49 protein-coding genes (2 of these 49 only partly in view) are annotated in these 57,671 nt (G+C 64.8%); 25 read left to right on the top strand and 24 right to left on the bottom strand.

Going from position 1 to position 57,671, the window contains the following annotated elements:
• Window positions 1-341 carry the 3' portion of a response regulator transcription factor gene (locus VE25_RS09095; RefSeq protein ID WP_046108287.1) on the top strand. 331 nt of this gene lie to the left of the window's left edge, so 341 of the gene's 672 nt are visible here — the last part of the coding sequence; the start codon falls outside the window, past its left edge; the stop codon is at window positions 339-341.
• A gap of 199 nt (window positions 342-540) precedes the next feature.
• The gene (locus VE25_RS09090; protein ID WP_046108286.1) at window positions 541-1,944 is read left to right on the top strand and encodes a sensor histidine kinase; all 1,404 of its coding nucleotides are present in this window, start codon (window positions 541-543) and stop codon (window positions 1,942-1,944) included.
• 7 nt (window positions 1,945-1,951) lie between these two features.
• Here VE25_RS09090 and VE25_RS09085 read toward each other — a convergent pair whose 3' ends face one another.
• Together VE25_RS09085 and VE25_RS09080 are read right to left on the bottom strand one after the other, a co-directional pair.
• Window positions 1,952-2,239 (bottom strand): HigA family addiction module antitoxin, encoded by a 288-nt coding sequence (locus tag VE25_RS09085; RefSeq protein ID WP_046108285.1) that lies wholly within the window; start codon window positions 2,237-2,239, stop codon window positions 1,952-1,954.
• Between the two features lie 10 nt (window positions 2,240-2,249).
• Window positions 2,250-2,528, bottom strand: coding sequence for a type II toxin-antitoxin system RelE/ParE family toxin (locus tag VE25_RS09080; RefSeq protein WP_046108284.1), 279 nt, complete (start codon window positions 2,526-2,528; stop codon window positions 2,250-2,252).
• Window positions 2,529-2,653: 125 nt separating this feature from the next.
• Here VE25_RS09080 and VE25_RS09075 point away from each other — a divergent pair, with 125 nt between their 5' ends.
• Window positions 2,654-5,533, top strand: coding sequence for a bifunctional [glutamine synthetase] adenylyltransferase/[glutamine synthetase]-adenylyl-L-tyrosine phosphorylase (locus VE25_RS09075; RefSeq protein ID WP_052731845.1), 2,880 nt, complete (start codon window positions 2,654-2,656; stop codon window positions 5,531-5,533).
• 3 nt (window positions 5,534-5,536) lie between these two features.
• Here VE25_RS09075 and VE25_RS09070 read toward each other — a convergent pair whose 3' ends face one another.
• Window positions 5,537-7,186 carry a sensor histidine kinase gene (locus tag VE25_RS09070; protein WP_052731844.1) on the bottom strand — a complete coding sequence of 550 codons (1,650 nt, stop codon included), beginning with the start codon at window positions 7,184-7,186 and terminating at the stop codon, window positions 5,537-5,539.
• Between the two features lie 620 nt (window positions 7,187-7,806).
• Window positions 7,807-10,443, bottom strand: coding sequence for an aminopeptidase N (pepN, locus tag VE25_RS09060; RefSeq protein ID WP_046108280.1), 2,637 nt, complete (start codon window positions 10,441-10,443; stop codon window positions 7,807-7,809).
• Window positions 10,444-10,748: 305 nt separating this feature from the next.
• Here pepN and VE25_RS09055 point away from each other — a divergent pair, with 305 nt between their 5' ends.
• From VE25_RS09055 to VE25_RS09045, 3 genes are all read left to right on the top strand, one after another.
• Window positions 10,749-12,611 (top strand): ABC transporter ATP-binding protein, encoded by a 1,863-nt coding sequence (locus VE25_RS09055; RefSeq protein ID WP_046108279.1) that lies wholly within the window; start codon window positions 10,749-10,751, stop codon window positions 12,609-12,611.
• 501 nt (window positions 12,612-13,112) lie between these two features.
• Complete coding sequence (locus VE25_RS09050; RefSeq protein ID WP_046108278.1) at window positions 13,113-14,972, top strand: ABC transporter ATP-binding protein; 1,860 nt, start codon at window positions 13,113-13,115, stop codon at window positions 14,970-14,972.
• Between the two features lie 338 nt (window positions 14,973-15,310).
• Entirely contained in the window at window positions 15,311-17,185 is a 1,875-nt protein-coding gene (locus tag VE25_RS09045) for an ABC transporter ATP-binding protein (protein ID WP_046108277.1), read from the top strand.
• Between the two features lie 42 nt (window positions 17,186-17,227).
• On the opposite strand, the gene VE25_RS09040 is transcribed toward VE25_RS09045, so the two are convergent.
• Both VE25_RS09040 and VE25_RS09035 read right to left on the bottom strand, forming a co-directional pair.
• Window positions 17,228-17,971 (bottom strand): ArsR/SmtB family transcription factor, encoded by a 744-nt coding sequence (locus VE25_RS09040; RefSeq protein ID WP_046108276.1) that lies wholly within the window; start codon window positions 17,969-17,971, stop codon window positions 17,228-17,230.
• Between the two features lie 252 nt (window positions 17,972-18,223).
• Window positions 18,224-18,700, bottom strand: coding sequence for a methyltransferase family protein (locus VE25_RS09035; RefSeq protein WP_046108275.1), 477 nt, complete (start codon window positions 18,698-18,700; stop codon window positions 18,224-18,226).
• 229 nt (window positions 18,701-18,929) lie between these two features.
• On the opposite strand from VE25_RS09035, the gene VE25_RS09030 reads away from it, so the two are divergent.
• Together VE25_RS09030 and VE25_RS09025 are read left to right on the top strand one after the other, a co-directional pair.
• Window positions 18,930-21,434 (top strand): beta-mannosidase, encoded by a 2,505-nt coding sequence (locus VE25_RS09030; protein WP_046108274.1) that lies wholly within the window; start codon window positions 18,930-18,932, stop codon window positions 21,432-21,434.
• 94 nt (window positions 21,435-21,528) lie between these two features.
• Complete coding sequence (locus VE25_RS09025; RefSeq protein WP_046108273.1) at window positions 21,529-22,437, top strand: DMT family transporter; 909 nt, start codon at window positions 21,529-21,531, stop codon at window positions 22,435-22,437.
• On the opposite strand, the gene VE25_RS09020 is transcribed toward VE25_RS09025, so the two are convergent.
• The 12 genes from VE25_RS09020 to VE25_RS08965 all read right to left on the bottom strand — a co-directional run bounded on the left by VE25_RS09020 (window position 22,434) and on the right by VE25_RS08965 (window position 35,568).
• Window positions 22,434-23,732, bottom strand: a complete 1,299-nt coding sequence (locus VE25_RS09020; RefSeq protein WP_046108272.1) for an NAD(P)/FAD-dependent oxidoreductase — start codon at window positions 23,730-23,732, stop codon at window positions 22,434-22,436. The two genes, VE25_RS09025 and VE25_RS09020, sit on opposite strands and share 4 nt — an antisense overlap.
• 71 nt (window positions 23,733-23,803) lie before the next feature.
• Complete coding sequence (locus VE25_RS09015) at window positions 23,804-25,171, bottom strand: FGGY-family carbohydrate kinase (protein ID WP_046108271.1); 1,368 nt, start codon at window positions 25,169-25,171, stop codon at window positions 23,804-23,806.
• A gap of 115 nt (window positions 25,172-25,286) precedes the next feature.
• The gene (locus VE25_RS09010; RefSeq protein ID WP_046108270.1) at window positions 25,287-26,219 is read right to left on the bottom strand and encodes a LysR family transcriptional regulator; all 933 of its coding nucleotides are present in this window, start codon (window positions 26,217-26,219) and stop codon (window positions 25,287-25,289) included.
• A 14-nt stretch (window positions 26,220-26,233) separates the two neighbouring features.
• On the bottom strand, window positions 26,234-27,712 hold the full coding sequence (locus VE25_RS09005; protein ID WP_046108269.1) for a carboxylesterase/lipase family protein: 1,479 nt from the start codon (window positions 27,710-27,712) through the stop codon (window positions 26,234-26,236).
• Between the two features lie 9 nt (window positions 27,713-27,721).
• Entirely contained in the window at window positions 27,722-28,513 is a 792-nt protein-coding gene (locus VE25_RS09000; protein WP_046108268.1) for an ABC transporter permease, read from the bottom strand.
• Between the two features lie 4 nt (window positions 28,514-28,517).
• Window positions 28,518-29,375 (bottom strand): ABC transporter permease, encoded by an 858-nt coding sequence (locus VE25_RS08995; protein WP_046108267.1) that lies wholly within the window; start codon window positions 29,373-29,375, stop codon window positions 28,518-28,520.
• Window positions 29,372-30,430 carry an ABC transporter ATP-binding protein gene (locus VE25_RS08990; RefSeq protein WP_046108266.1) on the bottom strand — a complete coding sequence of 353 codons (1,059 nt, stop codon included), beginning with the start codon at window positions 30,428-30,430 and terminating at the stop codon, window positions 29,372-29,374. Before VE25_RS08990 ends, VE25_RS08995 begins: the two co-directional genes overlap by 4 nt.
• 22 nt (window positions 30,431-30,452) lie before the next feature.
• A complete protein-coding gene (locus VE25_RS08985) occupies window positions 30,453-31,508 on the bottom strand; it encodes an extracellular solute-binding protein (RefSeq protein ID WP_052731841.1) in 1,056 nt (351 codons plus the stop codon).
• 26 nt (window positions 31,509-31,534) lie between these two features.
• Window positions 31,535-32,560 (bottom strand): dipeptidase, encoded by a 1,026-nt coding sequence (locus VE25_RS08980; protein ID WP_046108265.1) that lies wholly within the window; start codon window positions 32,558-32,560, stop codon window positions 31,535-31,537.
• Window positions 32,560-33,186 (bottom strand): 2-hydroxychromene-2-carboxylate isomerase, encoded by a 627-nt coding sequence (locus VE25_RS08975; RefSeq protein WP_046108264.1) that lies wholly within the window; start codon window positions 33,184-33,186, stop codon window positions 32,560-32,562. Before VE25_RS08975 ends, VE25_RS08980 begins: the two co-directional genes overlap by 1 nt.
• Window positions 33,183-34,634: an NAD(P)-binding domain-containing protein gene (locus VE25_RS08970; RefSeq protein WP_046108263.1), complete on the bottom strand. Its 1,452-nt coding sequence runs from the start codon at window positions 34,632-34,634 to the stop codon at window positions 33,183-33,185. Before VE25_RS08970 ends, VE25_RS08975 begins: the two co-directional genes overlap by 4 nt.
• Before the next feature lie 205 nt (window positions 34,635-34,839).
• The gene (locus tag VE25_RS08965) at window positions 34,840-35,568 is read right to left on the bottom strand and encodes a FadR/GntR family transcriptional regulator (RefSeq protein ID WP_046108262.1); all 729 of its coding nucleotides are present in this window, start codon (window positions 35,566-35,568) and stop codon (window positions 34,840-34,842) included.
• A 135-nt stretch (window positions 35,569-35,703) separates the two neighbouring features.
• Here VE25_RS08965 and VE25_RS08960 point away from each other — a divergent pair, with 135 nt between their 5' ends.
• A complete protein-coding gene (locus VE25_RS08960; RefSeq protein WP_046108261.1) occupies window positions 35,704-36,216 on the top strand; it encodes an RpiB/LacA/LacB family sugar-phosphate isomerase in 513 nt (170 codons plus the stop codon).
• A 24-nt stretch (window positions 36,217-36,240) separates the two neighbouring features.
• Entirely contained in the window at window positions 36,241-37,017 is a 777-nt protein-coding gene (locus VE25_RS08955; RefSeq protein WP_052731840.1) for an RraA family protein, read from the top strand.
• Window positions 37,018-37,089: 72 nt separating this feature from the next.
• Here VE25_RS08955 and VE25_RS08950 read toward each other — a convergent pair whose 3' ends face one another.
• From VE25_RS08950 to VE25_RS08940, 3 genes are read right to left on the bottom strand one after another with little or no spacing between them, the layout of a single operon-like run.
• Entirely contained in the window at window positions 37,090-38,850 is a 1,761-nt protein-coding gene (locus tag VE25_RS08950; protein WP_046108260.1) for a DUF5060 domain-containing protein, read from the bottom strand.
• Window positions 38,851-38,898: 48 nt separating this feature from the next.
• On the bottom strand, window positions 38,899-39,681 hold the full coding sequence (locus VE25_RS08945; protein WP_046108259.1) for an enoyl-CoA hydratase/isomerase family protein: 783 nt from the start codon (window positions 39,679-39,681) through the stop codon (window positions 38,899-38,901).
• The gene (locus tag VE25_RS08940; RefSeq protein WP_046108258.1) at window positions 39,678-40,901 is read right to left on the bottom strand and encodes a CaiB/BaiF CoA transferase family protein; all 1,224 of its coding nucleotides are present in this window, start codon (window positions 40,899-40,901) and stop codon (window positions 39,678-39,680) included. Before VE25_RS08940 ends, VE25_RS08945 begins: the two co-directional genes overlap by 4 nt.
• A 150-nt stretch (window positions 40,902-41,051) precedes the next feature.
• Here VE25_RS08940 and VE25_RS08935 point away from each other — a divergent pair, with 150 nt between their 5' ends.
• The 10 genes from VE25_RS08935 to VE25_RS08890 all read left to right on the top strand — a co-directional run bounded on the left by VE25_RS08935 (window position 41,052) and on the right by VE25_RS08890 (window position 50,389).
• A complete protein-coding gene (locus VE25_RS08935) occupies window positions 41,052-41,777 on the top strand; it encodes a GntR family transcriptional regulator (RefSeq protein ID WP_160299971.1) in 726 nt (241 codons plus the stop codon).
• 132 nt (window positions 41,778-41,909) lie between these two features.
• Complete coding sequence (locus tag VE25_RS08930) at window positions 41,910-42,686, top strand: RraA family protein (RefSeq protein WP_201776064.1); 777 nt, start codon at window positions 41,910-41,912, stop codon at window positions 42,684-42,686.
• A gap of 12 nt (window positions 42,687-42,698) precedes the next feature.
• A complete protein-coding gene (locus VE25_RS08925; RefSeq protein ID WP_046108256.1) occupies window positions 42,699-43,604 on the top strand; it encodes an amidohydrolase family protein in 906 nt (301 codons plus the stop codon).
• Window positions 43,601-44,482 (top strand): NAD(P)-dependent oxidoreductase, encoded by an 882-nt coding sequence (locus tag VE25_RS08920; RefSeq protein WP_046108255.1) that lies wholly within the window; start codon window positions 43,601-43,603, stop codon window positions 44,480-44,482. The genes VE25_RS08925 and VE25_RS08920 overlap by 4 nt, the downstream gene beginning before the upstream one ends.
• 3 nt (window positions 44,483-44,485) lie before the next feature.
• A complete protein-coding gene (locus tag VE25_RS08915; RefSeq protein WP_046108254.1) occupies window positions 44,486-44,782 on the top strand; it encodes a YciI family protein in 297 nt (98 codons plus the stop codon).
• A gap of 326 nt (window positions 44,783-45,108) precedes the next feature.
• A complete protein-coding gene (locus VE25_RS08910; protein ID WP_046108253.1) occupies window positions 45,109-46,449 on the top strand; it encodes an ABC transporter substrate-binding protein in 1,341 nt (446 codons plus the stop codon).
• Between the two features lie 154 nt (window positions 46,450-46,603).
• Entirely contained in the window at window positions 46,604-47,536 is a 933-nt protein-coding gene (locus VE25_RS08905) for a carbohydrate ABC transporter permease (protein ID WP_152664566.1), read from the top strand.
• On the top strand, window positions 47,523-48,419 hold the full coding sequence (locus VE25_RS08900; RefSeq protein WP_046108251.1) for a carbohydrate ABC transporter permease: 897 nt from the start codon (window positions 47,523-47,525) through the stop codon (window positions 48,417-48,419). The genes VE25_RS08905 and VE25_RS08900 overlap by 14 nt, the downstream gene beginning before the upstream one ends.
• Window positions 48,420-48,436: 17 nt before the next feature.
• Window positions 48,437-49,615, top strand: coding sequence for an ABC transporter ATP-binding protein (locus VE25_RS08895; RefSeq protein ID WP_046108250.1), 1,179 nt, complete (start codon window positions 48,437-48,439; stop codon window positions 49,613-49,615).
• A gap of 48 nt (window positions 49,616-49,663) precedes the next feature.
• Window positions 49,664-50,389 carry an RraA family protein gene (locus VE25_RS08890; RefSeq protein ID WP_046108249.1) on the top strand — a complete coding sequence of 242 codons (726 nt, stop codon included), beginning with the start codon at window positions 49,664-49,666 and terminating at the stop codon, window positions 50,387-50,389.
• A gap of 54 nt (window positions 50,390-50,443) precedes the next feature.
• Here the strand turns inward: VE25_RS08890 and VE25_RS08885 are convergent, their stop codons facing one another.
• The 3 genes from VE25_RS08885 to VE25_RS08875 form a co-directional block, all read right to left on the bottom strand.
• Window positions 50,444-50,869 (bottom strand): DMT family transporter, encoded by a 426-nt coding sequence (locus VE25_RS08885; RefSeq protein WP_046108248.1) that lies wholly within the window; start codon window positions 50,867-50,869, stop codon window positions 50,444-50,446.
• On the bottom strand, window positions 50,866-51,360 hold the full coding sequence (locus tag VE25_RS08880; RefSeq protein ID WP_046108301.1) for a DMT family transporter: 495 nt from the start codon (window positions 51,358-51,360) through the stop codon (window positions 50,866-50,868). Before VE25_RS08880 ends, VE25_RS08885 begins: the two co-directional genes overlap by 4 nt.
• A 198-nt stretch (window positions 51,361-51,558) precedes the next feature.
• Window positions 51,559-52,728 (bottom strand): pyridoxal-phosphate-dependent aminotransferase family protein, encoded by a 1,170-nt coding sequence (locus VE25_RS08875; RefSeq protein ID WP_046108247.1) that lies wholly within the window; start codon window positions 52,726-52,728, stop codon window positions 51,559-51,561.
• A gap of 129 nt (window positions 52,729-52,857) precedes the next feature.
• On the opposite strand from VE25_RS08875, the gene VE25_RS08870 reads away from it, so the two are divergent.
• From VE25_RS08870 to VE25_RS08850, 5 genes are all read left to right on the top strand, one after another.
• The gene (locus VE25_RS08870; protein WP_201776063.1) at window positions 52,858-53,592 is read left to right on the top strand and encodes a GntR family transcriptional regulator; all 735 of its coding nucleotides are present in this window, start codon (window positions 52,858-52,860) and stop codon (window positions 53,590-53,592) included.
• A gap of 83 nt (window positions 53,593-53,675) precedes the next feature.
• Window positions 53,676-54,866, top strand: a complete 1,191-nt coding sequence (locus tag VE25_RS08865; RefSeq protein WP_083988824.1) for an NAD(P)/FAD-dependent oxidoreductase — start codon at window positions 53,676-53,678, stop codon at window positions 54,864-54,866.
• The gene (locus VE25_RS08860; protein ID WP_046108245.1) at window positions 54,863-55,867 is read left to right on the top strand and encodes an ABC transporter ATP-binding protein; all 1,005 of its coding nucleotides are present in this window, start codon (window positions 54,863-54,865) and stop codon (window positions 55,865-55,867) included. Before VE25_RS08865 ends, VE25_RS08860 begins: the two co-directional genes overlap by 4 nt.
• The gene (locus VE25_RS08855; RefSeq protein ID WP_046108244.1) at window positions 55,864-56,946 is read left to right on the top strand and encodes an ABC transporter ATP-binding protein; all 1,083 of its coding nucleotides are present in this window, start codon (window positions 55,864-55,866) and stop codon (window positions 56,944-56,946) included. Before VE25_RS08860 ends, VE25_RS08855 begins: the two co-directional genes overlap by 4 nt.
• A 49-nt stretch (window positions 56,947-56,995) precedes the next feature.
• Window positions 56,996-57,671 carry the 5' portion of an ABC transporter substrate-binding protein gene (locus VE25_RS08850; RefSeq protein WP_152664561.1) on the top strand. It continues 824 nt past the right edge of the window, so 676 of the gene's 1,500 nt are visible here — the first part of the coding sequence; the start codon lies at window positions 56,996-56,998; the stop codon falls past the right edge of the window.

The raw sequence follows: 57,671 nt of genomic DNA, 5'->3' as shown, positions 1-57,671 counted from the left end.
GCATCGAGGTGCTGGCGCGCCGTTCCAGCCCTTCGGAAGCGGCGACGACCTACGAGGTCGGCGGGCTGGTGCTCGACCGGCTCTCGCGCAAGGTCGAGCGCGACGGCGAGCCGATCCTGCTGCAGCCGCGCGAGTTCCGCCTGCTCGAATACTTGATGAAGAACGCCGGCAAGGTGGTGACCCGCACCATGCTGCTCGAGAACGTGTGGGACTATCACTTCGACCCGCAGACCAACGTCATCGACGTGCACATGTCGCGCCTGCGCGCCAAGATCGACAAGGGGCACGCCAGCCCCCTGCTGCAGACCGTGCGCGGCGCGGGCTACATGATCCGGGATTAGGGGGCTGGATACCGTGTCTGCCTCGGTACTGCCTTACCCACCGGGTCATCCCCGCGAAAGCGGGGACCTCCGTTTCCCGGCCAGTCCAGCTGAAACAGGGGTTCCCGCTTTCGCGGGAATGACCCGGTGGGTGGAGGTCTTCGGACCGAACTCGGATTCGAGTGGACACAATATCACGACGAATTCAATGAGCTGACCCTTGCGCTCCCTCCCGCAAATCCTGCGCACCACCACGGTCAGGCTGACGGCGACGTTCATCCTGATCTTCGTGGTGTTCTCGGTGGCGCTGCTGACGCTCATCGCCTGGCAGTCGAGCTACCAGATCCAGCAGCAGCAGACCGCCGACATCGACCGCGAGGTGCGCCAGCTCGAGCGCATCGACCGGCGGCAGGGCATCCGCGCCATCGCCTTCGCCGTACAGCGTCTATCGAGCCAGCCGGGGCCGGGCATCTATTTCCTCGGCGACCCGTCCGGCGTCTACCTTCTCGGCAACATCGCGAGCGTTCCGGCCGAGATCATCCTCGAACCCGGTGTCTACAGCTTCGACTACGAGCGCTTCCGCCCGTTCGACGTGACCGAGGAAGGCGAGGCAAAGCTGCGCCGCGGCTACGCGGTGGTGCGCTCCGTGCAATTGCCGAGCGGCATGCGGCTCGTCGTCGGGCGCGACGTCGTCGAGCGGCAGGGTTTTACCGCCATCATCATCCAGGCGTTCCTTGCCGGGGTCATCGGCATCCTCCTCTTCTCGCTGGTGGCCGGCGGCATCACGGCGCGCCGGGTGCTGCGCCGGATCGATGCGATCAGCGCCACCTCCTCCAAGATCATGTCGGGGAACCTTTCCGAGCGCGTGCCGGTCACGCGCCGCAACGACGAGTTCGATGGCCTTGCGACCAACCTCAACGCCATGCTTGAGCGCATCGAGCTGCTGATGCAGGGGTTGAAGGAAGTCACCGACAACGTCGCCCATGACCTCAAGACGCCGCTGACGCGCCTGCGCAACCAGGCGGAATCGGCGCTGCGCGCCGGCGCCGGCGACGAGGACCGGCGCAAGGCCCTGGAGACGACGATCGCCGAGAGCGACAAGCTCATCCAGACCTTCAACGCCCTCCTGATGATCGCCCGCGCCGAGGCCGGCGCCCCCTCCGGTACCCTGGCCGACGTCGACATCAGCGCCGTCGTCGCCGATGTCGCCGAGCTCTACATGCCCGTCGCTGAGGACGCCGGCATCGAGCTGGCGACGGAAGTGACGGAGGACGTCCACCTGCGCGCCAACCGCGAGCTCATCGGCCAGGCGATCGTCAACCTCATCGAGAACGCCATCAAGTATTACGAACCGGCGGAGGGCAAGGCTGCACGCATCGTCGTCGGCGTGCGGCGCGAGGACGAGCGCGTGCTGATCGAGGTGGCCGACAACGGCCCCGGCATCCCGCCCGAGGACCGCACGCGCGTGCTCGAACGGTTCGTGCGGCTGGAAAAGAGCCGCACCGAACCCGGCTCGGGCCTCGGCCTCTCCCTCGTCGATGCCGTCGCCCACCTCCACAAGGGCACTTTCCGCATCGAGGACAATGACCCGGGCGTGCGCGCGGTGATCGATCTGCCGGGTTGAGTGAGCGTCAGGCGGCGTCCGCTGGCTGCACTTCTGCCGCAATGCGCTGCCCGAATTGCTTTTCGGTCATGTAAAGGTCGTACTGCGTCTGAAGGTTCAGCCAGAACTGGCCGTCATTGCCGAAGAACCGTGCCAGCCGCAGCGCCGTATCCGGCGTGATAGCGCGTTTGCCGTTGATGATCTCGGTGATGCGCCCGGAAGGCACCCGCAGCGCCAGCGCCAACTGGTTGGCCGACAGGCTGCGCGCCTCCAATTCGTCCTTCAGCGTCTCGCCGGGATGGCTTGCGATGATCATCCTCAACCTCCTAGTGGTAGTCCACGATCTCGACGTCGAAGGCATGCCCGCCCTCGAAGCGAAAGACCAGCCGCCACGGCCCGTTGATCGTAATGGCCCAGTGGCCCTTTCTGCCGCCGGAGAGCTTGTGCAGACCTAGCGACTTCAATGGGCTGATCTGATCGAGCGACGAAATTGCGTTGAGATCGGAAATGCGCCGCTGTGCTCTGGCTGTATCGAGACCTGAAAACCGGCTCTTGCCGGTTTCCGCAAACTGCCGGGTCGCACCGTTGGCCCATGACTTGATCACCCATGGAGTGTACTACGCCTGACGTACGACGACAAGCGTGTAGCGGTAGCCAACCCGCAGGCCTCGCTTTCACCCTTTCGGTGTGCTTGGTAAGACCCCAAGAGCCCGCATACGAAAGGGACGTCATGCACCTCGCGCCTCTTCCCGCCATTCCGCACGCCGCCTTTGATGCCTGGCGTGATTCGCTGCCGTCGGAAGTGCAGGGACCCGTGGACGAGGCGGCCCCGACGCTCGGGCCGCTGCTTGAGAGCGCCCCATATCTGATGAGCCTCGCCCAGGCCCATGCGGAGTGGCTGACCCAGATGCTGACGGGCGACCCGGACGAGGCCATGGCCGGAATCCTTGCCGACGTGCGTTCGGCAGGCACCGAAGACCTGGACGAGACCCGGCTCGGCGTGCGCCTGCGCATCGGCAAGGGGCGGACGGCTCTGCTCGCCGCTGTCGCCGAAACCGGCGGCGCCTGGACCACGGCGCGGGCGACCGAGGTGCTGGCGGACCTCGCCGACGCCGCCCTTCATTCCGCCCTCGACTTGCTGATGCGCCGCGCCCATGAGCGGGGGCTGCTCGCCGTTCCGCTCGAAGAGGCGACGGCCGCCAATTCGGGCCTCGCGCTCTTTGCGCTGGGCAAGCATGGCGGGCGCGAGCTGAACTATTCCTCCGATATCGACATCGTCGCCTTCTACGACCCCGGCAAGGGCGTGCTCGCCGACCCTGGCGAAGCCGGCAAGACCTATTCGCGCATGGTCCAGAAGCTCGTGGCGCTGATGGAGGAGCGGCGCGAATACGGCTACGTCTTCCGCACGGACCTGCGCCTGCGGCCCGATCCGGGCTCGACGCCCGTCGCCATCTCGTTCGACGCGGCGCTGACCTATTACGAGGGCCGGGGGCAGAACTGGGAGCGCGCCGCCTGGATCAAGGCGCGGCCCTGCGCGGGCGACATCGCGGCGGGCGAGGGATTCCTCAAGGAGCTCGCCCCCTATGTCTGGCGCAAGCACCTCGACTTCGCCACCATCGCCGATATCCAGGCGATGAAGCGCCAGATCAACGTGAGCAAGAAGGTCGGCGACATCCGCGTCGAGGGCCATAACGTCAAGCTCGGGCGCGGCGGCATCCGCGAGATCGAGTTCTTTGCCCAGACCCAGCAGCTGATCGCCGGCGGGCGCGACGCGAGCCTTCGCGTCCGTCCCACCGCAGAGGCGCTCGATGCGCTCGCCCGCACCAGTTGGATCGGCTTCAAGACCGCTTCGGACCTCAAGGAGACATACTGGTTCCTGCGCGCCGTCGAGAACCGCCTGCAGATGCTCCGGGACGAACAGACCCATGTCATGCCCGAGACGCCCGAAGGCGTCGCCGTCGTCGCCCGGCTCATGGGTTTTGCGGACAAGGCCGAATTCGAAGCCGCCTATCGGACCGCGCTCGAGCAGGTCTCCGGCTATTATTCCGAGCTCTTCACCGAGGGCGACAGCCTCGGCGTCGAAAGCGGCAATCTCGTCTTCACCGGCAGCGACGACGATCCGGGCACCCTCGAAACGCTGACGCGTCTTGGTTTTGCCGACCCCTCCAAGGCCTCGGCGACCGTGCGCAAATGGCACTATGGCGGCTACGCCGCGACCCGCACGGCCGCCGCCCGCGCGCATCTCACCGAGCTCATCCCCGCACTCCTCACCACCTTCGGCTCGTCCGGCAATGCCGATGAGGCGATGAGGAAGTTCGACGATTTCCTCTCGCGCCTGCCCGGTGGTGTACAGTTCTTCGCGCTGCTGCGCAGCCACCCGCAGCTGATGACGCTCCTCGTCCAGTTCATGGCCTCCGCCCCGCGCATGGCCGAGGCGGTCATCCGCCGCGCCCATGTGATGGACGGGCTGATCGACCCGGCCTTCGCCGACGACGTCACCCGCCGCGAGGTGCTGATCCAGAAGGTCGACGCGTTCCTCAAGGAAGGCCGTACCTATGAGGAGGTGATCGACCGCGCCCGCATCATCGGTCAGGAGCAGCGCTTCATGATCTGCGCGGGGCTTCTCTCCGGAACCATCGGCGCGCGCGCGGCCGGCGAGCAGTTCACGGCGCTGGCCGAGACGCTGGTGCATCGGCTGTTCGATGCGGTGCTGCGCGAGTTCGAGGCGCGCTATGGCGTCATCGCCGGGGCGCGGGCAGGGCTCCTCGGCTTCGGCAAGATGGCGAGCCGCGAGATGACGGCGACCTCCGACCTCGACTTCATCCTGCTCTACGATGCCCCGCTCGATGTCGAATCCGACGGCGAGCGGCCGCTGCCGACCAGCCAGTACTTCACCCGCCTCACGCAACGGCTCGTCGCCGCCATCACCGCGCCGACGGCAGAGGGCGTGCTCTACGAAGCCGACATGCGCCTGCGCCCCTCGGGTAACGCCGGGCCGCTCGCCACCAGCCTTTCCGGGTTCCTCGCCTACCACCGCGAGAACGCCTGGACCTGGGAACACCTGGCGCTGAGCCGCGCCCGCGTCGTCCTCGCGCCGGAAGACCTGACACGCGATATCGATACCGCCATCGCTGAGACGTTCGCCCGCCCACGCGATGCGGTGAAGACCATCGACGACGTCGTCTCCATGCGCGCCCTGATGGCGCGGGAGAGAAAGCCCAAGCACGATTTCGATCTGAAGCTCGTCGATGGCGGGCTCGTCGATCTCGAGTTCATCGCCCAATCCGCCCAGCTCGTCGCCGGCGCTGCCATCGCGCGCCCGCAGGCGCCCGTCGCCGAGGTGCTGATGCGGCTGGAGGAGACCGGCCTCGTGCCCGAGGGCGGCCGGTTGGCGCAGATCCACGCGACCTATTCCATCATCCTGCAGGTGATGAGTGCGGCGCTGCCCAACCCACGTTCGACCGAGCCCTGGGGCCAAGCCTTCAAGGAGCTCATCGCCCAGCTCACCAACTACCCCGATTTCACCCGGCTGGAAGTCGACCTCAAGGATATGCAGGCGGAAGTCTCCGCCGCTGCCGCGCGCTGGTACGAGAAGGCGAAGGGGCTCTGACGGTCAGGCTGCCGCCTGCGTCGCCGGCAGCGCCGCTTCGCCCGTCCGCAGCGGCAGCGAGAAGGCGACGGTTGTGCCGAGCGCCGGGCTCGAATCGATGGCCATGCGTCCGCCGCTGAGCTCGGCGATGGCGCGCGCGATGGGGATGCCGAGGCCGAGCCCCCCGTTCTCGCGGGTGAAGCTCGCGTCTCCGAGCGCGAACGGATGCGCCAGGCTCTCCAGCCGCTCGGCGCTCATGCCGAGGCCGGTGTCGGAGACTTCGAGCACGACGCCGTCGGTCGCAGCGAACGCTGCGAGCGTGATGCGCCCGCCAGCCGGAGTGAAGCGGATGGCGTTCTCGACGATATTGGAGAGCATGCGGGTGAGGCTGAACCGATCGCCGGTCAGCACCGAGCCGCACCCCTCGCCGAGCTCGAAGCGCACGCCCGCGCGCACCGCCTGCGGCTTGAAGCGGGTGGCGACGGAGGCGATGAGGTCGTCGATCGCCACGGGCTCGGTCTTCAGCACCTTCTGCCCGCTCTCCAGCTCAGCCAGGTCGAGGATGGTGGCGAAGGAATCGAGCAGCAGCTCGCCCGAGGACTTGATGTTCTGCACATATTCCAGGTACCGCGCGTCCCCCAGCGGCCCGTAGGTCTGGTGCCGGATCAGCTCGGCAAAGCCGATGATGTGGTTCAAGGGCGTGCGGATGTCGTGGCTGAGGTGCGCGAGGAAATTGGTCTTGGAGCGGCTCGCCGCCTCGGCCTTGAGCTTTTCCTCGTGGTAGCGGCGGGCGAGCAGGCGCTGCTCTTCGCGGATGTTGGTGAGCAGCGCATCGGTGCGCTTGCGCTCGGTGACGTCCGAGACGAGGGTGACGAACCCTTCCCTGCCGAACGGCCGCTCATCGATGAGGAGGCAGCTGCCGTCGCCCCGGTGCAGCTCCAGCACCCGGTTGGCCTCGCCATCAGCCACCATCTTCATATAGCCGGCGCCGATCAGGCGCTTGACCGCCTCGCCATAGACGATCGCCTCGTCCGCCCCGCTGCCGATGCTGGCGCGGTAGCGCTCATTGCAGGCGATGAGGGTGCCGTTGCGGCTCCAGCAGGCAACGCCGTAGGGGATGGCCGCGACGAGGTTGTCCAGATTATTGACGGGCGCCGGCGCGGGCGGAGCCACCTCGCGGCGGCGCAGCGCCAGCACGCCGATGATGATCGCCACGAGATAGGCGCCGGCGCCGCGCGGCAGCACGCCCGAGAGCGCGGCCGCAACGTCGTGCCGCAGCTCGACGATGCCGATCTCCGGCACCTGGAAACGGTAGGCGACGAGTGGAGGGGTATCAGCAAGGTCGGTCTCCACCACTCGCGCCGCGACGGCCGGCGAATAGGCCTTCGGTAACTGCGCCATCGCCTCGGCGTCGAGCCCCGGCGTTTCCATCAGGTCGGCGACCACCGCCCGGCCGATGAGCCGTAGCTGCCCGCGCGCATCCTCCAGGGTGCGGGCGGTGTCGAAGATGACGAAGAGGGTGGCGGCAAGGAAGGCGGTGAGCGCGACGGCGACCGAGACGGGCGAGATAGGATTGAGGAAGGCCGGGGCGGCCCCGGCAGTCTTTGCTTTGCTCGTCTGTTGGCCAGAGCCGAATCCTTCGGCCCCGGCGTCGGAAACATCCGACGACCGCATCAAACTCTCCATCTTCTGAATCGGATTGCCCCGCCCGATTTGCCCTGGTCGAGACAATGAATCAGCCCATGAATCGTGTCCAGACCCTCGCCGGCGCTCCCTACGGGGTGATCGCGAATTCGCGAGTCGCCAGAATCACTTAGGCGAGAAGAAAAATTCTTCTAATGTTAAGAGCATTTTAACCATGTCGGTCGGGGTGGTCCGCTCACCTCACTCCCGCCGTGGCCGGAGCCGGACACGAGTGGTTTGGGCACCAAACATCCCCACCCCACCGGCTGTCATCCCGGCGAAGGCCGGGATTCCGCCCTGAACGCATCAGCAGGCTTGGGAGGAGCGGCTATGCACTCCTGCCCCATTCATACACCTTGCGGCTGGGGCCGTATCTCAGGATGGGCCCCGGCCTTCGCCGGGGTGACATCAGGGGTGGTGGCGTGGTGGCGCACGACCGCCGGCCAGCGTGTGTACTGGATCCCGGCTTTCGCCGGGATGACAGCAGGTGGAGGTGAAGATTTCAGTGCTGATCGACGGGGCGCAACGCGCCGTGCGGGTGGCCTGCACCTCCTTCCCCACAAGGGGGAGGAAGGGGCAGGCCGCACCTCGGTGCCTATGGGGCACAACCCTTATTCCCCCAGCATCCGCGTCAGGATGTCCGATGTATTGCGGCTCAGCCCCTCGCTCTCCTTGAGTGCCGTCAGCGCCTCGCGTGCCGCCTCCCGCCGGGTCGCCTCCAGCATCGGCCAGACGCGGAAGCCCGTCAGCACGCGGGCGGCGACCTGCGGGTTGCGAGTGTCGACGTCGGCGACGAACTGGGTGACGAACCGGAAGCCCGCCCCGTCGGCCCTGGTGAACTGCACCGGATTGTTCATGGCGAAGCTGCCGACCAGCGAGCGCAGCCGATTGGGGTTGTTCTTGGGGAATGTCGGATCGGCGAGGATCGCCTGGACGCGCTCCAGCACGCCTTCGTCCTCGGCGCGGGCGCTGACCGCCAGCCATTTGTCGAACACCAGCGGGTCGCCGGCAAAGCGCGTGCGGAAGTCTGCGAGGAGCGGAGCGGCGTCCGCCGTCCAGGCAACGCCGATGGCGGCGAGCGCGGCGAACCGGTCGGTCATGTTGGTCGCGTTGCGGTATTGCTCGGCTGCGAGCGCCGGACCCTCAGGATCGGCGGTGACCAGCAGCGCCATCAGGCGGTTGCGAAGCGCCCGCCGGCCGGCCTGCACTGCATCCGGCTGGTAGGGCGCATCGCTGCCGAGTGCCACATAGGCCCCGCGCATCTTGCCCGCCAGCGGCCGGAACACCGCGCGGATAAGGGCCACCCGGGCCCTGTGGATGGCCTCCGGGTCGATGTCCTTGCCGATCGCGCGCCCGATGAGCTGCTCGTCCGGCAGGGTGAGGGCCAGCGCCTTGAACGCGTCGTCGAGCGAACCGCTCGCGAGCGTATCGTCCATCGCCGCCGAAAGCGCGCCGATGGCGCCTTCGTCGGTCTGCTTGCCCGCCACCATGTCCTTGACCAGCGCCAGCCCCACGTCCTGCAGCGCCTGCCAGCGGTTGAAGGGATCGCTGTCGTGCCGGGCGAGGAACAGACGGTCCTCCTGCGTGAGGTCGGTCTCGAGGTTCACCGGCGCGGAGAATTCGCGGAAGAAGGAGGGGACGGGCCTGCTGGCGACGCCCGAGAAGGTGATCTCGGCGCTCTTGCCGCGCAGCACGATCATGTCGTCGCTCACTTCCCCGCCGGTCACCCCACTCCAGCCCATCGGGCTGCCATTGGGGCCGATGAGCCCGAATTTGATCGGCAGGACGACATCGCTCTTTTCCGGCTCGCCGGGTGTCGGCGCCGTCTCCTGGGAGATCGAGAGCGTGTAGGTCTGGCTCGCGGCGTCGTAGCTGTCGCTGACCGTCACCTTCGGCGTGCCCGCCTGCAGGTACCAGGTCTTGAACTGCGTAAGATCCACCTCGTTGGCGTCCTCGAACACCTTGAGGAACGCCTCGATGGTCGTCGCTTCCCCGTCGTGCCGCTCGAAATAGAGGTCCATGCCCTTGCGGAAGCCGTCTTGGCCGAGGAGCGTGGCGAGCATGCGCACGACTTCCGCGCCCTTCTCGTAGACGGTCGGGGTATAGAAGTTGTTGATCTCGCGGTAGTGGTCCGGCCGCGGCGGATGGGCGAGGGGGCCGCCGTCTTCCGGGAACTGAGTGGCGCGCAGCGTCACCACGTCCGATATGCGCTTGACGGCGCGGCTGCGCTCGTCGCTGGTGAATTCCTGGTCGCGGTAGACCGTCAGCCCCTCCTTGAGGCAGAGCTGGAACCAGTCGCGGCAGGTAATGCGGTTGCCGGTCCAGTTGTGGAAGTATTCGTGCGCGATGACCCGCTCGATCGACTCGTAGTCGGCGTCGGTCGCCGTCTCGGGCCTGGCGAACACCAGCCGATCGTTGAAGATGTTGAGCCCCTTGTTCTCCATCGCGCCGAAATTGAAGTCGGAGACGGCGACGATGTTGAAGACGTCGAGGTCGTACTCGCGCCCGAACCGCTTCTCGTCCCAGGCCATGGAGCGCTTGAGGCTGTCCATGGCCCACAGGCACTGCTCCTCCTTGCCGTGCGCGCAATAGATGGCAAGGTCGACCTTGCGGCCGGAACCCGTCGTATAGGTGTCGGTGATCGAGCCGAGGTCGCCCGCGACCAGCGCGAAGAGATAGGCGGGCTTGGGGAACGGGTCCTCCCACACGGCGAAATGCTGCCCGTTGCCAAGACTCCCGCGCGAGACGAGGTTGCCGTTGGCCAGCAGCACCGGCGCCAGCGCCTCATCGGCGGTCATGCGCACCTTGAAGGTCGCAAGGATATCCGGCCGGTCGAGGTAGTAGGTGATGCGGCGGAAGCCTTCCGGCTCGCACTGCGTGCACCAGACGCCGCTGGAGCGGTAGAGTCCCATCAGCCGCGTATTGGTTTCAGGCGTGATCGCGACCAGCGTTTCGAGGACGAACCGCCTCTGCGGCGGGTTGACGACGGTCAGCCCGTTGGCGTCCGCCGCATAGGCCGAGAGCACCAGGGGCGCTCCGTCGATGGCGATCTCCTCAAGCTTCAGCTCTTCGCCGTCGAGCACCAGCGGCGTGCCGGCCGCCGTTCCCTCGCGCGGCTCGATGGTCAATTGCGCGCGCACCTTCGTCGTATCCGGGGCGATCCCAAAGTCGAGGTCGACGCTGACGATGGTATAGGGCGTCGGCGCATAGTCCTTGAGATAGATCGTGTGCTCGGTTTCGGTGCGCATGCGGGGCTTCCGTAAAGCGGGATTTTTGTGATGGGTCAGACGATAGCCGACTCGACCCGTTCCATGTATTCTACGCGGCTCGCAACCGCCAACCTAATCATTGCGTCAATTGGGACGGGATTGGGGAGGAGACCGGCGGTCCGCGGCGCGCGGCCCTCGATGCACAACATCTTCCTGTCGCATCGGGCGCGTAATCCAACGATAACCCGAGGAGCCCGTTCGCTCCCGGTCGCCCCCTTGACCTCAAGCAGACTTGAGGTTGTAGCGGTGTCGCCCTGAGCGAACGGCATCAAAGGACAAGAACAATGCTTAGGGCCCTATTCAACTGGTTCGAAACGCGCCTCGAGCCCTATCCGCCCGCCGAACCGGCCGAGCCCCCCAAGGGGCTGATCGCCTTCTGCCTGCACTATAGCCACGGCGCCAAGAAGTGGCTGGCGCTGATGGCTGTCACCTCGGCGCTGATCGCGGCCGGCGAGATCATGCTCTACGGCTTCGTCGCCGATATCGTTGACTGGCTCGTCAACGCGGACCGCGCGACCTTCCTTGCCGAGGAAGGCGGGCGGCTCATGCTCATGGGCGCGTTCATCCTCGTGGTGATGCCGCTGCTCATCCTCACCTCGACGCTGACCATGCACCAGACGCTGCTAGGCAATTTCCCGCAGCGCATCCGCTGGATGACGCACCGCTACATCATCCGCCAGTCGATGAGCTACTTCCAGGACGAGTTCGCCGGCCGCATCGGCGCCAAGCTGATGCAGACCTCGCTTGCCGTGCGCGAGGTGGCGATGAAGGTGCTCGACATCCTCGTCTATGTGTCGGTGTACTTCACCGGCGCGGTGATCCTCGTCGGCTCGGCCGACCCGATGCTGGCTCTGCCGTTCCTCGTCTGGCTCGCCGCCTATGTCGGCATGATGTTCTATTTCATCCCGCGGCTCGCCAAGATCGCCGAACAGCAGGCGGACGCCCGTTCGCTGATGACCGGGCGCGTCGTCGACAGCTACACCAACATTGCGACCGTCAAGCTCTTCTCGCATTCCAACCGCGAGGAAGGTTACGCCCGCGAGGCGATGGACGAGTTCCTCGGCACCGTCCACCGGCAGATGCGGCTCTTTACCGTGCTGCAGGTGTCGATCCTCTTTTCCAACTACGCGCTCCTCGCCTCGGTCGCCGCGCTCGGCATCTGGGCCTGGCTCGGCGGCAGCCTGACGCCGGGCGCGCTCGGCATCGCGCTCGCCCTCGTCATGCGCTTCCAGGGCATGAGCCAGTGGGTGATGTGGGAGATGTCGGCGCTGTTCGAGAACATCGGCACGGTGCGCGACGGCATCTCGTCGATCTCGATGCCACGCATAGTCACCGACAAGCCTAGCGCCAAGCCGATCGGCAAGGTCGAGGGCGACATCCGTTTCGAGAATGTCTCCTTCCACTACGGCAAGAAGGGCGGCGTCATCGACGCACTCAACCTCCACATCCGGCCGGGCGAGAAGATCGGCCTCGTGGGGCGGTCAGGCGCGGGCAAGTCCACGATCGTGAACCTGCTCCTGCGCTTCTACGACCGGCAGGACGGGCGCATCCTCATCGACGGCAAGGATATCGCCGAGGTGACGCAGGATTCGCTGCGCGAGAACATCGGCGTCGTCACGCAGGATACCTCCCTGCTGCACCGGTCCGTCCGCGAGAACATCCTTTATGGCCGTCCCGATGCCAGCGAGGAAGAGATGCGGCAGGCCGCAAAGCTCGCCGAGGCGGAGGACTTCATCCTCAATCTCACCGATCCCAAGGGCCGCAAGGGGTACGACGCGCACGTGGGCGAACGGGGCGTCAAGCTCTCGGGCGGGCAGCGCCAGCGCATCGCCATCGCCCGCGTGCTCTTGAAGAACGCGCCGATCCTCGTGCTCGACGAAGCGACCTCCGCCCTCGACAGCGAGGTGGAAGCGGCCATCCAGAGCCAGCTCCAGCGCCTGATGCAGGGCAAGACGGTGATCGCCATCGCCCACCGCCTGTCGACCATTGCGGCGATGGACCGGTTGGTCATCATCGACGAAGGCGAGATCGTGGAAGAGGGCACGCATTCCGAGCTCCTCGAGCTCGGCGGCACCTATGCCCGCCTCTGGCACCGCCAGTCCGGCGGCTTCATCGACGTCGAGCAGGCCGAAGAAGCGGCGGAGTAGGGGCGGGCACGACTACCCCTCTCCCCTTGTGGGAGAGGGACAGATTTTCCGCGTCCAGCGGAAAATCAGGGTGAGGGGTCCGCGATGCCGCCGAGTGTACCGGCGCTGGTTGTTGCACCACCCCTCATCCGCCCTTCGGGCACCTTCTCCCACAAGGGGAGAAGGGAGGGTGCCAACCTTCCGCTATGTGAGCCGGAAGGTGTACCTCCAGCGCAACGTCCTGCAGCCATCATCCGCAAATGGCCGCAGGACCGGCCATTGCCTCTTGCAGGCCGCCGCGGCCAGGGGTAGCGATTCACCCCTCAATCGCAACTGCAACGATTCAAACCCATCATCAAGGAGACTCCCATGGGAGACATCGCGATCAATCTGCCCTCCGTCGCCCGCAATAGCCATCCGCTGGACCGACTCCGAACCTGATCCTCGACTTTTTCCAAGATCAGGCGCGGCTTCAGTAAGCGCGCTGCGAGTCTTCTCGCGCGCAAGCAATGAGCCAATAAAATGCTAGACCGCGTCGTCTCCTTCTTCGACCATCTCTATTCGCCCACCGCGCTCGCCAAGAACCGGCAGCCGCCCATGGGCCTCAAGCGTTTCCTCATCTACTTCCTCGACCAGTTCCGTATGGTCTTCGTCATCCGGTTCGTGCTGGTCGCCATCGGTTCCATAGCCGATGCGATGATGCCGATCTTCGTCGGCATGATCGTGGGGATGCTTTCCGACACGCCTCCGGGCGAGATCTTCTCGGCCCACTGGCCGGCGTTCCTGATGATGATCGCCGTCGTGGTGGTGGTGCGTCCCACCGCCTTCCTCCTCGATACGCTCATTCGCAACCACTCGATCGTGCCCAACCTCGTCAATATCGTGCGTTGGCAGAGCCATTGGCACGTCATCCGCCAGAGCTGGACCTTCTTCCAGAACGATTTTGCCGGCCGCATCGCCAACAAGATCATGCAGGCGGGCGAGTCCATCGAGACGGCGGTGAACCTCGGCATCGATGCGGCCTGGTACGCGCTGATCTTCGTGGTCGTCGCCGTCTTCGTGCTGGCGGGCATGGACCCGGTGCTGCTGGTGCCGGTGGCGGTATGGATGCTGCTCTATGCCATCCTCTTCGTCATCGTCATGCCGCTGATCGCCCGGCACTCCGAGGAGCTCTCGGAGGCCAAGTCGGTCATGACGGGCCGCATCGTCGACAGCTACACCAACATCCAGACCCTGAAGACCTTCTCGACCGACGGGCACGAGGATGCCTATGTCGCCGAGTCGGTCACCGAGCACACCGTCGAGTTCAGGAAGCTGATGAAGGTCTTCACCTATATGTGGTCGACCCTCTTCATCCTGAATGCGGGCCTCGTGGTCTCGATCACGTGGCTGGCGCTCGCCGGCTGGAACAACGGCACCCTGACCACGGCGGCCGTGGCGACCGTCGTGCCCTTCGCGCTCCAGATCATGAACATGTCCGGCTGGATCCTCGAGATCGGCTCGAACATCTTCCGCCAGATCGGGAATGTGCGGGATTCGATGGATACCATCGCCCAGCCGCTGACCATGGTCGACAAGCCCGAGGCCAAGCCCCTGGTCGTGGAGCGGGGCGAGCTCGTCTACGACAACGTCTCGTTCAACTACTGGCGGGGCAAGACGGGCAGCGTCATCGACGAGTTCAGCCTCAGGGTCGAGGCGGGCGAGAAGATCGGCCTCGTCGGGCGCTCGGGCTCGGGCAAGTCGACGCTCGTGAACCTCGCCTTGCGGATGTTCGACGTGCAGTCGGGCTCGATCCGCATCGACGGGCACGACGTGCGCGACGTGACGCAGGAGAGCCTGCGCCACGCGATCGGCCTCGTCAGCCAGGACACGTCGCTCCTGCACCGCTCGGTGCGCGAGAACATCAAGTACGGCCGCCAGGGCGCGAGCGACGAGGAGATGATCCGCGCCGCCGAGCACGCCAACGTCCACGACGTCGTCATGGGTCTCGTCGACCCCAAGGGCCGCACCGGCTACGACGCACATGTGGGCGAGCGCGGTGTCAAGCTCTCGGGCGGTCAACGGCAGCGCATCGCCATCGCCCGGGTTCTCTTGAAGAACGCGCCGATCCTTGTGCTCGACGAAGCGACCTCCGCCCTCGACAGCGAGGTGGAAGCCGCGATCCAGGAGCAGCTGACGAGCCTGATGCAGGGCAAGACGGTCATCGCCATCGCCCACCGCCTCTCCACCATCGCCGCCATGGACCGGCTGGTGGTGCTGGAGAAGGGCCGCATCGTCGAGGAGGGCACCCACGCCCAGCTCCTCGCCTCGGGCGGCCACTACGCCCAGCTCTGGGAACGCCAGTCCGGCGGGTTCCTCGACCTGGAAGTGGCGGCGCAGTGATCCGGAAGGGCGGGCGATGAGCCCGCCCTTCTTGTTCTGGCGAGGCAGGATGCCCCACCCCCTCGGCTGTCATCCCGGCGAAAGCCGGGAACCAGTAAACGCAGGCGTGGCGATTTTTCTCGACGCTTCCACTCCTGCGGGACCCGGTGGGTGGTGTGACCTGGAGAGCAAGAGCCGTAGCGGCGTCGTTTACTGGGTCCCGGCTTTCGCCGGGATGACATCGGAGGTGGAACAGAACCTGTGCCAAAAATTCTGAACCTCCTCATCAACTTTCGTTGCCAAACCCCTAGACCCGCGGGCCTCCCGGCGCGACACTGCGCTCCCATGAAGAGTCGCCCATGAAGCTCATCGACCGCATCAACACCGCCTTCGAGTCCTGGATCGACCCGTTCGGTAAGACGGGCGATCTCAAGCCACCCAAGGAGCCGCTGGCCTATTTCTGGTTCTACATCCGGCAGGCCAAAGGCCCGTTCCTCGTCATGCTGGCGCTGGGCGGCGCCGTGGCCCTCGTCGAGGCCGGGCTCTTCTATTTCGTCGGCCGCCTCGTCGATCTCCTCGACAGCTCGGCGCAGGCGGAAGGCTGGTCGGGGCTGATTTCTGCGCATGGCGGCGAACTGACATTCATGCTGGTGACGGTCGTCCTCATCCGCTTCGTCGTCACCTGGGCCTCGGCGCTGGTCGAGGAGCAGACCGTCAATCTCGGCTTCTACAACCTCGTGCGCTGGCAATCCTACGCGCATGTCGTGCGCCAGAGCCTCTCCTTCTTCCAGAACGATTTCGCCGGCTCCATCGCCCAGAAGGTCTGGCAATCGGGCGGCGCGGTCGGCGATTTCGTCGTCGGCATCGTGCAGGTCGTCTGGTTCATGGTCGTCTATACCCTGACCACCCTCATCCTCGTCGCCCAGCTCGACTGGCGCCTCGCCGCGCTGGTGGCGCTCTGGGTCGTGCTGTTCTTCGTGCTGGCACGCTTCTACGTGCCGCGCATGCGCGGCTATGCGGCGGCGACTGCCGAGACCGCCTCGGCTCTCAACGGGCGCATCGTCGACAGCTACTCCAACATCCTCACCTTGAAGCTCTTCGGCAACGCCGACACCGACGACCGCTATGCGCGCACCGGCTTCGACCGCTTCCTCGAAGCGCTGCGGCTCCTGGCCCGCACCGTTACCTCCGTCCGGGCCAGCATGGCCATGCTCTCGGGCGTGATGATCGCCGCCATCGCCTGGCTCTCGGTGCATCTGTGGACCATGAACGTCGTCTCGGTGGGCGGCGTCGCCTTCACCCTCGGCCTGCTCCTGCGCCTCAACATGCTCCTCGGGCGCATGATGAACCAGCTCAACGCCCTGATGCGCAATTTCGGTGTGGCGCAGAATGCCGCCGAGCTGATCTCGCAGCCCCTGCGCCTGGTCGACGCGCCCGACGCCACGCCATTGAAGATCACCAAGGGCGAGGTGCGCTTTGACAACGTCTCCTTCCACTACGGGCGCGAGAGCGGCGTTATCGACAATCTCGACCTTGTCATCGCTCCGGGCGAGCGGGTCGGCCTCGTCGGGCGTTCCGGCGCCGGCAAGTCGACGCTGGTCAACCTCCTCCTGCGCTTCTACGATCTCGAGGGCGGCCGCATCACCATCGACGGGCAGGACATCGCCAAAGTCACGCAGGAGTCGCTGCGCGCCAATATCGGCGTCGTCACGCAGGATACCGCGCTCCTTCACCGGTCGGTGCGCGCCAATCTCGCCTACGGCCGGCAGGACGCGAGCGAAGAGGACATCATGGGCGCCGCCGGGCTCGCCGAGGCGCATGAGTTCATTTCCGACCTCGTCGACTATCGCGGCCGCACCGGCTACGACGCGCATGTGGGCGAGCGGGGCGTCAAGCTCTCCGGCGGCCAGCGCCAGCGCGTCGCCATCGCCCGGGTGCTGCTGAAGAACGCACCGATCCTCGTCCTCGACGAGGCGACCTCCGCCCTCGACAGCGAGGTGGAGGCGGCCATCCAGAGCCAGCTCGAGCGGCTGATGGCCGGCAAGACCGTGCTCGCCATCGCCCACCGCCTCTCGACCATCGCCGCCATGGACCGGCTGATCATCCTCGACAAGGGCCGCATCGTGGAGGAGGGCACCCACGCCGAGCTCCTCGAGCGCGGCGGCCATTATGCGAACCTCTGGGAGCGCCAGTCCGGCGGCTTTCTCGACCCCCAGGCGAACGCGGCGCAGTAGGATACGGCGTGGCTGCCTTGCCACGCCGCGTTGGTCTTGCCGTCACATGGTCCGCGGATAGGCGATAGCCTCGCCCGTCTCCAGCAGGCTCTTGAGCGAAGAGGCGATCTGGGCCCAGCCGCTCGTGACGCCCGGGGGCGCTTTGTCGATGTCGTGGTGGGTGATGGTGAACTTGCAGACGTCCCCCGCAGGCTCGATGGAAAAGGTGACGCGCGTTGCCCCCTTGCTTTCGCCCCAGTTGGGCAGGAACGTGCTCACCAGCTTCCTGTTGGGCTCGATCTCGACGAGTTCGCCGTCGAGCAGCAGCTCGCCGTCCCGGAAATACTGGAAGGGGCTGCCAGGCTTGAGGTCGCTCTTCAAGGTCGAGCCGTAGTAGTAGAGCTGGGTCTTCTCGGGGTTGACCAGGGCTTCCCAGAGCTTTTCCGGCGTCGTCCTGATGAATGTCTCGAGCACGAAGGTCGGGCGTTCGGTCATCGCAGTGGGTCCTTCCAATGTAGCCTTCAGATCCATCGCGAACCGCGCCGCCGGCTTTGCGTAGGGCGCTATCCATCGGTCCGCGACCTCCTGGATCGGGGCCGGGTTGAGGTAGTGGTGCTTGAAACGCCCGGCCTTGCGCGTGACGACGAGGTTCGCCTCCTCGAGCACGGCCAGGTGCTTCATCACCCCAAAGCGCGTCATTCCGAGCCCCGCTTCGAGCTCGGTCAGGGTCTGTCCGTCCTTACCGCGAAGCGAGTCCAGTAGGCCACGCCGGGTCGGATCACTGAGCGCTTTGAAGATCGCATCCACGGCAAGGATAATAGGTGACTAAATGGTCACATGTCAAGCGGCAAGAAGGTGGTGTGCTAGGTTGTGTGGACAGTTAGGTCAGGGTGAGCCGAAAAGGGTGGTTTTTGAGAACCGGCGCGCAGCGTACGTTCGGGTACGTGAGCACGGCAAGCGCAGAAAACCGCCCTTTGCAGGCCGCCATCACCTAAATGTCCACACAACCTAACGCTCGTTCACAGCCGCAGCCGGTAGTGTGGAAAGCAGGTGCCTTTCTTAAAGCCAGCGCCGCGTCCGCGTCAGCAGCGTCCGGTATTCGTCGCCGAACTTGGCCGTGAGATACCTTTCCTCCCGCGCAACGATCACCTGGTCGAACACCAGCCAGAGGACCGGCGTCAGGATCACGCCCCATTCGAGCGAGAAGACGAGGCTGAGGCCAAGCAGCAGCATCACCATGCCGAGATACATCGGATTGCGGGTGTACCGGTAGGGGCCGCCCGTCACCACCTTCAGCGCCGGCTGGGTCGGGATGACGTTGGTGCCCTCGCGGTGGAACAGCATCATGGCGCTGCGGGCAAGCCAGATGCCGCCGACTACGAGCACTAGCCCGGCGACCGTCTGCAGGTTGAGCCCGACGGGCGCAGCGAGGAAATGCAATGGTATCCAGTCGAGCACTATGGCGACGGCCAGGGCCCCGAGCAGGAGCACCGGCGGCAGCACCGGCAGTTGTGGTCCATTGTCGATGTCAGTCATGGGTTCCTCCCTCCATTCCCGTTGAATCTGGGAAGCCGCAGCCTCGCCCGCAAGCTGCGCCGCTTGCCTCCCGCAGGCCATTGGCATCCGGCAGGACTCCCACTAAGAATGGCGCAAAGCGCCGGCGAAATCGATTGCAGGACCCTGCCGGTCCTCCTTTCGCCACTCCGGCGTCCCGCCACGACAGTCCAGCCGGCGCGTGCCTCCGCCGGCGTCCCGGAGGAGACAAATGACCTATTCCGCGCTCGACCTGAGCGGCACCTTCCAGCTGTCCTCGACGGCCAAGGATGTGAAGACATCCATCGCGCTCCCTGGCGACGTGCACACCGCCCTCCTTGCCGCCGACATCATCCCCGATCCCTATTTCGGCGAGAACGAGAAGGCGGTGATGTGGGTCAACCACACGCCCTGGACCGTCGAGCGCACCTTCGAGGCGTCGGCCGCCGACATCGACGGCTACCTGACGCTGACCCTCTCCGAAATCGACTGCATCGCGACCGTTTCCCTCAACGGCGAGCCAATCCTCGAAGCCGACAATTCATTCGTGCGCTACGACATCGACGTTACCGGCAAGGTGCGCGAGGGCGACAATCACTTGAAGATCGATTTCGCCGTCACCCGCGATGTGGCCAGGGCCCGCGCCGAGGCGCATCCGTTCCCCATACCCTTCACCAAGAACTACCAGACCAACGGGCTCGAAGGCGTGCACATGAACTTCGTGCGCAAGGCCGCCTGCCACGCTGGATGGGATTGGGGCATCTGCCTGATGCCGACCGGCGTCTATGGCACCATGAGCATCCGCAAGTCCCGCCTCGCCCGGCAGGAGAGCGTCGAGGTGGAGCAGGCCCATGGCAAGAACTCCGTCGAACTGACTCTGAAGACTCGTCTTTTCGCCTTTGCTCATGGTGAGGTGGAACTTCAGCACGAGATCGACGGCCAGACCATCACCGACAAGGTGGCGGTCAACAAAGGCGAGAACGTCTTCACCCACAACGTCACCATCAAGGAGCCGCGGCTCTGGTGGCCGGCGGGGCAGGGCGAGCAGCCGCTCTACGAGCTCGTCACCAGCCTCGAAGGCGAAGTCATCCGCCGCAAGATCGGGCTGCGCAAGCTCGAATGGGTGGTCGAGCCCGACGAGATCGACCACACGTTCAAGTGCCGCATCAACGGGCGCGACATCACCATGATGGGCGCCAACTGGATCCCGGCCGACGCCATCCCCTCGCGTATCACCCCGGCGGCCGTCCGCGACCTGCTCGAGAGCGCGAGGGCCGCCAACATGAACATGCTGCGCATCTGGGGCGGCGGCCAGTACGAGCCGGACTTCTTCTACGAGCTCTGCGACGAGCTCGGCCTGCTCATCTGGCACGATTTCATGTTCGCCTGCATGAGCTACCCGTCGGACCGCAAGTTCCTCGACAACGTCAGGACCGAAATCACCCAGCAGATCCGCCGCCTCTCCCACCACGCGTCAATCGCGCTCTGGTGCGGCGACAACGAGGTCATCGGCTCGCTCTCCTGGTATCCCGAGACCCGCGCCGCGCCCGAGCGGTATGTTGCCAACTACGACCGGCTCAATTCCATGCTCGGCAACATCGTCGAGGACGAGGATCCCGGCCGCCGCTTCTGGCCGTCCTCGCCCTCCATGGGCTACCTCGACTTCTCCGACGGCTGGCATGCCGATACGCGCGGCGACACCCACTACTGGGACGTCTGGCACTCGGCCAAGTCGTTCGAGGCCTACCGCACGGTCAATCCGCGCTTCGCCTCCGAGTTCGGCTTCCAGTCCTTCTCCTCGATGAACGTCGTTGCGACCTTCGCCGAGGAGAAGGACCGCAACCCGTCCTCGCCGGTGATGGAAAACCACCAGAGGAACGACGGCGGGAACGCGCGCATCCTCGAGACCATGTGCCGCTACTTCCGGTTCCCGCGGGACTTCGAGCAGATGGTGTTCCTCTCCCAGGTGCAGCAGGGCCTCGCCATCAAGACCGCCATCGAATACTGGCGCTCGACCAAGCCGCGCTGCATGGGCACGCTCTATTGGCAGATCAACGACATCTGGCCGGTGGCCAGTTGGTCGAGCCTCGATTATGGAGGGCAGTGGAAGCTGCTCCATTACATGGCCAAGCGCTTCTTCCTGCCCATCAACGTCGTCGCCGTGCCGCAGAATTCTGAAGTGCGCACCAACTCGCGCGGCCTCGCCGTCGAAACGCTGCCCACCGAAATCGCCCTCAAGGCCATCAACGACACCGCCGACAAGGCCGAAATCCACCTCGAGGTGCAGGCGGTGAAAGTCGGCGGCGGCGCCCGTACGCTCTCCGAGGGCAAGGCCAAGGTCGGGCCTGATGCGGCCAAAGAGGTGGCGACCATCAAGGCCAAGAAGCTCGAGGAGGATGAATTCCTCTTCTTCTCCTGGACTGACGAGGACGGCAACCTCATCGGCGAGAACGATTACTTCCCCAAGCCCTACAAAGCCTACGAGCTCGTCCGCCCGACGATCACAGCCAAGTGGTCTCAAGCAGGAGCTACCCCCGTGCTGACTCTCGAGACCGACAAGCCGGCCCTCTTCGTCACCGCCACTGTCGATGCGCCGGGCTATTTCTCGGATAACGCCGTCACGCTGCTTCCCGGTCGTCAGACCGTCCTCACCTTCACTCCACGCCTGGGTGCGAGGGTATCGGCGGAGGAGTTGGCGGAGACTCTCAGGATTTCCGAGTTGTCGCAAACCTTCTAGGCCGGAATGAAACGTCAGCCGCATTGACATTCATGCGCCGATCCTCAACCCTCCGATACGCCGCCCGTCCTGCTGCGGTGTATCGGAACCGCCAATGAAGCCCACCGTCGCGCCCGTCGAGGAGCGCAGCCTGATGGGCATCGGCCTCGTGCTGCTTGCCTATTTGATGTTCACCGCCATCGACTCCTCGGCCAAGTGGCTGGGTCTTGCGGGCCTGCCGGTGATGCAGATCGTCTTCGCGCGCTATGCCATCCATCTCGGCATCGTCTCGGCCGTCTACCTGCCGACCCGCCGCATGGACCTCCTGCGCTCCGGCAACCTAAAGATCGAGGTGTTGCGCGCCATGGCGCTCCTCGGCTCCTCGCTCTGCAACCTCACGGCCGTGCGCTACCTGCCGCTGACGGTCACCGGCTCCATCCTCTTCACCATGCCGCTGATCATCTGCGCCCTCTCGGTACCCTTCCTCGGCGAGAAGGTCGGCTGGCGGCGCTGGACGGCCATCGCCGTCGGATTCGTCGGCATCCTCATCATCGTGCGCCCCGGTACCGAGGCCTTCCATCCGGCCGCGTTCCTGTCGCTCGCCGGCGCCGTTTGCTCGGCGCTCTATTTCCTGTGGACCCGCCGCCTCGCCGGCGTCGACTCCGCCGCCACCCAGCAGTTCTACGGCGCCGTTCTCGCCACTGCCGTTCTCGCGCCCCTCGCGTTCGCCGACTGGGTCTGGCCCGCACGCGCCGTCGATTGGCTGGCCTTTGTCGGCATCGGCATCGCCGGCTATGTCGGCCACCAGCTCTCGACCGTCGCCCACCGCTTCGCCTCCCCGACGGTGCTGGCGCCTTTCGCTTACCTCCAGATCATCTATCTGACCGCCGCCAGCTGGTTGATCTTCAACCAGCCGCCCGACATCTGGCTCTATATCGGTGCGCCGATCGTCATCGGCTCCGGCCTCTACATCTGGCTGCGTGAACAGAGGCTATCGCGGGCTGCGGTGGAGCCGGTGGGTTAGCCCTCCGCCTTCGTCACTTCCTTCAGCGGCGCCGCCTTCTCCGCCGGTCCCTGCGTGATCAGCCGGGCGCTGCGGCGGCCGGTGAGATAGATCCACAGCCAGCTCAGCGCCACCGAGAAACGGTTCTTGGCGTCGATGAGAAAGTAGATATGGGCAAGTCCCCATACCCACCAGGCGAGCCGGCCCTTGAGCTTCAACCAGCCGAAGTCAATCACCGCCGCCCGCTTGCCGATGGTCGCAAGGCTGCCGAGGTGCTTGTAGCGGAACGGCATCGGCGCCGTGTCACCCGCGAGCCGCGCCTTGATGACCTTGGCCGCATGCCGCCCGCCTTGCTTGGCCGCATCGCCGATGCCCGGCACCGGCTTGCCGTCTGGCGCCGCGATCGTTGCTGCGTCGCCGATGACGAAGATCTCCGGGTTTCCCGGCACCGAAAGGTCCGGCTCCACCTTGATGCGTCCGGCCCTGTCCGCCTCGGCGCCGAGCCACTTGGCGACGGGTGAGGCCTGCACGCCCGCAGCCCAGATCACGGTCTTGGCTTCGAGCCGCTTGCCGCCATAGGTCACGCCGTCCTTGTCGACCTCGCTGACGTTCTCGCCGAGCTCGACGATGACGCCGAGACGCTTGAGCGCCTCTTCGGCGTAGGCGGAGAGATCCTTGTCGAAGTTGAGCAGCACCCGGTCGGCGCCCTCGATGAGATGGACCCTGGCCTCGCGCGGATCGATGGTGCGGAACTCGTCGCGCAGCGCCGCCCGCGCCAGTTCGCTGATCGCGCCCGCCAGCTCCACGCCGGTCGGTCCCGCGCCGATGACGACGAAGGTCATCAGCGCCGCTCTCTGGTGCGGGTCGAGCGTGCGTTCGGCCGCCTCGAAGGCCTCGAGGAGCTTGCGGCGGATGGTGGTCGCGTCCTCCAGCGTCTTGAGGCCTGGCGCGTCCGCCTCCCACTCGTCATGGCCGAAATAGGCGTGCCGCGCGCCGGTCGCCAGGATCAGGCTGTCATAGGGCACGACGGTGCCGTCCTCGAGCCGTACCTGCCGTGCGCCGGTGTCGATGTCCATCACCGTGCCGAGGATGGTGCGCACCTCGCGCCGGTCGCGCAGGATCGTGCGGATCGGCCAGGCGATTTCTGAGGTGGAGAGGGCGGCCGTCGCCACCTGGTAGAGCAGCGGCTGGAAGAGGTGGTGGTTGCGCCGGTCGACGAGGGTGATCTCGACATCGGCGCCCTTGAGTTCCATTGCAGCCGAGAGGCCGCCGAACCCGCCCCCGACGATCACCACACGGTGTTTCTGCGTCGTCACGATAGGCCTCCTGTCTCCCTCTCAAGTGGAGGGATTGCGTCGTCCGCACAAGCCCCGTGAACGCAGGCGAGCTATGTGCCGGCGCGTGCCCTCCAGGCATCGCGATAGGCTGCGAACCCATCATGGACGAGGGGCATGAGCGCTCCCGGCTCATGGCCTCGTCCGTCGAGAGGCGCCAGCAGCAGGCTCGCCCCGAGGCTGGTGCCCGTGGCGTCGGCCGAGGCCGTCACCGGCACGCCCGTCACCCGGGCCAACGCCGCGCCGAACAACGCGTTCCGTGCCAGCGGTCCTTCGATGACGATCCGCTTGCCGGTCCCGCAAAGCGAAAGCGCCGCCTCGGCGACGAGCGCGAGGTAGAGTGAGGCCGCCGCATACCGCTCGCCGGGGGTCAGGCCTTCCGGTGCCGTCGTCCAGCGTCCCTGGCCCCTGGGGAACGGGCCGACGCCGGCAATGAAGGTCGGCAGAACTTGCACTCGGTCGCGGATCACCCGGTCGAGCTCAGCCTCGCTCGGCGCGCCCGCGCCCGCTGCCAGCGTGTCGAACTCTCTTCCCCCCATGAACCGCGCCGTCGGCACCGGCCGGCCGAACGCATCGACATTGGCGAGGCTGTCGCGCTCGCGGTCGAGCCCGGTGGTGGCTCCGCCCACGGTCATGCAGATGGTCCAGGTGCCCGTCGAGATCACCGTGAACGGCGTCTCGTGCCGCCCGAGGTGCGGCAGCAGCGATGCATTGGAATCGTGGATGCCGCAGGCGACCGGCGTATCCGCCTTAAGCCCCGCCCCGGCGGCGATCTCCGGCAGGATCGGCCCCAGCGCGGAGGCCGCTGGCTTCACCGCCGGAAACAGCCTGCCCCAACCCTGCGCCGCAACGAGCGAGGAGAAATCGCCCTTGTCCGGCGCCCAGAGGTCGGTATGGCAGCCGAGCGAGGTCACCTCGCTCGCCTTTATTCCCGTCAGCCGCCATGCCCAGTATTGCGGATAGGTGAGGATCGCCTCGGCCCGCCCGAACTCTGCCGGAAACTTGCGCGACTGCCAGAAGATCTGCGCCCCGAGGTTGAGCCCGTTGGGCAGGCGCGGCGAATAGCTCTCGGCAAAATCCGCACGCACCTTGCCGTACTCGAGGCCCGTTTCCTCCGGGCCCGCATATTCGTAGTCGAGCACCGGCAGCGCCAGCCCGTCGCCGGCGACCAGCGCCGCCGTCGCGCCGTGCGTTGTGATGGAGATGGCTGAAATCCCGTGCCGGGCATGCAGCATCTTCAAGGAGGCGAGGATGAACGCCCACAAGCCCTCGACATCCGCGTGCGGGTAGGGCCCGTCGACCACCGGCGTGTTCGGCATCGACAGCACGTCGACTTGCGTCGCGCTCGCCGTGTCGATCAACACCACCTTGGCATTGGTCTTGCCGATGTCGATCACGGCAATGGTTGCGGGTGTCGGCATGCGCATCCTCCTCCAAGCGTCCCGCATTTAGCCGAACGCCTCCGCTTGCACCAGCCTGACATGTTAGTTTTGCGGGGCTAGCAGGAGATCCCGACTTGGAAAGTCGCGACAGCAATCAGTTCTGACTGAAAGACAAGGTCAGCCCCTCGATGTCTGAAACGGCCGTGTCGCGCATGTGGTGGATGATCGTTTCGACCGAGGCCGAAAGGGGGCGGCCGACCGCTGTTATGACGCTCCAGCGGAAGGGAATGTCGAATGAGAGGGGAACGGTCCGCACACCCTGCAATGGCAGGCCCATGACCGTGAGAGGCTCGACGATGGCGATGCCGAGCTTCTGGCGCGCCAGCGAAAGCGACACGTAAGTGGCATTGCAGTCGATGACGGAGTTCGCCACGACATCGTTGGCGGCCAGAGCTTCCTCGATCTGCATGCGCAGGCGATAGGGATTGGCGGCAACGATCAGCCGCTGGCCCTTGAGCTCGGCCGGAGTGATGACCGGGCGCCCGGCCAGCGGATGGTCGACGGCGACCACGGCCTTGCATGCGACTTCCGCTTGCCAGTGAATCTCGACGCCTGGATTGTCGAGCGGCCAGCTCGCAAGGCCCAGGTCCGCAGTGCGCGCCACGACGGCCTGGACGACGTTCTCGGCCGAAATGCTCTGGATATGCACCTTCTGCGGCAGCAGCGCGGGACTGATGCCCGCAAGCGTGCTCGGCAGCAGGCTGCTGGCCAGCGCCGGCACGGCTGCGATCTGCATCGGCAGGGGCGCCGCCGTCTCGATGGCCTCCGCCTTGTCGGCAATGGCGCGCAGCCCCGACAGGAAGACTTCGACCTGTTCGTAGAACGCCAGTCCCTGCGCGGTGGGCGATATACGCGGCCCGCTGCGGTGCAGCAGGGCAAAGCCCACCTCCGCCTCGAGGTCCTGGATGAGGCGGGTGATCACCGGCTGCGAGCGGCCGATGGCCCTGGCCGCGCCGGTCATGCTGCCGATCGACACCACCGCGGAAAAGGCCTCGAGCTGCTTGGTGTCGAAGTATTTGAGGCTCATTGCATTTCCCCCGGCTATGGCCTTTGCCAGAGTCCCAGCCGCTCCGCAAACCTGTCCGGCGCAGGTTCTATGGCACCCTCGGCCATGTGCAGGACGACTTTCATCTTTTCGGTGAAGCGCGGCCATGCATGGGGCAGGGGATCGCCGGCGATGAAGGCGCGCCAGACCTCGTGCACCTTCTCGGCGAAGGCAATGTCGGTGACGCGCTGCCGCTCAGGCTGCTCGGTCGGGTCCATACCCCGGCGATACCATACCGCGCCGACCTCAGCGCCATGGGCCGCACCGGTTTCGTCGGGAAGGACGGGACCGTAGAGATATTTCCACACCGGTTGGTGCCGGCCGTGAAGCAGGGCGAAGCGGGTGGTCGGATTCTGGAAGACGAGGTCGCCGGCCACGGCCCGCCAGATGCCGTGTGGCGAGTGGTCGGACAGGGCCTTGCGATAGGTGTCGACTATGCCTTGTCCGGTCCAGCCGAGGGGGCGGACGCGCTCGTGCAGAAACCTCGCGGCGCCGGCGAAATCGAGATCGTCGGGCAATATGGTCGAATGGGTGAGATATTCGGCGCTGGTGCAGCCGATCATCATCGGCACCGGCATGGTGCGGCCCGCCGCCGCGGCCGCTTCCGGATGCTCGAGCAGGCTCACACCATCGATCACCGGCACGAACGGCACGCCGAGCATCGCCGCCGAGCCGTCACGGTCGTAGTCGTGCTGCTCGTAGCTCTCATTGCAGAGGTCGCGCTGGGCGACGAGCAATGCATCGATCGGCGCATCCATGATGCCGGCTTCGTCGGTCCCGAGCGCGGTGCACATGCGCCGAGTGAGCTTTCGCGCGTCGTCCATGCCGGCAATGGCGGTGCTGGCTCCGCTCTGCGGCATGGCGCGCGAGAAGAGCCCCTTGGCGCCGGGCATGGCCATGACGGCGGCGATGGCAAAACCGCCGGCCGAGCGGCCGGCAAAGGTCACCCGGTCGGGGTCGCCGCCGAAGCGCTCGATATTGTCCTTGACCCAGCGCAGCGCTGCCAGCAGGTCGAGCAGGCCGCGATTGTCGGGCATGCCGTCGATGTGGAGGAATCCGAGCGCCCCGAGGCGATAGTTGACGGTGACCTCGACGATGCCGCTGGCAGCGAAAGCACCGCTCTGCAGCACCGGCTCATTGGCCGAGCCCACGGCATATCCGCCGCCGTGCACCCAGACCAGCACCGGCGCCCGGCCGTCGAGCGATGGCGTGCGGATGTTGAGCGTCAGGAAATCCGTGCCCTGGGTCAGCGAGGAGGTCGCCCCCCTGCCGACGGGGCCATAGGTCGGGACCTGCGGACAGACGGGACCGAGCCTCGTCGCGTCGCGCACGCCCCGCCATGGCTCGACCGGTTGCGGCGCGAGGAACCGGCGTTCCCTGGTGACTGGCGCGGCATAGGGCACCGAGAGGAAGCAGAGATTGCCGTGCTCGGAAAAGCCCTCGATCTCGCCGCCGGGTACCATTACGCACGTCATGGCTAGCTCCTATACGGCCTTGCGCAGGCCAATCAGCCGCTCGAGCACGATCACCACGGCCACCGAGATCAGGATCAGCACCACCGAAAGCGCGGCGATCTGTGGGTCGGTGGAGTATTCGAGGTAGCGGTAGATTTCCGTCGGCAGCGTCGAGCTGCGCACCGACACGATGAACAGCGAGATCGTGGTCTCGTCGAACGAGATCAGGAAGGCGATGACGCCGCCGGCGATGATGCCGGGCCGGATCAGCGGCAGGGTGATGCGCCAGAAGACGTTGAAGGGCGAAGCGCCATGGACGAGCGCGGCTTCCTCGACGCGGCGGTCGACGGACATCAGGCTCATGCTAACGGTGCGCACCGTATAGGGAATGGTGATGCCGAGGTGTGCGAGCACGATGCCCGGATAGGTGTCGAGCAGACCGAATCCGGCCAGCACCAGCACGAGCCCGACGCCGAGCACGATGTTGGGGACGATAAAGGGCGCGATGACGAGGAAGTTGACCGCCCCTTCGCCGCGAAACCTGTAGCGGGTGAGCGCCAGCGAGATGAGCGTGCCGACGGTCACCGCGCCGAGCCCGACGATCGCGCCGATGAGGAGGCTGCGCCAGAAAGCCGAGATGAAATCGGCGTTCTGGAACACTTTCACATAGGAGCCGAACGAGAGGCTTTCGGGCGGGAAGGCGAGGTACTGGCGCGTGTCGAAGGAGACGACGAAGACGATGATGATCGGCGCCAGCAGGAACACGTAGAGAAGGCCGATCAGCAGTCGCCAGGCGAACTTTGCGGGCAGGGAGGTTTCCATCGCCTCATGCCTCCAGCGCGCGCAATGCGCGGCGGTAGATGACGATCACCGAGCTGAACAGCACCAGAAGCAGCATGGCGAGCGCCGCCGCCAGCGGCAAGTTGAGCGTGACCGTCGCTTCCTGGAAGACTTCGGTGCCGAGCACGAACACGCGCCCGCCACCCATCAGGCGCGGAGTGACGAAGCCGGAAATCGCGAGCACGAAGACCAGGAGCGCGGCGGTGATGACGCCGGGCAGGCTGAGCGGCAGGATGATGCGCCAGAACACCTTGAGACGATTGGCGCCGAGCATGGCGGCGGCCTCCTCGAGCTGGGTGTTGAGCCGTCCGAAGCCCGAAAGCATGGCGAGGATCGCATAGGGCATCAGGATCTCGATCATGGCGATGGTGGCGCCGAGGAAATTGTTGGAGAGCCGGATCGGCGTTTGGATGAGCGAGAGCGCCTGCAGCGTGCCGTTGATGACGCCCTGGTCGCCGAGGATGACCATCCAGCCATAGGTGCGCACGACGCCCGAGGTCAGGAGCGGAGCGATGGCGAGCGCGGTCAGCACGCCGCGCCAGCGGCTGGTGGTGCGGGCGAGAAAGAGCGCGATCGGGTAGGAGAGGACGACGGCAAAGGCCGCGACGGTAAGCCCGTAGTTCAGCGTGTTGCCCGCCACCCGCCAATAGAAGGGGTCGAGCACCACATCGGCATAGTTCGCCAGCGTCCAGCTGCCGTCCGCGCCGCCCAGCGCCGAGGTCGAGAACGAGGCGCGCAGCAGCCAGAGGAGGGGCGCGACGAAACTCACCCCCAGGGCCAGCAGCCCCGGCAGGAGCAGCAACAAGAGAATGCCGCGGTTGCCTTTCCTGTCGCTCGTCGTCACGCTGCCGTCCCGATGACTGTCACGTCGTCACGCGCGACGGTGAGGGTTACCCGGTCGCCGCGCTCGGGCAGGGTGCCGGCATGCGTGGGCAGGTCGACGAGGAAGGTCCGGTCCTTGACGTCGACGTCGAGCGTCAGCGTGTCGCCGCGATAAACGAGGTGCCGGACCACGCCCTCGAAGGCATTCTCGCCCTTGCCGTTGAGGGTGAAGCGGTGCGGGCGCACGAGCAGGCGCACATCCTTGCCCAGCGGCGCATCCAGGCCGAAGACGACCATGCCGAGGCCGGGTACGTTGGCCTGATGCGGCTCCACGACCGTGCCGGTGAGGAAGTTGCCGGCACCGATGAAATTGGCGACGAACTCGGTGGCGGGCCTGTCGAAGATCTGCCGCGGCGTGCCGATCTGTTCGATCCTGCCGGCCGACATCACCGCCAGCCGGTCGGCCATCGAGAGCGCTTCGTCCTGGTCGTGGGTGACGAAGATCGCGGTGACGCCGGTGCGCGCCTGGATGTCGCGGATTTCCTCGCGCATCTCGTCGCGCAGCTTGGCGTCGAGGTTGGAAAGCGGCTCGTCGAGAAGCAGCAGCTGGGGCTCGATCACCAGCGAGCGGGCGATGGCGCAGCGTTGCTGCTGGCCGCCGGAAAGCTGGGTGATGCGGCGCTCGCCGTAGCCCCTGAGCTTGACAAGGTCGAGCGCCCGCTCGACGCGCGCAGCGCGCTCGGCCTTGGGCACGCCGCGCATTTCGAGGCCGAAGGCGACGTTCTCGGCGACGCTCATATGCGGAAAGAGCGCGTAGGACTGGAAGACCATGCCCATATTGCGCTTGTGGACCGGTATCTCGGCCATGTCCCGCCCGTCGAGCCGGATGCGGCCCGAAGTCGGCGTGATGAGGCCGGCGACCATGCGCAGGATGGTGGTCTTGCCGCAGCCGGAAGGACCGAGAAGGGCGAGCATTTCGCCCTTCTCGAGATCGAAATCGACGTGGTCGACGGAAGGCGCGCCGCTGCCGGGATAGGTCTTGACCAGTTGCTCGACGATGACGTGCTTGTCGGCCATGGGGCGCTTCCTGTCCGGGTGACTAGTTGAACGCGATGACTTCGCGATTAATACGCTGGATCCAGTCCGAATAGACCGTGGCGATGAACGGCCAGTCCAGCGTCATCTGCGCATCCTGGGCTTCCTTGGAACCGTAGATGCGCTGGGCGACTTCGTCGGTGAGCTCGACCGTGGAATTGACCGGGCCATAGAAGCTCTTTTCGGCAAACGTCGCCTGCGCTTCGGCGCTCAGGGCATAGTTGATGAAGAGCTGGGCCGCTTCGGCGTTCCTGGAGCCCTCGATGAGGTTGATGGTGTTGGTCTGGCCGATCGAGCCCTCGACCGGAGCGGCGATGCCGATGACGCCGTCCTGGGTGTCGTGCAGGTACTGCGCGCGCCCGTTCCAGCAGATCGAGAGGTCGACTTCACCGCTCTGCACCACGGCGTAGCAGTCCGGCGCCGGGTCCCAGGTCAGGACGTTCGGGGCGAACTCGTTCATCGCGGCGATGGCCGGGTCGATGGTTTCCTTGTAGTCCGCTCCCGCCATCTTGTTGAGGATCGGGATGAGGATCACGCCGCGCGTGTCGGCGAGGCGGGCGGCGATGCGGCCGGCGTATTTCGGGTCCTTGAGGTCGTTCCAGCTGGTCGGCGGCTCGGTGACGGTGTTGGTGCTGTAGAGGATGGCGAGGTTGTCCTGCGAGAAGGCGATCGAGCGGTCGCCCTCGATGCGGGCCCAGTCGGGCGTCTCGGCGAGGTTGGTGACGACGTTCGGGTCGAGCGCCGCGGTCAGGCCTTCCTGCGCAGCCCGGATGCCGACGGCCACGTCGATCAGCGCAACATCGACGGTCGGATCGCCCTTCTGCAGGGTGAGGAGGGCCAGGGTTTCGGCCGAGTTCCTCGACGGCTGATAGACCACGTCGATGCCCGGATACTGCTCCTCGAAGGCCGAGATGATGAACGTCTCGTAGTTCTCGGCGAAGACGCCCGAAAAGCCGATGACGTTGACGGTGCCGGTGACATTGGCGTCCTGCGCGACGGCGGCGCCGGCAATGGTGAAGGCGGTGGCGGCCAGGAGGCCGGTGGTCAGGTGGCGGATCATGTGTCTCTCCAGAAGGTAGTCGGTTTTCAACCTTGCGGCGTCCAGGCGGCGTCGAGAACGCGCAGCCAGTTGCCGCCGAGCAGCTTGGTGATGGTCGTCTCGCTCCAGCCGCGCGCCAGCATGCGCGCGGTCAGGTTCGGCATATCGGTCATGCGGCGGATGCCGGCCGGCTTGTTGATCTTGACCGAGCCGAATTCGGTGAGCTTGCGGGCCGTGCCCTTGTCGCGATTGGCCCAGAGCAGCCAGTCGCTGGGGCGGGGCCGGTCGAGCGAAAAGTCGGTGCCGATGCCGACATGGTCCTCGCCCACGAGGTTGATGACGTGCTCCATGGCGTCGAGCACGTCCTCGACCGTCGCGTCGTTGCCCGCGGCGAGGCCCGGCGCGAAGAGGCTGATGCCGATGAGCCCGCCCTTCTGCGCGCAGGCGGTGAACAGGTGATCCGGCTTGTTGCGCTTGACGTCGTGCAGGGCGCGCGGCAGCACGTGCGAGATACAGACCGGCCCCTTGGCATAGTCGATGGCGTCGGCGCTGGTCTTGTCGCCCACATGGCTGAGGTCGCAGAGCACGCCGACCCGCGCCATCTCGCCCAGCACCTCGCGGCCGAACCCGGTTAGCCCGCTGTCGTGCTCCTCGAGATATCCGGCGCCCGAATAGTTCTGGGTGTTGTAGGTCAGCTGCATGATGCCGACGCCGAGGTCCTTGAAGATCTCGACGTAGTCGAGCTTGTCCTCGAGCGGAGACGTGTTCTGCCAGCCGATGATGATGCCCGTCTTGTTCTCGGCCTTGGCGGCATGGATATCGGCCACGGTCTTTACCGGGCGCAGGATGTCGGCATTCTCGCGCAGGTGGCGCTTCCACTGCGACACATAGTCGATGCCCTCGCGGAAGTTCTCCCAAAGTACCGTCGAGACGTTGACGGCCGTCAGCCCGCCGGCCCGCATCTCCTCGAAGATCGGCCGGCCCCAGAGCGAGGTCTGCAGCCCGTCGACGACGATCGAGCGATCATGCAGGGCCTGGGCCTCGGGCGGAACGATTGTGGTATCGGTGCTCATCACGCGGTTTCCCTGAGGCTTGCGGCAGCCAGCGCCCGTTCGACGAAATCGAGGCGGTCCTGGCCCCAGAACAGTTCATCGCCCACGACATAGGTCGGCGTGCCGAAGATGCCGCGCCGCTCGGCCTCGGCGAGGTTACCCAGCCACTCGTCCCGGATGTCCTGCGGCTGCGGATCGCGCACGAGCTCCGCCCCTCCCTCACCGATGGTGGCGCGGGCGAACTCGCGCAGGGTATCGAGATCGGCGATGTCGCGATCCTCCGCCCAAAGCCCACGCTGGATGGCAAAGGAGAAGGCGAAGGCATCGAGCCCGGCGCGCTGGGCGGCGATCACCGCCTGCGCCGCCGGCTCGATGGTGCGGCAGGGGTAGAATTTCGGCTTGAGGTTCAACGGGATGTTGAGGAACCTGCGCCAGCGGTCGAGCTCGACGGCATGGTATTGCTGGCGGCTGTCGGGACGGTTGCGCAGGGGTATGCCGCCATTGGCCTCGATGATGCGGATGGGGCGCAGCACCAGCTCGGCGCCGGCCGCGTCGGCGACGGCCTTGGAGCGCTCCGCGCCGAAATAGGCCCATGGCGAGGAAATGCCGTAGAACGCCTGGAGGAGGAGGGGAGAGGATCTGGTCATTGGGCGAAGGCTTCCTCGTCGGCATCGGTCCATTCGTCGCCAAAAAGCTCGGGCACGGCGAAATCGAGGAACGATTCCAGGTGGATGGCGCGGTCCTCGACGAAGAGCGAGCGGGCGATGGCCTGCGCCAGGCGCGTGGCGCCCTCGCCGATCGAGGGGATGCCGCTGGTGATCTTGCCGTGCGTCAGAACCGCGGGATAGGCAAAGCAGTAGATGTTCGAGATGCTGGCCGGCGCACCGGCACGCGGGGTAAACTCGAAGCCGGGACCGAGATAGGGCATTTCGGCAAGGCCGGCATGCTGAAGGTCGGCGGGCGGCTGGTAGACATCGGCCCAGCGCCGGATGAACGGGGCTATGCCGGCGAACTCGGGCCGGTTGGCGAAATCGACGGCAAAGCCTGTGGCGAAGATGATGAAGTCGGCCCGATAGCGCCCCTTGGGCGTCGTGATCTCGACCGCTCCGTCGTGTTCGGCCAAGGCCTCGATCGGGCTTGCCAGATGGAAATGCGCGTTGGGATGGCGCGATACGCGCTGGACGCTGTGGCGGGGCGGTGGGATCTGAGCGCGCTCGCCCTCGACCATATAGCGCCACTTGGCATCGTCCGGCAGGCCGACATAGCCATACGTCATGCCGCGGCTGCCGACGCCGGTGAACTTGTCGATGCGCGGGATATCGGTCCGGCGGATGAAGATGTCGACCCGTGCTGCCCCTGCTTCGAGTGCCGCCGCGGCATTGTCCATGGCCGACGCGCCGGCGCCGACGACCGCGACGCGCTTGCCGGCCAGCCCGGCCATGTCGATGAGGTCGGAGCTATGGGCGCGGTAGTGCGCCGGCAGGTGCCTCGCCACCTCCGGCAAGGCGGGTTCCCCAAGGCCGTCGATGCCGGTCGCCAGGACCACGCGGCGCGCGAGGATGTCTCTCCTGCGTCCCGCCGACTCGATCTCGATGGCCACGAGACCATCCGCCCGGAGACTGATGCCGGTGACGCTCGTTTCGTTCTCGACCGGCAGCGACAGCACGCGGCGGTACCAGACGAGATAGTCCATCCACATCTCGCGCGGTATGCGCTCCATGCGCTCGAACGCATCCGCGCCGTGCTGGGCCTCGAACCATGCGCGGAACGTCAGCGACGGTACGCCGAGAGCCGGCCCGGCGGCATCCTTGCGGGTGCGCAGCGTTTGCATGCGGGCCGAGGTGATCCACGGCCCCTCGCGGCCGGCCGCGGCGCGGTCGAAGGCCTGGATCCTGTCAACGCCGATATTGCGCAACGCCGCCGCCGTCACCAATCCCAGCATGCCCCCGCCGACGATCGCCACGTCCAGCACCCGCGCATCGCCATGCGTGCGCGCCGGCACCCAGGGCTTGGCAGGCAGATTCAGCCACGCCAGATCCTGAGCCAACCGCAACTCGAGTTCGTATAGGTTCCTGGGGTTTACCAATGCGCTCATTTCATCGGCCTAGTCGCCTAAGTATGCATAAATCGCATTCTTAGTGCTCTAGTATGCTGGAAATGAATTTTCTATCCCACCCTCCGTTTGAGCAAAAGCATTTGGCGGGCGGCGACCGGCCGAACGCGGATGAGCGCGCGACCGTGGCTGGACACCTTCAAGAGCGAGGTGCTGAAAGCGCTGGAAATCGGCTTTGTGAGTTCGACTACTTCGGATCGATCATCGATCGCCTGCCGAGGGAGGAGCCGATACTGAAATGGGAGACGATCAATTCCTCGGCCAGCGCTTCGTCGCGTTCGATGATGGCGGCCAGGAGCTGGCGGTGGTGCTCGGCCACATAGGTCTCGAGCTCCGGGAGCTTCGTGATACGCACGCGGCGTTCGAAATGCGAGCGTCGCAGCAGCGCCGCGATACCGGCGTAGAGACTCTCGAGCATGGGCGCGTGCGCGGCGGCGACCATGGCGGCGTGGAAGGCGAAATCCGCGTCGGCGCCGGCGGCAGCATCGTGCAGCGTCGTCTCGATGTCACCAAGACGCGCGCTGAGTTGAGCGATGTCCGCAGAGTTCGAGCGCCGGCAGGCGAGGCGGATCGCCTGGCGTTCGATGGCGATGCGTGCTTCGAGAATGTCCTCGACGACATCGTCCTGCTGCGCCAGCATCAGGGTGAAGATGTCCCCGAGCTCGCGGAAATCGGGCTTGCGCACGACGCTGCCGAACCCGTGCCGTATCTCGACGACGCCGATGGCGGCGAGTGCGCGTAACACCTCGCGCACAACCGGCCGGCTGACTCCGAGGCTGAGCGCGAGGTCGCGCTCGGGAAGCAGGCGGTCTCCGGCCTTCAGGGCCCCGGAGATCAGCTGTTCGCGCAGAAAAGCGAAGACCTTGTCGTAGTGACGGACCTTCTCGTCCTCGCCGCGCTTGAGCTTTGCATCCATGTCCCAATTCCTCACTGCAGGAGCGCTTGGGCCCGATGCGCGACAATGTCAAGCGAAGGGCTTGTCAAAGAGGTATTACCACGGTAATGACTCGGTCAGCAATGAGGACTGGCCACATCTCGGAGGAGAATGTCGATGCAGAGCGAAGCCGAGCAGCACGGATCGGGCTTCGTCATCCCGCGCCGCGCCGCCATCGGACTGGCATCCGATCACGCCGGTTTTCCGCTCAAGCGCTTCGTCCACGATATCGTGGCTCCCCATTGCGATGAGGTGATCAGCCTCGGCGCGACCTCGGAGGAGCCCATCGACTTTCCCGACGTGACGCGCGAGGCGGTCGAACTCATCCGCACCGGACGGGCGCAGCGCGTCGTTCTCGTCTGCGGCACCGGGGCGGGAGCGTGCATCGCCGCCAACAAGGTCAACGGCATTCGGGCCGCGGTTGCCCACGACACCTATGTGGCGCGCCAATGCGTCGAGCATGACGACGTCAATGTCCTGTGCATGGGCGCCTGGATCATCGGCCCGCAAATCATCGGTTCGGTGGTGCGGACCTTCCTTGCCGCCGAATTCTCAACCGAGCCGCAGTTCCGTCGCAGGGTCGCCAAGCTCGGCGACCTCGAGGCGGAGATGCGACGCGAACAGCCCTGAACACGAACCGAGGAGGAAAGGTCGTTGGATACGGCAAAACGCAAAGAGATTCTGGATACTGTCGCAAAGCTGCGCGTCACGGATATCCGCGACGGCATGGACTGGGTGGGCCTGCACCATGTCGGCACGGTCGACCCGGAGATTCGTCCGCTTTATCGTACCAAGGCAGCCGGCTTCGCCCAGACTTACCGGCACATTCCCACCAAGACCCGCGTGCCCGATCTCGCACCGGAAGACTATACGAAGTGGGCCTATGAATACTGGTACGGACAGCTCTGGAACATGGGCGATTTCCGCGAGCAGGTCGGGGAAGGCGATTTCCTCGTCATAGACACCATGGGCCAGAAAACCCCTGCCATCGGATCGATGGACTCGATGGTCTGGGCGGCGCGCGGGGTCAAGGGCGTGCTGACCAATGGCGGTGCGCGCGATACCGACGAGCAGCTTTACCAGAAGGCCATGCCTTGCTGGCATCGCTGGGTGGTGCAGCCCATGTATCAGGGGCGCGTCGAATTCGGTGAGCCCGATTCGACGGTCGAAATCGGCGGTGCGGCGGTCAAGCCGGGCGATCTAATCGTGGCCGACGGCGACGGGGCCATCGTCGTGCCGCAGGACGTCATCGACGACGTGCTGTATTACGCCAAGCAGGAGTCCGAGAACGACCGCTACGACCGGGCCATGCTGTTCGAGGTTCTTGGCATCGAGCCCGATGAATCGACCAAGCCGATGTTTCCCGACATGCCGCCGCATCCCTACAAGAAGAAGCGTGAGGACTTCCTCAGGCGGCTCGGACGGGCATAAGCCCACGACTGTCCTCCCGACAGAAGGCGCCTCCAGGAGGGGGCGCCTTTCTCATGTGTTGAGAAGGAAGGACTATGTTCGTTCGAGCATCAGTCCCCAGTCCTGGGCATCGGGGCGCTGCGGCAGGACGAGGACCGAGCTGCGGGGCACGACCAGCATGTCGGCGGGTGCGTGCCATTCGCCCTTGCGCGGATCGAAGAACCGGGGGCGGTAGCGCGCGCCGACCTCGACCCCGCGCAACTTGGCTTCGAGCGGCGCCTGATCCTCGAAATAGAGCATGAAGAGGCTGCGGTCCGGCGTGCGCGCGCAATAGCTCCAGCCGTGATAGGCGAAGTCCGGCGCGGCCTTGTTGGGCATGACGAGGTCCGCCATCGGTTCGAGCTGGCGGTAGGTTTCGCCCTTGATCATGGCAAAGGCTTTCAGATGCTGCACCTCCGCGCCCGACTGCCAGCGGAAGCTGTCCCACATCTTGTGGAGCGAGTCGGGTTCGGTGTCGGACTGCCAGATGCCTTCGGCGCCATAGATGAAGCCCGCCAGCCCGCCCGACAGAAAGCTGCCGTAAAGCCCCGAACGCACATAGTAGCGGTCCTCGCGGCTGTCCGGCGGGACACGCAGCGGATAAGGCGTGCCGAGCTGATGGAGCCCCGCGTAGTAGGGTTCGCCGTTGATGGCGGGCTTGGTCGGCGCGGCGTGGAAGATCTCGGTCAGGTACCAGTAGGTATAATGCTCGCGCACGTTGCCCGACTGATGCAGGTCGACCCAGCTGTCGGCACCGAAATTGACCAGCGTCGAGGGATTGGGATTGGCCGACAGCATGGTGCCGAAAGGCGGACGTCCGTGCCGCTCGAGCGCGTGCTCGATCGCGGCCGAATAGTCGGCTGCGGGTATCGTCTGCTCGTAGTAGTCGTAGTGGATGGGGCTGAGGATGGTGATGTTGGCCTGATAGCGCGCGAACACGTAGTTGACGTAGCGCGCGTAGGACTCCGCGAAATCGTGGAACTTCTGCCAGGCCTGCCCAGTGTCGCGCCGGGCGACCTCGATGAACGGTACGAAACCCTCGGCATTGAGATAGTCGATCTTGGCATCGAGCACCTTGAAGTAGTCGGGGTTGATCCGGTCCATGTCCGGAAACACGTCTTCGAACCCCGGCACCTTGCCCGGAAACTCAAATGGAAGGCCGCCCTCGTTGTGCATGTCCTTGGCCGATTGGGTGCCGGGCTGGCGCCAGGCCGCACGCACCCACGTGCCGTCCTCCATCTGCAGGCTGTTTGGCTTGCCGTCGTTCTTCCAGGCCGGCTGCGCGGCGATGAGGCCGATGCAGTTGAAACCCTGCGCCTTGCGCAGCGCCACATAGTCATTGAGCGTTGCATGAGGTCCGATGGCGTCGGCGTCGCCCCGTCCCCCCTTGAGCGGAAAGCGGAAGCTGGGCAAGGACCACCAGGTATCGCCGATGAGGAAATAAGGCGTACCGTCTGCATACTGCAGACCGCGTCCGTCGGGAGTGGCTTTCACCATGCCCCGCCGGTTGGGGTTTTCGGCAAGTTCGGCTTCGTTGAAGCCGCGTGCGGTGAAGCTTCCGGACCGGCCGGTAAGTCCCGGGTCTTGCATGTTGCTGCCGGATGTCCAGTGCCATTTACCCGGTGTGGTGGCGAGCACGCGCACGATGAACTCAGAACCGCCGTTCCAGAAACCGTAGACGCGGCGGAAAAAGCCTGGCCCTTGGAGGTCGACCCAGACGTCGACCTCGACGTAGGGATTGTCGTACTGGCGGCTCGATGTCAGGACCAGATCGATCTTGGTCCAGACCGGAATGTCACCGGTCGGGTTGAGCATTGCTTCCTCCTCGATGCAATGGCCGGCCGCCCGGCGGCCATGGGAACTTCAGCGGCCGGTCCATTTGGGGGTGGTCTTGGAAACGAAGGCTGCGACGCCGCGGCGAAAATCCTGGCTGCCATAGACGAGCGAAACCAGATCGTCGGCGGGATCGATCTCGCGCTCGGCGAGGCGGGCCATCGCGGCCTTGCTAACCCTGAGGGTCAGCGGAGCGTTGGCCAGCAGCGTCGCAACGAGCTTTTCAGCGGCTTCGTCGAGCTCATTGGGTTCGACGACGTGAGTCACGAATCCTGCCTGGAAGGCTTCGTCGGCGTCGATGAACTCGGCCAGCAGCAGCATGCGCTTGGCGCGAGGCTCGCCGAAACCGGCAACGATGCGCACATAGGTTTCCATCGACACGCAATTGCCGATGGTGCGGGCGATCGGTGTGCCGAACTTGGCGCTGCGTGCGGCTAAACGAATGTCGCAGCACGCCGCGATGTTGAGTCCGCCCCCTACCGCCCAGCCATCGATGATGGCGATCGTCGGCATCGGCAGATCGATGAGCCGGCGGAAATAGCGGTTCATCTTGGCTTCGTAGGCGATGCCGTCGTCGCCCCCGTTGAACTGCTGGAACTGGCTGATGTCCGAGCCGGCAACGAACGCTTTGCCGCCTGCGCCCCGGAAGGTGACGGCGCGCAGGTTCTCGTCCCCGGCCAATTCGGCGCAGATCGCGTCGAGTTCTTCGTACATCGCCCAGGTGAAAGCGTTTCGCGCCTCGGGGCGGTCGAATACGACATGGGCCACCTGATCCTGGCGGGTCAGGCGCACCGCACCGGAAGCCGTGCTCATGCTGCAAAAGCTCCCGCTTCGTCGAGCCTTGATTGTTCCGCGTCGAGCCCTAGTTCGGCAAGGATCTCCTCGGTATGCTGGCCGAGAAGCGGAGGTGGCATGCGCACGCTCGCTGGCGTCGCGGACAGCTTGGCCGGGAAGCCGAGCGCGCGGAACTTGCCCTCCACCGGATGCTCGATCTCGATAACGGCCTTACGGTGATGGACGTGGTCATTGTCGAGCGCTCTGGCGTAGTCATAGATCGGGCCGGCCGGAACGCCGGCAGCAAGGAAGGCGTCGACCCATTCCCCGGCCGTGCGTGTCAGGAAAGTTGGAGCAAGCTCAGCCGCCAGTTCCGAACGTGCGCGGACCCGCTCGACATTCGTGGCATAGCGCGGATCGTCCTTCAGGTCGGCGCGGTCGACGACATCGCAGAAGATCAGCCACAGCTTCTGGTTGGCGGCCCCTACGACGAATGTGCCATCGGAGGCTGCGAAGGCCTGGTAGGGCGCGCTCATCCGGTTGGCGGTGCCGAGCGGAGCCGGCGAATTGCCGGTCGCCCAGTATTCGGTGCTTTCCCATACCGACAGCGCCAATGCCGCGTCGAGCAGGGAGGTGTCGATGTACTGGCCGCGTCCGCTGGTCTGCCGACCGATCACGGCGCTGAGGATGCCATATGCCGCAAAGAGGCCAGCGCCCAGATCGCCCACGGGAATGCCGGATTTGACCGGCTCGGCCCCCGCAAGTCCGGTGGCGCTGATCACGCCGGCCATCGCTTGGGCGATAAGATCGAACCCGGCGCGCTGCGACCACGGGCCGGTCTGGCCGAAGCCGGAAATGCTGGCATAGATAAGCCTTGGATTGATCTTCGACAGGGTTTCGTAGTCCGCCGCGAGGCGCTTGGTGACGCCCGGCCGGCCGTTCTCGACGACGATGTCGGCAGTCTGAACTAGTCGGTGCAGGACTTTCCTTCCGGCTTCGGTCTTGAGGTTGAGCGTGATCGACCGCTTGTTGCGGTTGAGCGCCAGAAAGCCCGGGCTATCCTCGCCTTTCATGCGAAAGCCCATCGATTTGCGCGTCTGGTCGCCAACTCCGGGCGGTTCGATCTTGATCACGTCGGCGCCCATGTCGCCGAGCAGCATGCAGCAGAATGGCCCGGCCATGACCTGGCTCATGTCCAGCACGCGCAATCCCGCGAGCGGCTGCGGTTGCGCGCCTGTTGACCCAATTACGTCTGCCATGCCTATCCTCCATCCTGGCGCAACTGGACGTTGCTCGTCGCGATCGGCTCGCTAACTTCCAAATCTTGTATGCAAGAATTGGATAGTGGCAAAATCGTACCGCTGCAACATTCGTGTTGTCTTTTTTTCCTCGATTGCATACGAGCAGGCATGAAATATCTCGGCCCGCAGTCCCAGGAATCCGATGAAGACACCGCTCCAGCCGGTCGTCGCAAAGGACACTTGCATACAGAAGCTGCAGCGCATTTGCGCTCGATGATCCTGACGGGAGAGATGCCTCCCGGCACCCGATTGCGGGAGCAGCAGCTCTGCGAGCAGTTGGGTGTGTCGCGGACGCCGGTGCGCGAGGCATTGCGTACCCTGGCAGCCGAGGGGCTGGTGGATCTGCTGCCCAATCGCAGCGTTGTCGTTTCTCAAGTCCGCGCGCCGGACATCGCTGATTTATTTACGGTTTTCGGAACGATTGAAGGGCTGGCGGCCGAAATGGCCTGCCGGAAGATCACTGAGGCGGAAATCGCGGAAATCGGCCGGCTGCTTGCGGAGATGGTGGACCTCCATACGAACAAGGACCGCGCCGCCTATATGCGCGTCAATCAGCTCATCCATAGGCGAACCGTGGAAATCGCTGACAGCCCGGTGCTTTATTCGGTCTGGCAATCCTTGCTGCCGCGCGTCGAAAGAGCCCGCGCGCTAGCCAATCTCGATACCGGCCGCTGGACACAGGCCCTGATCGAGCACACCAAGATGTTCACGGCGCTCGCCGCTCGCGACGGGGTCCTGTTGGCATCGCTGACGCGCACGCATTTCGAGAACAGCCTGCCCTATCTTGCCGAACGGATCGATACGACGCAGTCACCGCCCGGCGCGTCGTCTTGATCGATCCTGGCGCGAATGAGCGTCCTCATTGCATGTTGACAGCTCCTCTTCTTGCATACAAGATTGCCTCTCAACAAGGTCGTCGCCGGAGGGAATGCGCCCAAGCCGGCCAGCATTGGGAGAGGGTTTGCCATGTCCGCACCGAGCGCAATGGACTCCATGGGTCGCACGTTGGATCCCTACAGGATCCGCAAGTATTTCGAGCCCTTACGCGTAGTGGATGTTGCCGACGCCATGGATGGGCTTGGCTATTTCAACGTCGGTCTCGTCAGCCAGGAGATCCGCCCTCTGTGGCTCGGCATGAAGTTCTGGGGACCGGCCGTCACCCAGCGCTGCGTACCTGCCAATACGCCGATGTGGAAGCTCGATACCACCGAGGATATCGTCAATGCCCACGGCATCTGGTTCAAGAAGCAGGGGCATAAGGGACGCGGGCTCACCGACCTTGTGCGCGAGGGTTCTGTGGTCGTCACCGATACGGGTAGTGCTGGTGAAGTGGGGTTCTTCGGTTCTGAGAATGTGCTGGCGCTTCAGGCTGCGGGCGCTGTCGGTATCGTCACCAACGGTTATTGTCGCGACACCGGCGAAGTCACCATGCAAAAGACCCCGATGGCCTGCCGCGAGCGCGGCCGCACAATCATTCCGGGCCGTATCGAGGTGGTCGAGCTGAATACGCCGATCGGCATCGGAGGCGCCCAGGTTCGCCCCGGCGACATCGTCGGGTGTGACGACGACGGCCTGATTGTCGTTCCGATCGAGATCGCGCGTGAGGTGGCTCTCCATGCCAAGGCGGTTCTCGCTGCCGACATGAAGGCTCGTGCTGCGCGCTACGACAAGCTCGGGCGGCCGCATGATGAAAGCGTCGATGTGGCCGCGATCGATCGCTACTACGCTGAGCTTGAAGCCTGACGGGGCTCCGTCGTGCGCATCCTCGATGCCCATCAGCATTTTTGGGATCTGTCGGCCAACTACCTCCCCTGGTTGGCCGACAAGCCTGTGAGCTTTCGCTACGGCAACTACGAGGCCATCAAGCGCGATTATCTGCCCGATGATCTGCGCGCGGATGCTGAGGGGTTCGAGCTCGTCGGCAGCGTTTTCATCGAAACCGAGTGGGACCCGGCGGATCCTCTGGGCGAGGTGGCATGGGTTGAGAGGCTGCGCCAGCGCGAGGGGCTTCCGAACGTCATGGTGGCTCAGGCCTGGCTCGACCGTGACGATGCGCCCGAAGTGCTTGCCGCCCATGGCCAGGCAAGTTTCGTGCGCGGCATCCGCCACAAGCCGGCTGCAGCGTCCAGCCCTGACGCCGTCGAGCGCGGCGCTTCAGGTTCGATGGGTGACCCCAACTGGCGGCGGGGCTATGGCCTATTGGCCCGCAACGGCCTGTCGTTCGATCTGCAGACGCCATGGTGGCATTTGGCGGAGGCTGCCGACTTGGCGCAGGCCTGCCCCGAAACACAGATAATCCTCAATCATACCGGCCTGCCTGCCGACCGTTCACTGGAAGGACTTGCCGGATGGCGCGAGGCCATGCGCCTGCTTGCCGACAACTCCAACGCCGCCGTGAAGATTTCGGGCCTTGGTCAGCGGGGGAAGCCCTGGACGGCTGACTCCAATCGCGGGATCGTGCGTGACACCATAGAGATCTTCGGCATCGGAAGATGCATGTTCGCCTCGAACTTTCCGGTCGATAGTCTCGTCGGGTCCTACCATACGATCTTCTCCGGATTTGCCGAGATCGTAGCCGATCTGCCTGTGGAGGAGCGTGACCAGCTGTTCTGGCAGAACGCTGCTCGCATCTACCGCGTCGAAATGGAGGGTGTGGCATGAACGACAAGCCCGCCATCGGCCTCGTCGGCCTCGGCATCATGGGAGCTCCCATCGCGCTCAATCTCGCCTCGCGCGGTTACCAGGTCACCGCCTGGAATCTCGAGCGCGACCGCTATGAGGTGGTCCGCGATAGCGGTGTCGAATGGGCGGATAGCGCTGCCGAGGTCTGGTCGCGGTGTGAGGTCGGGCTGGTCTGTGTCCTCGGAGACGACGCGCTCGAGGAGGTTGTCCTCGGCGAGAAGGGATTTGCCGCGGGCAGGGGGCGGGCAGAGCTCGTCATAGACTTGTCGACATCCTCGCCCGCGTCCACGCGCGAGATCGCCCGGCGTTTCAAGCACAAGACCGGCGCCGATTGGCTCGACGCGCCGATGTCGGGCGGTCCTCAACCCGCCCGTGAAGGCAATCTGGCGCTGATGGTCGGGGGCGACAGGGCTCTCTTCGAGCGCGTCGAACCCCTGCTCCGCGAGATAGGCAGCAATGTCACGTATATGGGGGCGCTCGGTTCGGGCCAGAAAACCAAGATACTCAACCAGGCGATCGTCGGGGTGAACTACATCCTGATGGCCGAACTGCTCGCCACCGCACGGGCGGCGGGCATCGATCCAAAGCTGTTGCCGACATGTCTCAAGGGTGGTCTGGCCGATAGCGCCATCCTGCAGCGCATCTATACCCAGATGGTAGACGACGACTTCGATCCGCCGCGCTCCTATGCCAGGCAGGTGAACAAGGATCTCAAGTCGGTTCACAAGTTCTTGGCAGAACTCGATCTCGATATGCCCATGATCGAACTGGCGGTCGCGCGCTATGCCGAATTCGCCGAGGAGGGCAATGAAATGGCCGACAGCGCGTCGGTCTCGCGGCTTTACCAGAAGAGGTAGGACATGCTGTTCATCGTCAGCGGCCGCGACAAGCCAAACGGGCTCGACGCGAGGTTGGCGCATCGTGACGCCCATCGAGCCCACTACAACGCCCTTGGCGTCGATCTGATCCTTGCCGGTCCCTACCTCGACGGGGCGGGTGAGCCGATAGGCAGCATGATCATCATGCGGGCCGAGAACCAGGCGGCAGCCGAAGCCTTCGCCAGTGCAGATCCTTATTGGACTGAGCGCGTTTTCGCCGAGCTCAGCGTTTCACGCTGGGACTGGTTCATGAAACGTCCGGAAGGACTGAATTCATGATTGCTATCTTGTATGCATAAGACGGATGATCGTTTAAGCGTATCATAAGTCTGTGGAAGCCAGAACGCAGTGTCGTGTTCCGTGCCGGTGCCGGCTGTATGCCCGCGCCAGCGCGGATTTTGGCGGAAAAACGCCAACTTTGGCCGCGCGGGAATCCGATAGGATTTTTGCTCCGGCGCCGAATTCGTAGTTGACACGTCTTTATCTTGCATACAAGACTTAAGCCGTGACGAAGGAATGGGTCAGGCAAAGTACCTGCCGCACGTCATGCACGATGCGCGCCGGCATCACCGCCGGAAGCAGCGATCGCAAACAGGAGGGATGCCATGCAAGTTCAGTTCAGGGCCGCGCCGACGCGCCGGTCGTTCCTTTCCGGCACCGCAATTGCCTTGGCGTTGGCCGGCACGGCTGCGCCCATCGCGGCTCAGGACCTGGCGGGGGAAATCCGTTTCAGCTGGTGGGGCGGCCAGGTTCGCAACGACAAGACCGATCAGATCATCCAGCTGTTCGAGCAGCAGAATCCGGGCGTCCGGGTTGTCCGCGAAAATGCGGATTTCGCCCCCTATTGGGAGCGCCTGACCATCCAGTCGACCGGCAACAACCAGCCCTGCGCCATCACCATGCAGTCGCGCTGGCTCGCCACCTATGCCCGGCCCGACATATTGCTCCCGCTTGATGATCTGGTCGCCGATGGCACGCTCGATGTTTCGGGCATCCCCGAGACCGTCCTGAACGCAGGGCGGGGCGCCGACGGCAATCTCTATATGATCCCGCACGGCGTCTTCTATTTCGCCCTTATGTATAACGAGCAGATGCTCGAGAACGCTGTCGCCAACGGTGTCGAGCCGATCGAATGGCCCTATACCTGGGACGAGTACGCCAACCATCTGCGGGCCGTGCAGCCGACACTGCCCGAGGGGGCAGTGGCCACTCACAACATGGGCCGCGAGCCGGATGCGTTCATTCCGTGGGTGCAGTCCCACGGCGAGCAGGTGTTCGACGGCTCGCAGGTCGCCTTCTCGCGTGAAACAGCTGTCGCCTGGTTCAACTATTGGGAAACGCTGCGCAACGAAGGGGTGACGGAATCGCCGGAGGAGATGATCAGCGAGAACAGCGCGTTGGTCGAGGAATCGAACCTTGCCAACGGACGCGGTTACGCCACCAATCGGCCACCGAACCAGCTGGGTTCGGTGCAAACGGTGACCAACACCGTCAATCCCGGTGCGACCATCAACATTCGCCCCTATCCGGTGGGGCCGGACGGTACGGTCGGCATGGATCTGGGCTCGAACGGTATTGCCATCGGAGCCAACTGTGCTGCCGAGCAGCTGCCCATCGCTACCGCCTGGATCAACTTCTGGACTCAGGACACCGAAGCGGCCGGCATCTATGAATCGGACAATGGCGTCGTCGCCATCCCCGATCTCGCCACGGCCCAGGCTGAGGATCCCGACACCCAGCCGACACAGGTCCGTCATATCGAGCTCTATCAGCAGGTCGTCGACACCGCCAAGCCGGTGTTCTGGCCGGCGGGTGGCTACCAGGCCATGACCGACACGCTGAACCGTGCCTACGATGCGGTGGCGTTCGGTCAACTCACCCCCGAACAAGGGGCCGACCAACTGATGAGCGAGCTGCAGCAGCAACTGAGCCAGGCCTCCCGTTAGCTCTGCCAAGACTCGTGCGGGCTACCTGCCCGCACGTTCCTTTTCCAGGCCGCATGTGCCTGATGTGGCGACGCTAGCTAGTGCGTTCCATCCTGTGCCGAGGGGAAAGATGAGCACGCTTGATGCCTCAGACGACCAGGCTTCTCCGGCGACCATGTCTGCTCGCCCAGTCCGGGTCATTCCGCAGGGCCGTTCGGGCTCGGCGCTGAAGAAGGCCGACAACCGCGCGGCCTATCTGTTCCTGCTGCCCTGGCTTGCCGGCATCCTGCTGATCACGACGCTGCCCATGCTCGCGTCGCTCTACCTCAGCTTCACCAACTATGCCGTGATCGGCCTGCCTGCCTGGATCGGGTTGGACAACTATATCCGCCTGTTCACAGCCGACCGGCGCTTCATCACCTCGATCTGGGTGACGCTGACATATGTGGGCTGGTCCGTGCCGCTGGTGCTGCTGTTTTCGCTGGCGATCGCAGTGGCGCTCAATCGGGGTCTGCGCGGCCTCGCTATCTACCGCTCGCTGTTCTACGTGCCGTCTTTGATCGGGGCCAGCGTCGGCATCGGGCTTCTATGGAAGGAAGTGTTCGGCGAGCGCGGCGTCGTCAACGACATTCTCGGCTGGTTCGGCATTGCCGGGCGTGGCTGGATCAACAACCCGACCTTCGCACTGCCATCGGTCATCGCGCTCAATGTCTGGACTTTCGGTGCCTCGATGGTGATCTTTCTTGCCGCCCTGCGGCAGATCCCGGAATCCTATTACGAGGCCGCCTCGATCGACGGCGCCAACGCCTGGCAGCGGTTCCGGCGCATCACGCTGCCGCTGATCGCGCCGGTCATCTTCTTCAACACCGTCCTGTTGCTGATCAACTCGTTCCAGTCGTTCACGCAAGCCTTTGTCGTCTCCAACGGGCGGGGCGGACCGGTCGACTCCACGCTCCTTTATTCGCTTTATCTCTATCAGCAAGCCTTCCAGCAGATGCAGATGGGCTACGCCTCGGCCATGGCCTGGATCCTGCTCATCGCCATCGGCATCGCAACGGCGCTGATGTTCTGGTCCTCGCGCTATTGGGTGTTCTATGGCGACCGCTAGAACCTACGATCCCGAACTGCTGCGCGCCGAGAAGCGCCGGCGCGAGAACATGCGCCGGCTGAAAGGCCTTGGGCTGCACGCGCTGTTGATCGCGCTGCTGTTCGTCATGCTCTATCCGGTGATCTGGATGGTGTTCAGCGCGCTGCGTCCCGAAGCCGAGATCTTCGGCGACATGGGGTTCATACCGACAAACTGGACGCTCGAGAACTTCGTGCGCGGCTGGCAGCTCTACGGCAACCTGACTTTCACGCAGTTCTACATCAACTCGTTCATCATCTGCGCGCTGGCGATCGTGGGCAATCTCCTGGCCTGCTCGATGGCAGCCTATGCCTTCGCGCGGCTCGAATTCCGCGGCAAGTGGTTCCTTTTTGCCATCATGCTCGGCACCATGATGCTGCCGATTCATGTGCAGCTCATTCCGCAATACATCTTCTTTCTCAACATCGGCTGGGTGAACACCATCCTGCCGCTGGTGGTGCCCAAGTTCCTCGCGCATGACGCCTTCTTCATCTTCCTGATGGTGCAGTTCATGCGCTCGCTGCCGAGCGAGCTCGAACAGGCTGCGGTCGTCGACGGCGCCTCCTACTGGCAACGATACTGGCGGATCATCCTGCCGCTGTCGATGCCGGCGCTCGCGACCACGGCCGTGTTCACCTTCATCAACACCTACAACGACTTCTTCAGCCAGCTCATCTACCTCACCGACACCGATCGGATGACGGTTCCGGTGGCGCTGCGGCTGTTCCTCGACCCCAGTGGAGGCTCGTCCTCCTTCGGCGGCCTGTTTGCGATGGTGCTCGTCTCCATCGGCCCGGTGCTGGGGTTCTTTCTTGCCTCGCAGCGATTGCTCACCAAAGGCATCGCCACACAGGGCATCAAGTGATCCGGTGGGAGTGACAAATGGCCAGCGTAACCCTTCAGAACCTGACCAAAAGCTACGCCGGCGGCGCGCTCAAGGCCGTCAATGACGTGACGCTCGATATCGAGGAAGGCGAATTCCTCGTGCTCGTCGGCCCTTCCGGCTGCGGCAAGTCAACGGCCCTGCGCATGATCGCGGGCCTCGAAGAGATCACCGACGGGGCGGTGTGGATCGGCGACGATTTCGTCAACGACGTCCACCCCAAGGACCGCGACATCGCCATGGTGTTCCAGTCCTACGCGCTCTACCCGCACATGAGCGTCTACGACAACATCGCCTTCCCGCTGCAGATCGCCAGAATGCCGAAGGCGGAGGTCGACACGCGCGTCCAGGAAGCGGCGCGCATCCTCGAGCTCGAAGCCTACCTCAAGCGCCGGCCCGGTCAGCTTTCGGGCGGCCAGCGCCAGCGCGTCGCCATGGGCCGGGCGATCGTGCGCAAGCCCTCGGTCTTCCTGATGGACGAGCCGCTCTCCAACCTCGACGCCAAGCTGCGCGTGCAGATGCGCGCCGAGATCGCCTCGCTCCAGCATCGGCTGGGCGTCACCACCATCTACGTGACGCATGACCAGGTCGAGGCGATGACGATGGGACATCGTGTGGCGCTGCTCAAGGACGGCGTGCTGCAGCAGGTCGATACCCCCTCCAACATGTACAACAAGCCGCGCAATACCTTCGTTGCCGCCTTCATTGGCGCGCCGACAATGAACCTCTACTGGGCAACCCTCGAAGGTGGGAACGACAACCTTGGGGTCAGGCTGGGCAGTCATCTGCTGAAGCTGCCGGCGCATGCACGTGCCGAGCATCCCGGTCTCGAGCGCTATGCGGGCAAGCGGTTGATCGTCGGCATCAGGCCGGAGGATGTCGCCGATGCGGCGACGGTTCCAAATACCGATCCGGTCAATAAGATCACCGCCGAGGTCGACCTCGTCGAAGCGCTCGGCGCCGACGTCATCGTGCATCTCGGCATCGATGCCCAGGCGGCCGAGGTGCGCAGCTCCGACAGCCTCGATGAGATCAAGGCCGATGAGAGCAAGTCGCGGTGCGTGGCGCGTTTCACCGCCAAGAGCGACGTGCGGATCGGGCAGACCGTGACAGTCGCGTTCGATACCGAGCGCTTGCACTTTTTCGACGGCGAGACCGGCGAAGCCATCAGGGCCTGACGTCCGTCAGTCGCGCCTTTTCAACTCACCCAGCAACAGGACACCATCATGGCAATCAATTCAGACGTACTCACGATCCTGCGTAAGGTACGTACCTCAGACGTTACCGACGCCCTCGACTCCATGGGCTACATGAACACCTATGAGATGGATCCGCGTCTGCGCCCGCTGTTTCCCGGCATCTTCTTTGCCGGCATCGCGACGACCGCCGAATTCAACATCATCAATCGCACCATCCCGGCGATGAGCTACGAGGAGTTCGACGACCGCCAGTACAAGCGCAATCCCGATCGCAGCACCCATCCGGATGCGCTGTGGCCGGCCGGTCACTCGTTCGGCGCACCCGACGAGGTGCATGTGATCGACACCAAGCAGTCGCGCTGCGGCCTTCTGGGCTCGAACAACGTGCTTGACGCCAAGATCAAGGGCACGGTGGGCCTGATCATCGATGGAGCCTGCCGCGACTCCGGCGAGTGTATTGCTCAGCAATCGCCGGTGTTCTGTTCGGTGCGCTCGATGCGCCACATGGCTGGCCGGCTTGAACTCGCCTCCATGGGCAAGCCGATCACCTGCGGGGGCGTCTATGTCCGTCCGGGCGACGGCGTGATCGCCGATGACGACGGCATCGTCGTCATTCCCCAGGAAGACGGGGAGGAGGTCGCCAAGCGCGCCTGGATGGTGCAGGACAAGGATCGTCGCCAGCGCCGTGCGTTCTATGAAAAGCTCGGCATGCCGATGGACAAGACCGTCGAGATCGAAGAGCGTCCCTGGTAAAAGATCGAAGGCGGGGCTCATTGCGGCCCCGCCTTTCGCTCCCCTGCGGCGTCGCTATCGAGCCCGCTTCCTGGTCATCAGAATACCGGTCATGATGAGTGCGACGCCCAGAAGCCGGGCCCAGAGCGAGCCGGGCGCGTCGCGCGCGATGTCCAGCGCGACCCCCGACAGCATCTGACCGCTGATCATCAGCATCGTGGTTTGAACGGCCCCGATGCGCGGGATCAGCCAACTGCTGGTTGCAACGAAGATCACCCCGATCGGGCCGCCGAGATACGCGTACCATGGCGAGTTCAGGGCATCGCCGGACAGAAGCCCTCCGATTGCCGCGCCGGCAAGGCTGAGAAGCACGAACCCGACCAGATGGTTGGTGAACGAGGCGAACATCGGCGAGGTGGAGAGCCCGAGTCGGCCGTTGATCTGGCGATTGAGGCCGACCAGTATGCCCGACATGGCGGCAAAGGTCAGTGCAAGGATCATGGATCGCGGCCGGCGAAAATGATGATCGCGCTGCCGGTAACGATCAGCAGGACGGGCCAGAGATCGCGCCAGGCCAGGCGCTGCCTCGGCAGGCCCAACAGACCCCAGCGATCGGCAGCAAGGCTGAACAGCATCTGCGTCGACAACGCAACGGCCTGCGTTCCCGTCAGTGCCAGGCCGATGTTGACGGCGGTCGAGCTGAGCATGACGTTGACGGCCCCCGTCATGCCCCCGAGATAAGCCCACCACGGCGCCGGCGCTGCGCTATAGCGAAAGCTCTGACCGGGCGCTCCGCTCCTCGTTGCCAGCAGCAGGAGGAGAGCGATGGCGACCAGCGCGCCGGTGCCGTGAGCCGTCCAGGACGCGAACAGCGCGCCGCCATGCCGGGCCAGCTCACTGTTGAGCAGCAGCATGAGAGTCAGCAGGCAGCCCGTGCCCACAGCCGCGGCAAGATGCAGAACGCGAGCCTGACGCACGTCGAGCAAATGCATGGTCATGCCTCTTCGGCAAAACTGGTGGGATTCAGCCTACCATGGATTGCCGGTTCCGAGGCCTAATTGCTTGCCGGCTATCGAAATTTTTGTCCTGAGATCGCCGGGGCGATACCTGTAATGTTAGCCAGATGCGCGCATCGCATTGCTCAACGGGCATTGGCCGGTGACCCGGTGGAAGGTGCATGCCGGCAGGCATCAGGCCCGGCGTTTCAGGATATCCATTGCTGCATGCACGCCGCCGCGTTGATGGGGAATGCCAAGCCCGCTGAGGCCCATTTCGATACCGGAGAGTGTCGCCAGCAGGACCAGTTCGTTGCATTGACCGAGATGGCCGATGCGGAATATCTTGCCCTTGAGGTGGCTCAGGCCCTGGCCGAGGGCGAGATTGAAGTTCTCGAGCACATAATGGCGCAACGCGTCGGCGTCGTGTCCGTCCGGCATCATTACGGCCGTCAGCACCGAGGAGTGGGCTTGCTCGTTGGCGCAGAGGACTTCGAGCCCCCAGGCCTGAACGGCTGCACGAGTGGCGGCGGCGAGGCGATCGTGCCGGGCGAAGACGTTGGTCATGCCCTCCTCCTCGATCATGGCGATCGATTCGCGCAGGCCATAGAGGAGGTTGGTCGCGGGCGTGTAGGGGAAGAAGCCGGTGCGGTTGAACTCGATCATCTCGGACCAATCCCAATAGGATCGGCGCATGCCTCCCGATTTCGACTGCTCGATGGCTCGGGAGGAGAGGGCGACGAATGCAAGGCCCGGCGGCAGCATCAAGCCTTTCTGCGAGCAGGTGACGGCGACGTCGACCCGCCAGGCGTCGTGCTCGTAGGGCAGGGAACCCAGCGAGGAAATGGCGTCCACCATCAGCAATGCCGGGTGGCTCGCGTCGTCGATGGCTTCACGGATGGCCTTGATGGGACTGGCAACGCCGGTCGAGGTCTCATTGTGTACCACCATGACGGCCTTGATCTGGTGATGCGTGTCGGCGGTCAACTTCTCGTGGATTGCCTCCGGATCGGCCCAGTTCCGCCAGTCGCCCGGAATGAAATCGGTCACCACGCCCCACTTTTCCGTCAGCCTACGCCACTGGCTCGCGAAGTGACCGGTTTCCACCATCAGCACGCGATCCCCTTCCGAGAGCGTGTTGACGACGGCCGACTCCCAGGCCCCTGTGCCCGATCCCGGAAAGATCAGGACCGGATGCTCGGTGCCGAAAATCCGGCGGATTCCGCCCAGGACGGTCTGTGCCAGCTCGGCGAATTCCGGACCGCGATGATCGATGATGGGCATGCTGATGGCGCGCAGGACCCTGTCGGGAATGGCGCTTGGACCCGGGATCTGGAGAAAGTGAGGTCCGAAGTGGTGGGTCATGGCACGCCTGTGATCAAAGCCGGTGGAATCTGCTCGGCAGTTTTGCATTCATTTTTTCCATCGTACAAGCGATTTGAATTCGATCTGCCCAAATGATATGCACTCAGGGATTGGTTTGTGAGGATCACTATGGCTGAAGCGAGCGGCGCCGGGGTTGTGGAAGTCGGCGAACTTCGGACCGCGAGCGGTGCTGGCAGTTCGCTGCATGAGGAAATCCTTCAGGGGTTGCGCCGCTACCTGGTGGAGGGTGGTCTTCCGGACGGCGCGCGCATCCCCGAGCGCCTCCTGTGTCAAACGATGGGGGTTTCGCGCACACCTTTGCGGGAGGCCCTGAAGGTCTTGGCTGCCGAAGGCCTGGTTGAGCTCCTGCCCAATCGCGGAGCCCGTGTCCGGGCGTTCGGCGAAAAGGATATCAGGGAGCTGTTCGAAGTAATGGGCGGTCTCGAAGCGCTGGCGGGGCGGTTGGCTTGCGAACATATCACCGACGAGGAAATCGCCGCCGTCGAGAAACTCCATTACGACATGTACGCCAGCTATATGCGGCGTGACCTGCCCGCCTATTTTGCGCTGAACCAGAAAATCCACCAGGCGATCGTTGCCGCCGCCCGCAATGCCGTATTGACCGCCACGTACACCAATTTCTCCAGCCGCCTGCAGCGCGTGCGCTACAACGCCAATCGTGAAAATCACAAGGATCGCTGGGGCGAGGCCATGCGCGAGCACGAGCAGATACTCGATGCCTTGCAGCGCCGCGCCGGGTTGGAGCTTAGTGACATTCTCTTTCGTCACCTGCAGAACAAGCGCGCCGCCGCCCTGCGTTATCTTAGCGACCACCCGTCCGAAACCGACCCGATGAAGGGATAGGCCGGGCGGGCGACGGTCAGGGCGCTTTTATCCGCACGTAAGTCATAAATCCTTCACCTGCCCTCAGATAGCGCTTGAATTGAATGCATAGTTGGGCATTGTATGATTGTATTGCATTCGGTCGGGGGGCGCGGGTGAGGGCGTTGGTGATAGGCGGAGGGGTGATCGGAGCCGCGGTGGCATTTCGGCTGGCTGAGGTCGGCGCGCCGGTTCTGCTCGTTGAAGCCGGCCGCATAGCCGAAGGAACGTCCCTGGTCAGCTTCGCCTGGGTCAGTGCCTGTGAGAAGGTTGACTGCGATGATTACTATCGCCTGAGCTTGGCGGGTGTTCGTGCTCATCAGGAGCTTGCCGAAGAGCTCGGCTCGCAGGGAACCTGGTACCGGCGTCCCGGTGTCATTCAGTGGCGCAAGGCGCAGTATGAGGGGGGCGGGCTTGCCGATCAGCCCACTGACCAAAAACTCGCGCGCCTCCAGGCACTCGGTTATCCCGCCGAGGCGATCGGCCCGGAGGATCTGCGCCGCCTCGAGCCCAACCTCAAGGCCGGAGCTATTTCCGACGCGGACTGGGCGATCCACTATCCGCAGGATGGATATATCGAGGCGCCGATTTTCATCGGCGCGCTTCTGAGGGCTGCGGCCGAGCGCCATGGCGCCGAAATCCGCACCGGTACACCTGTCCGGGAGGTTCTGCTCGAAGGCGGTCGGGCCGTTGGTGTCGTTACGGCCAGCGGCGAGCGCATTTATGCGGACGTGGTGGTGAACTGTGCCGGGCGTTGGGTCAACGATGTGGTGGGGCACGACGAGCTGAAGGTGCCGCTCGCACCGACACTCGGGTTGATCGCCTATACGCCGCCGGTCGCCAATGCGATCGGCAAGGTCTTGCGTACGCCCAACCTCAACGTGCGCCCCGACGGCGGCGGCCGGTTGCTGCTGCGCGCCAATGACCTCGACGAAGATCTGTCCGACGGCGACCGTCCGTCAACGAGCCATCCGGCCGCCCATGCGCTCGCCGAGCGTCTGGGCGGTCTGGTTCCGGCGCTGCGCGGGATCGCTGCCGAAGCGGTCCGCATCGCTACGCGTCCGATCCCAAGGGGCGGGCTGCCCTGTGTCGGATCCATCCCGGGCGTCGGTAACTACTGGGTGGCCGTCACCCATGGCGGCATCAATACCAGCGCTTTCATCGGCCTTGCCTTGCGCGACGAGATCCTCCACGGCCGCCCGGCGCCTGAATACGCGTCCTATCGTCCGGAACGCTTTTTCAAGGCCGCGGCATGACCGGGACCACGACAAGCCAGCCGCTGCTCAGTGTCGAGGATTTCTCGCTCAACTTCTCCGGAATGGAGAAGGCCAACCTGATCGACGGCATTTCCTTTTCGGTGCTGCCGGGGCAGACGTTGTGCCTCGTTGGGGAATCGGGATGCGGAAAGAGCGTGACCTCACTGGCGCTGATGGGGCTTCTTGCTTCGCCGCCGGCTCGCGTGAAGTGTGGGCGGGCGCTCTTTAACGGTCGGGACCTCTTCACGCTTTCCGAACGGCAACGAGCCGATCTGCGTGGCAACGAGATCGCCATGATCTTTCAGGAGCCGATGACCTCCCTCAATCCGTCGCTGACGGTAGGCCACCAGATCGTCGAGGGCATTCGCCGCCACAATGCCGTTTCCAGTGAAGATGCCCGCGCCCGGGCACTCGAGATGCTGGAGCTCGTGCGCATTCCGGCGCCCGAGAAACGGTTCGATGCCTATCCGCACCAGATGTCGGGAGGCATGCGCCAGCGCGCCATGATCGCCATGGCGCTTGCCAATTCTCCCAAGCTCCTGATCGCCGACGAGCCGACGACGGCGCTGGACGTGACCATCCAGGCTCAGATCCTGGCGTTGGTCAGTCGCCTGCAGCGGGAAACCGGTACGGCCATGATACTCATCACCCACGACCTCAGCGTGGTGGCCGAAGTCGCCGACCGGGTGGCGGTCATGTATGCGGGCCGGATCGTCGAGACGGGCTCGGTCGAGGAGATTTTCTCCGATCCCCAGCACCCTTATACCCTCGGCCTCTTCGGCTCGGTGCCCTCGCTTGGCCGGCGGACCGGCGCGCTCGCGACCATTGAGGGCTCGGTCCCGCCGCTCGAGAAAATGCCCGCCGGCTGCCGTTTCGCAACGCGTTGTCCCTTTGCCGACCAGCGTTGCCATCGAGAGGCTCCGCCGCGCTACGAGCCCACGCCGGGCCATCAGGTCACGTGCTGGTACGCGCCACTCGAAGATCACGTGAGGGCGGCATGAGCCAGGACGCAATTCTGGAAGCCCGCAACGTCGTCAAGCGGTTTGGCAAGCCTGCCAATTTCATGCGCGCTTCGAGTCTTGTGCATGCGGTTTCGAATGTTTCCCTGTCGGTGCGCCGCGGCGAAACGCTGGCGATCGTCGGCGAATCCGGTTGCGGCAAGTCCACCCTCGGCCGCGTGCTGCTGCGTCTGCTCGAGCCGACATCCGGCCAGGTCTTCTACGAAGGCACGGAGATCACGGCGCTCGGTCAGCGCGAGATGCGCCGGCTGCGGCGCGAGTTGCAGATCATCTTTCAGGATCCCTTCGCCTCGCTGAACCCTCGCATGAGTGTGCGCCAGATCCTTGCCGAGCCGATCCGGCTCCATCGCGTGGCGACGGGCAGGGCGGTCGACGAGCGCGTGGACGATCTGATGCGCACCGTGGGTCTGCGTTCCGATTGGGCCGACCGTTACGCGCACGAGTTCTCGGGCGGGCAGCGTCAGCGCATCGGCATCGCCCGGGCGCTCGCCGGCGGCCCTAAGCTCATCGTCGGCGACGAGCCGGTCTCGGCATTGGACGTTTCGATCCAGGCGCAGGTGGTCAACCTTCTCGGCGAGCTCAAGCAGGATTTCGGCCTCACACTTCTGATCGTCGCCCATGACTTGGCGGTCATCCGTCACATGAGCGACCGGGTGGCTGTCATGTATCTGGGGGAGGTCGTCGAGCTCGCTTCCGCCGACAACGTCTACGAGGCGCCGCTCCACCCCTATACCGCGGCGCTCCTGCAGGCGATCCCGGTCTCGAACCCTTCGGCGCGCGGGCAACGGCAGCTCCTGCAGGGCGATGTCCCGAGCCCCACGGCGCCGCCGTCCGGATGTCGCTTCCACACCCGCTGCCCCCATGCGCGACCACGCTGCACAGAAGACCATCCTCAACTCGAAACCGCTGGAGACGGACGGCAGGTCGCCTGCCACTTCTGGCGCGAAATTCAGTCCGCGGGCGTCAGCGTGCCGGCCCGGGGCGAGCAGCGCGGCGCGCTCGACAAGCGGTTGGCCCTCTACCGCGCAAGGCAGGCTCAACGATTGGAGACTGGCATATGAGGCGACACCTCAGCCAACTCCGGAACCAGGTGTCAAACAGGAGAACTCGATGTTGAAGAAGCTAGCCATGGGCGCAACCCTTTGCGGGTTGCTCGGATCGACGGCCGTTTCGGCTGCCGATCTCACTGTCGCCCTGCAGGACGATCCGGATATTCTCGATCCCCACCGCGGCAACACCTTCGTCGGACGCATGGTGTTCGGACCCATGTGCGACGCCTTGTTCGACATCGACACGTCCCTCAACATCGTGCCGCGCCTTGCGGCCGAGTGGGCTTGGTCAGAGGGCGATACCGTCCTCACCATCACCCTGCGCGAGGACGCCCTCTTCCATGACGGAACACCGGTCAACGCCGAAGCGGTCGAGGCCAATCTCGATCGGGCAATGACCTTGCCCGAGAGCAACCGCAAGGCCGAGCTCGCTTCGATCACTTCGGTCGAGGTGGTGGGCGAGTACCAGGTTGCGATCACGCTGGAAGCGCCGGACGCAGCGTTTCTCGCCAATCTCACCGACCGCGCCGGCATGATGGTTTCGCCTGCTACGTTCGAAACGACAGGCGAGGGCGGGCTCGTCTGCGCGGGTCCCTACAAGTTCGTCGAGCGCATCCAGAACGACCGCATCGTCATGGAGAAGTTTGCCGACCACTGGGACGCCGACAACTACCACTTCGATACCGTTACCTACCGCCCGATCCCGGACACTACGGTGCGTCTGGCCAATCTGCAGT

The organism is Devosia geojensis (genome assembly GCF_000969415.1).
In the GTDB taxonomy this organism is placed as follows: domain Bacteria; phylum Pseudomonadota; class Alphaproteobacteria; order Rhizobiales; family Devosiaceae; genus Devosia; species Devosia geojensis.
Note: the sequence above shows the minus strand (reverse complement) of the source record. Positions and strands in the feature narration are given on the sequence as shown.

What these genes read in the sequence shown, in the direction of transcription:
- VE25_RS09055 (WP_046108279.1), top strand. Translation starts at nt 10,749, where the DNA reads ATGCTTAGGGCCCTATTCAACTGGTTCGAAACGCGCCTCGAGCCCTAT.
- VE25_RS08910 (WP_046108253.1), top strand. Translation starts at nt 45,109, where the DNA reads ATGCAAGTTCAGTTCAGGGCCGCGCCGACGCGCCGGTCGTTCCTTTCC.
- VE25_RS08875 (WP_046108247.1), bottom strand. Translation starts at nt 52,728, where the DNA reads ATGACCCACCACTTCGGACCTCACTTTCTCCAGATCCCGGGTCCAAGC.
- VE25_RS08895 (WP_046108250.1), top strand. Translation starts at nt 48,437, where the DNA reads ATGGCCAGCGTAACCCTTCAGAACCTGACCAAAAGCTACGCCGGCGGC.
- VE25_RS08970 (WP_046108263.1), bottom strand. Translation starts at nt 34,634, where the DNA reads ATGAGCGCATTGGTAAACCCCAGGAACCTATACGAACTCGAGTTGCGG.
- VE25_RS08975 (WP_046108264.1), bottom strand. Translation starts at nt 33,186, where the DNA reads ATGACCAGATCCTCTCCCCTCCTCCTCCAGGCGTTCTACGGCATTTCC.
- VE25_RS09015 (WP_046108271.1), bottom strand. Translation starts at nt 25,171, where the DNA reads ATGCCGACACCCGCAACCATTGCCGTGATCGACATCGGCAAGACCAAT.
- VE25_RS08950 (WP_046108260.1), bottom strand. Translation starts at nt 38,850, where the DNA reads ATGCTCAACCCGACCGGTGACATTCCGGTCTGGACCAAGATCGATCTG.
- VE25_RS09005 (WP_046108269.1), bottom strand. Translation starts at nt 27,712, where the DNA reads ATGACGTGCGTAATGGTACCCGGCGGCGAGATCGAGGGCTTTTCCGAG.
- VE25_RS08930 (WP_201776064.1), top strand. Translation starts at nt 41,910, where the DNA reads ATGTCCGCACCGAGCGCAATGGACTCCATGGGTCGCACGTTGGATCCC.
- pepN (WP_046108280.1), bottom strand. Translation starts at nt 10,443, where the DNA reads ATGCGCACCGAAACCGAGCACACGATCTATCTCAAGGACTATGCGCCG.
- VE25_RS08990 (WP_046108266.1), bottom strand. Translation starts at nt 30,430, where the DNA reads ATGGCCGACAAGCACGTCATCGTCGAGCAACTGGTCAAGACCTATCCC.
- VE25_RS08865 (WP_083988824.1), top strand. Translation starts at nt 53,676, where the DNA reads ATGCATAGTTGGGCATTGTATGATTGTATTGCATTCGGTCGGGGGGCG.
- VE25_RS08965 (WP_046108262.1), bottom strand. Translation starts at nt 35,568, where the DNA reads ATGGATGCAAAGCTCAAGCGCGGCGAGGACGAGAAGGTCCGTCACTAC.
- VE25_RS08900 (WP_046108251.1), top strand. Translation starts at nt 47,523, where the DNA reads ATGGCGACCGCTAGAACCTACGATCCCGAACTGCTGCGCGCCGAGAAG.
- VE25_RS08985 (WP_052731841.1), bottom strand. Translation starts at nt 31,508, where the DNA reads ATGATCCGCCACCTGACCACCGGCCTCCTGGCCGCCACCGCCTTCACC.
- VE25_RS08855 (WP_046108244.1), top strand. Translation starts at nt 55,864, where the DNA reads ATGAGCCAGGACGCAATTCTGGAAGCCCGCAACGTCGTCAAGCGGTTT.
- VE25_RS09085 (WP_046108285.1), bottom strand. Translation starts at nt 2,239, where the DNA reads ATGATCATCGCAAGCCATCCCGGCGAGACGCTGAAGGACGAATTGGAG.
- VE25_RS09070 (WP_052731844.1), bottom strand. Translation starts at nt 7,186, where the DNA reads ATGCGGTCGTCGGATGTTTCCGACGCCGGGGCCGAAGGATTCGGCTCT.
- VE25_RS08960 (WP_046108261.1), top strand. Translation starts at nt 35,704, where the DNA reads ATGCAGAGCGAAGCCGAGCAGCACGGATCGGGCTTCGTCATCCCGCGC.
- VE25_RS08945 (WP_046108259.1), bottom strand. Translation starts at nt 39,681, where the DNA reads ATGAGCACGGCTTCCGGTGCGGTGCGCCTGACCCGCCAGGATCAGGTG.
- VE25_RS08870 (WP_201776063.1), top strand. Translation starts at nt 52,858, where the DNA reads ATGGCTGAAGCGAGCGGCGCCGGGGTTGTGGAAGTCGGCGAACTTCGG.
- VE25_RS09045 (WP_046108277.1), top strand. Translation starts at nt 15,311, where the DNA reads ATGAAGCTCATCGACCGCATCAACACCGCCTTCGAGTCCTGGATCGAC.
- VE25_RS08920 (WP_046108255.1), top strand. Translation starts at nt 43,601, where the DNA reads ATGAACGACAAGCCCGCCATCGGCCTCGTCGGCCTCGGCATCATGGGA.
- VE25_RS09025 (WP_046108273.1), top strand. Translation starts at nt 21,529, where the DNA reads ATGAAGCCCACCGTCGCGCCCGTCGAGGAGCGCAGCCTGATGGGCATC.
- VE25_RS08905 (WP_152664566.1), top strand. Translation starts at nt 46,604, where the DNA reads ATGTCTGCTCGCCCAGTCCGGGTCATTCCGCAGGGCCGTTCGGGCTCG.
- VE25_RS08980 (WP_046108265.1), bottom strand. Translation starts at nt 32,560, where the DNA reads ATGAGCACCGATACCACAATCGTTCCGCCCGAGGCCCAGGCCCTGCAT.
- VE25_RS08860 (WP_046108245.1), top strand. Translation starts at nt 54,863, where the DNA reads ATGACCGGGACCACGACAAGCCAGCCGCTGCTCAGTGTCGAGGATTTC.
- VE25_RS08915 (WP_046108254.1), top strand. Translation starts at nt 44,486, where the DNA reads ATGCTGTTCATCGTCAGCGGCCGCGACAAGCCAAACGGGCTCGACGCG.
- VE25_RS09050 (WP_046108278.1), top strand. Translation starts at nt 13,113, where the DNA reads ATGCTAGACCGCGTCGTCTCCTTCTTCGACCATCTCTATTCGCCCACC.
- VE25_RS08940 (WP_046108258.1), bottom strand. Translation starts at nt 40,901, where the DNA reads ATGGCAGACGTAATTGGGTCAACAGGCGCGCAACCGCAGCCGCTCGCG.
- VE25_RS08880 (WP_046108301.1), bottom strand. Translation starts at nt 51,360, where the DNA reads ATGCATTTGCTCGACGTGCGTCAGGCTCGCGTTCTGCATCTTGCCGCG.
- VE25_RS09030 (WP_046108274.1), top strand. Translation starts at nt 18,930, where the DNA reads ATGACCTATTCCGCGCTCGACCTGAGCGGCACCTTCCAGCTGTCCTCG.
- VE25_RS08890 (WP_046108249.1), top strand. Translation starts at nt 49,664, where the DNA reads ATGGCAATCAATTCAGACGTACTCACGATCCTGCGTAAGGTACGTACC.
- VE25_RS09075 (WP_052731845.1), top strand. Translation starts at nt 2,654, where the DNA reads ATGCACCTCGCGCCTCTTCCCGCCATTCCGCACGCCGCCTTTGATGCC.
- VE25_RS09010 (WP_046108270.1), bottom strand. Translation starts at nt 26,219, where the DNA reads ATGAGCCTCAAATACTTCGACACCAAGCAGCTCGAGGCCTTTTCCGCG.
- VE25_RS09035 (WP_046108275.1), bottom strand. Translation starts at nt 18,700, where the DNA reads ATGACTGACATCGACAATGGACCACAACTGCCGGTGCTGCCGCCGGTG.
- VE25_RS09000 (WP_046108268.1), bottom strand. Translation starts at nt 28,513, where the DNA reads ATGGAAACCTCCCTGCCCGCAAAGTTCGCCTGGCGACTGCTGATCGGC.
- VE25_RS08935 (WP_160299971.1), top strand. Translation starts at nt 41,052, where the DNA reads ATGAAATATCTCGGCCCGCAGTCCCAGGAATCCGATGAAGACACCGCT.
- VE25_RS08885 (WP_046108248.1), bottom strand. Translation starts at nt 50,869, where the DNA reads ATGATCCTTGCACTGACCTTTGCCGCCATGTCGGGCATACTGGTCGGC.